The sequence below is a fragment of the Phyllobacterium sp. SYP-B3895 genome (assembly GCF_009647635.1).
GTDB classification, from domain to species: Bacteria; Pseudomonadota; Alphaproteobacteria; order Rhizobiales; family Rhizobiaceae; genus Phyllobacterium; species Phyllobacterium pellucidum.
In genome coordinates this window covers 399,764-457,214 of sequence record NZ_WJIG01000002.1, presented here as the reverse complement: position 1 = coordinate 457,214, position 57,451 = coordinate 399,764, and the positions used below count along the sequence as shown (strand labels likewise).

General features: G+C 58.8%; 55 protein-coding genes and 2 pseudogenes (2 of these 57 cut by a window edge). 39 read left to right on the top strand and 18 right to left on the bottom strand.

Features of this window, described 5'->3' with window-relative positions; all coding sequences use genetic code 11:
* Positions 1-3 carry the end of an HlyD family type I secretion periplasmic adaptor subunit gene (locus tag GF108_RS08585; RefSeq protein WP_027232458.1) on the top strand. The gene continues 1,437 nt to the left of window position 1, outside the view, so 3 of the gene's 1,440 nt are visible here — the last part of the coding sequence; its start codon lies off the left edge, out of view; it ends in the stop codon at positions 1-3.
* 95 nt (positions 4-98) lie between these two features.
* Positions 99-356: pseudogene (locus GF108_RS08580) on the top strand (transposase); the annotation flags it as partial.
* Positions 357-396: 40 nt separating this feature from the next.
* On the opposite strand, the gene GF108_RS08575 reads toward GF108_RS08580, so the two are convergent.
* On the bottom strand, positions 397-1,170 hold the full coding sequence (locus GF108_RS08575) for a response regulator transcription factor (protein WP_153667628.1): 774 nt from the start codon (positions 1,168-1,170) through the stop codon (positions 397-399).
* Positions 1,171-1,316: 146 nt separating this feature from the next.
* The gene (locus GF108_RS08570; protein ID WP_153667627.1) at positions 1,317-1,520 is read right to left on the bottom strand and encodes a hypothetical protein; all 204 of its coding nucleotides are present in this window, start codon (positions 1,518-1,520) and stop codon (positions 1,317-1,319) included.
* A 379-nt stretch (positions 1,521-1,899) separates the two neighbouring features.
* On the opposite strand from GF108_RS08570, the gene GF108_RS08565 reads away from it, so the two are divergent.
* The 5 genes from GF108_RS08565 to GF108_RS08545 all read left to right on the top strand — a co-directional run bounded on the left by GF108_RS08565 (position 1,900) and on the right by GF108_RS08545 (position 7,552).
* Positions 1,900-2,832, top strand: a complete 933-nt coding sequence (locus GF108_RS08565; RefSeq protein WP_153667626.1) for an SMP-30/gluconolactonase/LRE family protein — start codon at positions 1,900-1,902, stop codon at positions 2,830-2,832.
* Positions 2,833-2,879: 47 nt separating this feature from the next.
* Positions 2,880-4,004, top strand: coding sequence for a sugar ABC transporter substrate-binding protein (locus GF108_RS08560; protein ID WP_370462147.1), 1,125 nt, complete (start codon positions 2,880-2,882; stop codon positions 4,002-4,004).
* Positions 4,005-4,092: 88 nt separating this feature from the next.
* Entirely contained in the window at positions 4,093-5,592 is a 1,500-nt protein-coding gene (locus tag GF108_RS08555; RefSeq protein ID WP_172982628.1) for a sugar ABC transporter ATP-binding protein, read from the top strand.
* On the top strand, positions 5,589-6,569 hold the full coding sequence (locus GF108_RS08550) for an ABC transporter permease (RefSeq protein ID WP_153667623.1): 981 nt from the start codon (positions 5,589-5,591) through the stop codon (positions 6,567-6,569). The genes GF108_RS08555 and GF108_RS08550 overlap by 4 nt, the downstream gene beginning before the upstream one ends.
* A complete protein-coding gene (locus GF108_RS08545) occupies positions 6,566-7,552 on the top strand; it encodes an ABC transporter permease (RefSeq protein WP_091922532.1) in 987 nt (328 codons plus the stop codon). Before GF108_RS08550 ends, GF108_RS08545 begins: the two co-directional genes overlap by 4 nt.
* 17 nt (positions 7,553-7,569) lie before the next feature.
* Here the strand turns inward: GF108_RS08545 and GF108_RS08540 are convergent, their stop codons facing one another.
* Positions 7,570-7,899 carry a hypothetical protein gene (locus GF108_RS08540; RefSeq protein WP_153667622.1) on the bottom strand — a complete coding sequence of 110 codons (330 nt, stop codon included), beginning with the start codon at positions 7,897-7,899 and terminating at the stop codon, positions 7,570-7,572.
* A gap of 589 nt (positions 7,900-8,488) precedes the next feature.
* Between GF108_RS08540 and GF108_RS22700 the strand changes: the two genes are divergently transcribed.
* The 21 genes from GF108_RS22700 to GF108_RS08435 all read left to right on the top strand — a co-directional run bounded on the left by GF108_RS22700 (position 8,489) and on the right by GF108_RS08435 (position 29,785).
* Positions 8,489-9,004: a DUF982 domain-containing protein gene (locus GF108_RS22700; protein WP_153667621.1), complete on the top strand. Its 516-nt coding sequence runs from the start codon at positions 8,489-8,491 to the stop codon at positions 9,002-9,004.
* 158 nt (positions 9,005-9,162) lie between these two features.
* Complete coding sequence (locus tag GF108_RS08530; RefSeq protein WP_153667620.1) at positions 9,163-10,374, top strand: MFS transporter; 1,212 nt, start codon at positions 9,163-9,165, stop codon at positions 10,372-10,374.
* Between the two features lie 441 nt (positions 10,375-10,815).
* Positions 10,816-11,181 (top strand): NADH-quinone oxidoreductase subunit A, encoded by a 366-nt coding sequence (locus GF108_RS08525; RefSeq protein WP_091922538.1) that lies wholly within the window; start codon positions 10,816-10,818, stop codon positions 11,179-11,181.
* Positions 11,172-11,753, top strand: coding sequence for an NADH-quinone oxidoreductase subunit B family protein (locus GF108_RS08520; protein ID WP_027232469.1), 582 nt, complete (start codon positions 11,172-11,174; stop codon positions 11,751-11,753). The genes GF108_RS08525 and GF108_RS08520 overlap by 10 nt, the downstream gene beginning before the upstream one ends.
* 9 nt (positions 11,754-11,762) lie before the next feature.
* Complete coding sequence (locus tag GF108_RS08515) at positions 11,763-12,371, top strand: NADH-quinone oxidoreductase subunit C (RefSeq protein ID WP_153667619.1); 609 nt, start codon at positions 11,763-11,765, stop codon at positions 12,369-12,371.
* Between the two features lie 42 nt (positions 12,372-12,413).
* Positions 12,414-13,604: an NADH-quinone oxidoreductase subunit D gene (locus tag GF108_RS08510; RefSeq protein ID WP_153667618.1), complete on the top strand. Its 1,191-nt coding sequence runs from the start codon at positions 12,414-12,416 to the stop codon at positions 13,602-13,604.
* Positions 13,604-14,779 carry an NADH-quinone oxidoreductase subunit E gene (locus GF108_RS08505; protein WP_153667617.1) on the top strand — a complete coding sequence of 392 codons (1,176 nt, stop codon included), beginning with the start codon at positions 13,604-13,606 and terminating at the stop codon, positions 14,777-14,779. Before GF108_RS08510 ends, GF108_RS08505 begins: the two co-directional genes overlap by 1 nt.
* Before the next feature lie 63 nt (positions 14,780-14,842).
* A complete protein-coding gene (gene nuoF / locus GF108_RS08500) occupies positions 14,843-16,144 on the top strand; it encodes an NADH-quinone oxidoreductase subunit NuoF (RefSeq protein WP_113280102.1) in 1,302 nt (433 codons plus the stop codon).
* Positions 16,145-16,156: 12 nt separating this feature from the next.
* The gene (locus GF108_RS08495; RefSeq protein ID WP_153667616.1) at positions 16,157-16,726 is read left to right on the top strand and encodes a 5' DNA nuclease; all 570 of its coding nucleotides are present in this window, start codon (positions 16,157-16,159) and stop codon (positions 16,724-16,726) included.
* A gap of 109 nt (positions 16,727-16,835) precedes the next feature.
* The gene (gene nuoG, locus GF108_RS08490; RefSeq protein WP_153667615.1) at positions 16,836-18,917 is read left to right on the top strand and encodes an NADH-quinone oxidoreductase subunit NuoG; all 2,082 of its coding nucleotides are present in this window, start codon (positions 16,836-16,838) and stop codon (positions 18,915-18,917) included.
* Positions 18,918-18,934: 17 nt separating this feature from the next.
* Positions 18,935-19,981: an NADH-quinone oxidoreductase subunit NuoH gene (gene nuoH / locus GF108_RS08485; RefSeq protein WP_027232475.1), complete on the top strand. Its 1,047-nt coding sequence runs from the start codon at positions 18,935-18,937 to the stop codon at positions 19,979-19,981.
* A gap of 11 nt (positions 19,982-19,992) precedes the next feature.
* Positions 19,993-20,484 carry an NADH-quinone oxidoreductase subunit NuoI gene (gene nuoI / locus GF108_RS08480; RefSeq protein WP_027232476.1) on the top strand — a complete coding sequence of 164 codons (492 nt, stop codon included), beginning with the start codon at positions 19,993-19,995 and terminating at the stop codon, positions 20,482-20,484.
* Positions 20,485-20,665: 181 nt separating this feature from the next.
* A complete protein-coding gene (locus GF108_RS08475; protein WP_153667614.1) occupies positions 20,666-21,286 on the top strand; it encodes an NADH-quinone oxidoreductase subunit J in 621 nt (206 codons plus the stop codon).
* Positions 21,287-21,299: 13 nt separating this feature from the next.
* Positions 21,300-21,608: an NADH-quinone oxidoreductase subunit NuoK gene (nuoK, locus tag GF108_RS08470; protein ID WP_027232478.1), complete on the top strand. Its 309-nt coding sequence runs from the start codon at positions 21,300-21,302 to the stop codon at positions 21,606-21,608.
* A 7-nt stretch (positions 21,609-21,615) separates the two neighbouring features.
* Positions 21,616-23,610, top strand: coding sequence for an NADH-quinone oxidoreductase subunit L (gene nuoL, locus GF108_RS08465; protein WP_172982595.1), 1,995 nt, complete (start codon positions 21,616-21,618; stop codon positions 23,608-23,610).
* On the top strand, positions 23,610-25,115 hold the full coding sequence (locus tag GF108_RS08460; protein WP_153667613.1) for an NADH-quinone oxidoreductase subunit M: 1,506 nt from the start codon (positions 23,610-23,612) through the stop codon (positions 25,113-25,115). Before nuoL ends, GF108_RS08460 begins: the two co-directional genes overlap by 1 nt.
* Before the next feature lie 20 nt (positions 25,116-25,135).
* Positions 25,136-26,560: an NADH-quinone oxidoreductase subunit NuoN gene (nuoN, locus tag GF108_RS08455; RefSeq protein WP_113280099.1), complete on the top strand. Its 1,425-nt coding sequence runs from the start codon at positions 25,136-25,138 to the stop codon at positions 26,558-26,560.
* 5 nt (positions 26,561-26,565) lie between these two features.
* Positions 26,566-27,405 carry a biotin--[acetyl-CoA-carboxylase] ligase gene (locus GF108_RS08450; protein WP_153667612.1) on the top strand — a complete coding sequence of 280 codons (840 nt, stop codon included), beginning with the start codon at positions 26,566-26,568 and terminating at the stop codon, positions 27,403-27,405.
* A gap of 22 nt (positions 27,406-27,427) precedes the next feature.
* Entirely contained in the window at positions 27,428-29,101 is a 1,674-nt protein-coding gene (locus GF108_RS08445) for a ribonuclease J (protein WP_153667611.1), read from the top strand.
* 10 nt (positions 29,102-29,111) lie between these two features.
* On the top strand, positions 29,112-29,516 hold the full coding sequence (gene mce, locus GF108_RS08440) for a methylmalonyl-CoA epimerase (RefSeq protein WP_091922553.1): 405 nt from the start codon (positions 29,112-29,114) through the stop codon (positions 29,514-29,516).
* On the top strand, positions 29,516-29,785 hold the full coding sequence (locus GF108_RS08435; protein WP_091922555.1) for a DUF1467 family protein: 270 nt from the start codon (positions 29,516-29,518) through the stop codon (positions 29,783-29,785). The genes mce and GF108_RS08435 overlap by 1 nt, the downstream gene beginning before the upstream one ends.
* Before the next feature lie 18 nt (positions 29,786-29,803).
* On the opposite strand, the gene GF108_RS22185 is transcribed toward GF108_RS08435, so the two are convergent.
* Together GF108_RS22185 and GF108_RS22180 are read right to left on the bottom strand one after the other, a co-directional pair.
* The gene (locus tag GF108_RS22185) at positions 29,804-29,950 is read right to left on the bottom strand and encodes a hypothetical protein (protein WP_027232486.1); all 147 of its coding nucleotides are present in this window, start codon (positions 29,948-29,950) and stop codon (positions 29,804-29,806) included.
* Between the two features lie 60 nt (positions 29,951-30,010).
* A complete protein-coding gene (locus GF108_RS22180) occupies positions 30,011-30,148 on the bottom strand; it encodes a hypothetical protein (protein ID WP_172982594.1) in 138 nt (45 codons plus the stop codon).
* Positions 30,149-30,982: 834 nt separating this feature from the next.
* Here GF108_RS22180 and proS point away from each other — a divergent pair.
* The 4 genes from proS (at position 30,983) to dnaE (ending at position 38,220) form a co-directional block, all read left to right on the top strand.
* Positions 30,983-32,314 (top strand): proline--tRNA ligase, encoded by a 1,332-nt coding sequence (gene proS / locus GF108_RS08430; RefSeq protein WP_153667610.1) that lies wholly within the window; start codon positions 30,983-30,985, stop codon positions 32,312-32,314.
* Positions 32,307-33,587: a lipoprotein-releasing ABC transporter permease subunit gene (locus tag GF108_RS08425; protein WP_153667609.1), complete on the top strand. Its 1,281-nt coding sequence runs from the start codon at positions 32,307-32,309 to the stop codon at positions 33,585-33,587. Before proS ends, GF108_RS08425 begins: the two co-directional genes overlap by 8 nt.
* Positions 33,588-34,271, top strand: coding sequence for an ABC transporter ATP-binding protein (locus tag GF108_RS08420; RefSeq protein ID WP_027232490.1), 684 nt, complete (start codon positions 33,588-33,590; stop codon positions 34,269-34,271).
* 454 nt (positions 34,272-34,725) lie between these two features.
* A complete protein-coding gene (dnaE, locus tag GF108_RS08415) occupies positions 34,726-38,220 on the top strand; it encodes a DNA polymerase III subunit alpha (protein WP_153667608.1) in 3,495 nt (1,164 codons plus the stop codon).
* A gap of 6 nt (positions 38,221-38,226) precedes the next feature.
* Here dnaE and GF108_RS08410 read toward each other — a convergent pair whose 3' ends face one another.
* The 3 genes from GF108_RS08410 to GF108_RS08400 form a co-directional block, all read right to left on the bottom strand.
* Positions 38,227-39,543 carry a DNA polymerase IV gene (locus GF108_RS08410; protein WP_153667607.1) on the bottom strand — a complete coding sequence of 439 codons (1,317 nt, stop codon included), beginning with the start codon at positions 39,541-39,543 and terminating at the stop codon, positions 38,227-38,229.
* Between the two features lie 83 nt (positions 39,544-39,626).
* Positions 39,627-39,914 (bottom strand): DUF3572 domain-containing protein, encoded by a 288-nt coding sequence (locus tag GF108_RS08405; protein WP_153667606.1) that lies wholly within the window; start codon positions 39,912-39,914, stop codon positions 39,627-39,629.
* Positions 39,911-40,078, bottom strand: coding sequence for a hypothetical protein (locus GF108_RS08400; RefSeq protein ID WP_153667605.1), 168 nt, complete (start codon positions 40,076-40,078; stop codon positions 39,911-39,913). The genes GF108_RS08405 and GF108_RS08400 overlap by 4 nt, the downstream gene beginning before the upstream one ends.
* 106 nt (positions 40,079-40,184) lie before the next feature.
* On the opposite strand from GF108_RS08400, the gene GF108_RS08395 reads away from it, so the two are divergent.
* Both GF108_RS08395 and GF108_RS08390 read left to right on the top strand, forming a co-directional pair.
* Entirely contained in the window at positions 40,185-40,556 is a 372-nt protein-coding gene (locus tag GF108_RS08395; protein ID WP_008122893.1) for a response regulator, read from the top strand.
* A gap of 23 nt (positions 40,557-40,579) precedes the next feature.
* Positions 40,580-41,956 (top strand): PleD family two-component system response regulator, encoded by a 1,377-nt coding sequence (locus GF108_RS08390; protein WP_153667604.1) that lies wholly within the window; start codon positions 40,580-40,582, stop codon positions 41,954-41,956.
* Between the two features lie 86 nt (positions 41,957-42,042).
* On the opposite strand, the gene rpmG is transcribed toward GF108_RS08390, so the two are convergent.
* Positions 42,043-42,210 (bottom strand): 50S ribosomal protein L33, encoded by a 168-nt coding sequence (rpmG, locus tag GF108_RS08385; RefSeq protein WP_008122896.1) that lies wholly within the window; start codon positions 42,208-42,210, stop codon positions 42,043-42,045.
* A 378-nt stretch (positions 42,211-42,588) separates the two neighbouring features.
* On the opposite strand from rpmG, the gene GF108_RS08380 reads away from it, so the two are divergent.
* Positions 42,589-42,996, top strand: a complete 408-nt coding sequence (locus GF108_RS08380; protein ID WP_153667603.1) for a lysozyme inhibitor LprI family protein — start codon at positions 42,589-42,591, stop codon at positions 42,994-42,996.
* 154 nt (positions 42,997-43,150) lie between these two features.
* Positions 43,151-43,933 (top strand): DUF899 domain-containing protein, encoded by a 783-nt coding sequence (locus GF108_RS08375; protein WP_246663893.1) that lies wholly within the window; start codon positions 43,151-43,153, stop codon positions 43,931-43,933.
* A gap of 30 nt (positions 43,934-43,963) precedes the next feature.
* On the opposite strand, the gene GF108_RS08370 is transcribed toward GF108_RS08375, so the two are convergent.
* The 5 genes from GF108_RS08370 to topA are packed head-to-tail and all read right to left on the bottom strand — an operon-like array spanning position 43,964 to position 51,280.
* The gene (locus tag GF108_RS08370; RefSeq protein ID WP_091949291.1) at positions 43,964-45,139 is read right to left on the bottom strand and encodes an MFS transporter; all 1,176 of its coding nucleotides are present in this window, start codon (positions 45,137-45,139) and stop codon (positions 43,964-43,966) included.
* A 3-nt stretch (positions 45,140-45,142) separates the two neighbouring features.
* Positions 45,143-45,886: an NUDIX hydrolase gene (locus GF108_RS08365; protein WP_153667602.1), complete on the bottom strand. Its 744-nt coding sequence runs from the start codon at positions 45,884-45,886 to the stop codon at positions 45,143-45,145.
* 4 nt (positions 45,887-45,890) lie between these two features.
* Positions 45,891-46,325 carry a DUF983 domain-containing protein gene (locus GF108_RS08360; protein WP_113280090.1) on the bottom strand — a complete coding sequence of 145 codons (435 nt, stop codon included), beginning with the start codon at positions 46,323-46,325 and terminating at the stop codon, positions 45,891-45,893.
* A complete protein-coding gene (rnr, locus tag GF108_RS08355) occupies positions 46,322-48,646 on the bottom strand; it encodes a ribonuclease R (RefSeq protein ID WP_153667601.1) in 2,325 nt (774 codons plus the stop codon). The genes GF108_RS08360 and rnr overlap by 4 nt, the downstream gene beginning before the upstream one ends.
* Positions 48,647-48,655: 9 nt before the next feature.
* A complete protein-coding gene (gene topA, locus GF108_RS08350; protein WP_153667600.1) occupies positions 48,656-51,280 on the bottom strand; it encodes a type I DNA topoisomerase in 2,625 nt (874 codons plus the stop codon).
* Positions 51,281-51,603: 323 nt separating this feature from the next.
* Between topA and GF108_RS08345 the strand changes: the two genes are divergently transcribed.
* Positions 51,604-51,804, top strand: coding sequence for a hypothetical protein (locus GF108_RS08345; RefSeq protein ID WP_081815942.1), 201 nt, complete (start codon positions 51,604-51,606; stop codon positions 51,802-51,804).
* Here GF108_RS08345 and dprA read toward each other — a convergent pair.
* From dprA to GF108_RS08325, 4 genes and pseudogenes are all read right to left on the bottom strand, one after another.
* Positions 51,772-52,904, bottom strand: a pseudogene (gene dprA / locus GF108_RS08340) (DNA-processing protein DprA). The gene GF108_RS08345 and the pseudogene dprA overlap by 33 nt on opposite strands.
* On the bottom strand, positions 52,901-53,515 hold the full coding sequence (gene plsY, locus GF108_RS08335) for a glycerol-3-phosphate 1-O-acyltransferase PlsY (protein ID WP_153667599.1): 615 nt from the start codon (positions 53,513-53,515) through the stop codon (positions 52,901-52,903). Before plsY ends, dprA begins: the two are co-directional and overlap by 4 nt.
* Positions 53,516-53,536: 21 nt before the next feature.
* Positions 53,537-54,823, bottom strand: coding sequence for a dihydroorotase (locus GF108_RS08330; protein WP_153667598.1), 1,287 nt, complete (start codon positions 54,821-54,823; stop codon positions 53,537-53,539).
* Entirely contained in the window at positions 54,820-55,785 is a 966-nt protein-coding gene (locus GF108_RS08325) for an aspartate carbamoyltransferase catalytic subunit (protein WP_027232506.1), read from the bottom strand. Before GF108_RS08325 ends, GF108_RS08330 begins: the two co-directional genes overlap by 4 nt.
* A gap of 196 nt (positions 55,786-55,981) precedes the next feature.
* Between GF108_RS08325 and GF108_RS08320 the strand changes: the two genes are divergently transcribed.
* The gene (locus tag GF108_RS08320; RefSeq protein ID WP_153667597.1) at positions 55,982-57,046 is read left to right on the top strand and encodes an SAM-dependent methyltransferase; all 1,065 of its coding nucleotides are present in this window, start codon (positions 55,982-55,984) and stop codon (positions 57,044-57,046) included.
* A gap of 168 nt (positions 57,047-57,214) precedes the next feature.
* Positions 57,215-57,451 carry the 5' end (the start) of an acyl-CoA dehydrogenase family protein gene (locus tag GF108_RS08315; protein ID WP_172982593.1) on the top strand. It continues 1,395 nt past the right edge of the window, so 237 of the gene's 1,632 nt are visible here — the first part of the coding sequence; its start codon is at positions 57,215-57,217; its stop codon lies off the right edge, out of view.

Sequence of the window (57,451 nt, the reverse complement as noted above, 5' to 3'; positions counted from 1 at the left end):
TGATATGGGCGTGGGACGGATCAATTCGGGCGGAACACCATGCCGGGTTGTTCCGCCGCATCCGCTTCGCCGGCGACGGCCATCGAAGGATCGTATCGATGGGTAAGAGAAAGTTCGACGACGATCAAATCACAGGCATTCTGAAAGAACACCAGGCGGGAACGACGGTGGCCGAGGTTTGCCACCGGCACGGTATCAGTGAGCCGACATTCTATCGCTGGCAGTCATTGCAGTTCAAGAATGTCGGGTTCGACGCCAGAAGACTGAAAGCATTGGAAGAAGAAAACCAGAAGCTCAAGAAACTGCTCGCCGAGACCATGCTGGCCGCGGCGACGCTGAGCGAAATGCTGGAGAAGACCTCACGCGGAAATGCCTAGAAGTGATTCTATCAGAGCCTCAGTTAGCTCTGACGTCCTGGTCTGCCATCGCCCTTTGACCAAGGCGGGCAACGACTTCCGTGCGATTTTGGACCTGCAACTTGCGCATGATGTGCTGCAGATGCATTTTGACCGTGTGGCCCGACAGGTTGAGTTTGCCAGCGATCACCTTGTTGGGGTGTCCGCACTGCAATTCTGCGAGCACGTCCGCCTCGCGCGGCGTGAAATCGGCTATCGTCAGATAATCGGTATTGACGCTGATCACCTTGCGGGGCTCGTCCGCAGGCCCGCTGGGCGCAATGATTGCGCGACTGCGCGACGGCGAGGCAACCAGCGGATGCGGGTAAAACACGCCGCCCGCCAATACAAGGCGCATGCCTGCGAGCGCAACATCGAGCGGAATGGATGTCGTGAAATAGCCACGTATGCCCATTTCGAGCGCCTGCGAAGCCACGAACGTATCGTCAGTATTTGATAGAAGTGCGATCGAGGCTTCGGGGAAACGTTCCCTGATTGCGTCGAGATCGTCGTTGAGGCTGGTACTGTCCAGTGTCCGGCCGGCAAGGTCGAGTGCGATAAGCCGCACGTCCATTCCCAGAGCACTATCGAGAGTCTCTATTGAGACCATATCGATAAAGTCCCAGCCAGCGAGCTCATGTTCGAGAAGTCTGACTATTGTCGTCCTTGCCAGTGTATGTTGCTCTATGACGATTACAGTCGGCGCATTACGCGCCTTACGGCGTTTTGTGTCAGAGTTAATGGACACTTGCAGCCCCCCTTGGATTTTTTGCAATCCATTTGCAACACATATTATTCCCGTTCGTGCGTCATGTCATGATAAAAAGGGGATTAACTCCAATCTGGACATAGGTATGCCTCCATAGGGCTATATCCTTTGGCTGATATCCAATGGTGCGGGGCGCTTTGCCGGTTGTTGCTTCAGTGCCAGCTTCTGTTATTGCGTGCGCCGTGAAGGCTCGCCTGATTGCTGGTTCGCAGGCCGCAATCGTAATAGCCCGAAGCGCATGAGCGCTCTGTCCGCCACATCGCGTTATAACGCGCGCGCCAATCGCCTTTGGCACTGCTGCAGCCCATAAGCAGGCAAGCTGTAATGAGTGCGGCGATGGCTCTTGCGACTGTCATGCATTTCTCCTTGCCCTGGAATGAGCTTGTCTCGGGTGGCACGGAACGTGGTAACGCGCTGCATACAGCCTATGCAACTTATAATCGTAAAGACAGGCGTTCCGGCTAACAAAGTCTTGGGCTCTCGATGACGCATATGTTATCTTAGATATAAAATCTCTATTCAGGGGTGGGACGTGTCGCCGGCCGTTACCCGAAAACAATGCTGATAGAACCCGTTACCGCTTGCAACTGCGAGCGTGTTGCGCGCGACGGAGTTTCGCTGTCCGGGCGACACGCGGGCGAGCGCCATGTCGTGAGATGCCTCATGGCGGCATGAGAGGGAAAGGTTAAGGCGTCTCGCGTCCAGCGAGACTAACCGGCACGGGAGGGCCGGCGCATGGGAGTGGAACAGCATTTTCTTTCGGAAGATGAACGCGGCTTTGCGGGATTCTTTCCCGAGCATGCCAAGCTCGAGCAGATCGCAACCGGTCTTGTCTGGGCCGAGGGGCCGGTGTGGCTGAATGATATCCAGGAACTGCGCTTCTCAGATATCCCCAACAACCGGATGATGACATGGTCAGAAACAAAGGGCGTGCGGGTTTTCAGGCAACCTTCGCAACGTGCCAATGGCCACACGCTGGACCGCGACGGCGCAATGGTATCCTGCGAGCACGGCGGGCGTTGTGTCAGTCGAACCGGCACGGATGGCGCGTATGAGGTTCTTGCAACTCACTGGCAGGGCAAGCGGCTGAATTCGCCGAACGACGTTGTGGTCAAGTCCGACGGCTCGATATGGTTCACCGACCCGCCCTATGGAATCATCTCGGATTACGAGGGCATCCGGGCCGACCGGGAGATCGATGGCAACAATGTCTATCGCATCGATCCTGATACCCGCGCCGTGGAACTCGTGGCCGACGATTTCGACAGGCCCAACGGACTTGCCTTTTCGCCCGACGAGAGCGTTCTTTACATCGCGGATTCAGGCCGGGCCGGCGGATTTGGTTTCGGCTTCGATGATACGCGCCCCCATCTTGTACGCGCATTGGATGTCGTGGACGGCCGCAAGCTTGGAAAAAGCCGGGTTGTCGCGGTTATCGACATAGTGCCGGACGGATTGCGTGTCGATACTGAGGGCCTTCTCTGGATATCCGCCGCGGACGGCGTCCATTGCTATACGCCGGCGGGCGAAAGGCTCGGCCGCGTTCTGGTCCCGGAGGTTGTCGCCAACCTGACGTTTGGCGGTCCATCCAAATCACGCCTTTTTATAACGGCGACGAGTTCGGTCTACGCGGTGGAGACCAGGAGACAGGGAGTACAGGCACCGTAATCGGCAGGCAACGACAATAAATCAACGGAGGAGGAGCAGAAATGAGCATGATTCTAAAGAGCATGATGATTTCGACAGCGGTCAGTCTGATGATGAGCGTATCCGCCTATGCTGCGGGCCCCGAGGTCGTAAAAGGCCCAAGCAAGGATGCCGAATGCTTCAAGCCGCAATCGTCCGAGACCAAGTTTTTCCAGTGGCCCAAGAAAGAAGGTCCCTATCGCATAGCCCTTGCCAATGGATTTATCGGCAATACCTGGCGCATCCAGATGATCCAAACCGCCAAAGCCTATGCCGCCTTGCCCGAAGTCAAAGCCAAGTTGAAGGAATTCAAGGTCGTATCGACCGGGGATGATGTCGCCGCACAGATTGCTGCCGTCGATAATTTCATCAACTCCGGCTACGATGCGATTGTTGTCAACGCGCAGAATCCGACCGCCTTCAAACCGGTAATCAAGCGCGCCAATACCGCCGGCGTCGTGCTCGTCGCATTCGACAACACGCTCGATACGGATGAAGCCGTCAATGTGAATGTCGATCAGAAGGGCCTCGGTGAACTGTGGGGCAATTGGCTGGTCAAGAACGTTCCAGGCAACAAGGGCAAGCTCCTTGAAGTGCGCGGGGTCACCGGTACATCGGTTGACCGCGACCGCCATGAGGGCATTCAGGAAGTCCTGAAGAAGTCCGGCGGTCAATGGGAAACGGTCGAAGTGGTCGGCCGCTGGGATGACGGCACGGCCCAGAAGGTCGTTGCCGATGCCATCGCCGTCCACAAGCATTTCGACGGTGTGTCGGTACAGGGCGGCTCGACGGGTACGGTCCGCGCCATGATTGACGCGAAGCATCCATTCGTGCCTGTTGGCGGCGAAACCGAGAATGGTTTCCGCAAACTATGCGCCGAACATTCGAAGGATGGTTTGAAATGCACCTCCGCCGGTACCGGGCCGGCCCAGGTCGCGGTTGCAATCAAGACGGCGATAGCCGCGCTCGAGGGCGAGGTCGTGCCGCAGTCGATCTCGCTGCCACTGTCGATTGTCGAGGACCCGAACTTCAAGGACGGCGACAGCTACTATGCGAAGGAGAGCGACAATTTCTTCGTCGGCAATTCCTTCCCGACCTGCGGGATCAACTTCTCGGCGCAGGAGATCATGGGCCAGACGAAGGCCGACCAGTAAGCGGCACCAACCGGGGCGCAAATTCGCGCCCCGGTATATTCGCGTCTTGGAGGAGGATGACGTGTCGCAACCCGCGCCCATTCTGGAAATGAAGCATGTCTCGAAAAGCTATGGTGGCATAGCGGCCTTGAGCGAGGTGGATTTCGTTGCCTATGCCGGCGAGATTCACGCCATTCTCGGTGAGAACGGCGCAGGGAAATCGACGCTGATAAAGATTGCCGCCGGTGTGACAGACCCGAGTGAAGGCGAACTCTATGTAGAAGGAAAGCGGGTCGATTTCCGCAACCCGACCGAGGCAATGGCGGCGGGCGTGGTTTGCGTCTTTCAGGAATTGTCGCTGCTTCCCGATATGACTGTCGCTGACAATCTTTCAATCGTTTCACCGCCGATGCGGGCGGGATTGATCGATGCGCGCGCGCAGCGCGAACGGGCGCGTGAACTTTTGGCGATGATCGGCTGCGACGACATCCACCCGCTCGAACTCGTCCGCAACCTTCCCCTGTCGCGCCGGCAGATGGTCGAGATTGCCAAGGCTTTGGCAAAACGGCCAAAGCTTTTGATCCTTGACGAGGCGACCTCGGCGCTTACCGCCGCAGACGTGGAACGTGTCTATGCGATTATCCGCAAACTGCGTTCTGAAGGCGTTGGCATCCTTTACGTGTCGCACCGCATGCATGAAATTACAGCGCTTGCCGATTGCGCGACGGTTTTCCGTAATGGACGCAAGATCGAGACGTTTGGCATCGGCGAGCGCTCGATGGACGCCATCGTCCAGATGATGATCGGCCGCGAACTCACCCACCACTATCCCGAGAAGCCCGCCGCCGATCTTTCGGCACCCGTGGCTCTGTCGGTTCGCAACCTTTCCTGGGCCGAGCAATTGAAGGACATCTCTCTCGACGTTCGCAAGGGCGAGATCGTCGGGCTGGGCGGACTCGATGGCCAAGGCCAGCGCTCGCTGCTATTTGCATTGTTTGGCGTTTTGAAGGGCGTATCGGGAACAGTTGAGGTTCTGGGCAAGCAGCAACGGCTGTCCGGTCCGCGCGCGGCCCTGCGGGCAGGGCTGCCGCTCGCCCTTATCCCCGAAGACAGGAAAACCGAAGGGCTGATGCTGCCGATGAACATTCGCGACAACATCAGCCTTGCTTCGCTGTCGCGGTTCCAAAAAGGGCTTCGCTTTGACCGCAGCGCAGAACATGCGGCGGTCGAGCAGATGATCAGGAGCCTGAAGATCAAGGTCAGCGATCTTGCGGCCGCCGTCAGCACGCTTTCCGGCGGCAACCAGCAAAAGGTCGTGCTGGCGAAATGGCTGATGACCGGGCCGGGGATCATTCTCTTGAATGATCCGACCCGCGGCATTGATGTTGGCACGAAGCAGGAAATCTACAAGCTGCTGCGCGATCTTGCCGATAGCGGTGTCGCAATCCTCTACTATTCGACCGATTATGCCGAGCTCATCGGCTGTTGCGACCGGGTGCTGGTGATGTATGGCGGCAGGATAGCGCGCGAACTTTTTGGTCGCGATCTAAATGAGCGAAATATCATCGAGACAGCGCTGAACGTGAATGGCAAGGAGCAGGCCGCATGAGCAATCTTCGCCATCATATCTCGCACAATGCCGGTCTCCTGGGTGCGATTGCCCTCTTCATTTTGATGTTCACCATATACACGTCGAATCATCCGGTCGGCCTGAACGCCGCTGTTGCCGCAACGGCCGCAAACAAGGCGGTGCTGCTCGCACTTGTGGCCATGGCCCAGACCCTGCCGGTGTTGACGCGCGGGCTCGATCTTTCTGTCGGGATGATATTCATCCTTGCCAATTGCCTGGCCTCGGCGATCGTGGTCGGCACATTGGGCGAGGGGCTGCTCGGTGCTGTGGCCGTCCTTGCCGTCGGGGCCGCGGCTGGCTTCCTCAATGGTGCCATCGTCGTCTGGGGCAGGCTTCAGCCTATCATCACCACCCTCGCCACCGGCGCGATTTACTACGGCATCGCGCTTTACATCAGGCCGGGCCCGGGCGGAGATGTGCAGTCTGACCTTGCGGATTTTGCGACCGGCCAGCTTTTCGGAGTGATTCCGACCGCCTTGGTTATTCTCCTGGCCGTTGTCGTGCTGGTCTGGTTGCCCTATCGCAGCTCGGTTCTCGGACGCGCGGCCTATGCCGTGGGTTCAAATGAGCAAGCGGCCTATATGTCCGGCGTGCCGGTCCAACGCGCCAAACTGCTTGCCTATACGCTCGCGGGTTTTCTCGCTGCACTTGGCGGCCTGATGCTGACCTTCAATACCTATTCGGGAGAGGCATCCGCACCGATAGCCGGCTCCTATACGCTGAACTCGATCGCTTCTGTTGTCATCGGCGGAACGTCGCTCTTTGGCGGATGGGGATCCGCCATCGGCTCCATTTTCGGGGCATTCGTGCTCCGCACAATCGAGGACCTGCTTTTTGTCTTCAATCTCGATCCGCTCTGGCAGCCATTGTTTCAGGGCGTCGTACTTCTTGCCGCTGTCAGCCTCGGCGCGATCCGCGTGCTGCGCATTCGCAACCGGCTGGAGCTTTTCGCATGAACGACCAGAAGCTTCAGGCCGGTACTGTGCCAATCCTCCGGTTTACGCTCGACCGCTCCGTCATCATTGCGTTCGGCTGCATCGTCTTGATGCTGCTTGGCGGCGCGCTCTATTCGCGCGAGTTTCTTTCTCCGGAGTATCTCCTACAGCAACTGCAGATCAGCGCGTTTCTTGGCATTATCGCCTCCGGCGCAATGATGGTCATTCTCATCGGTCACATCGATCTGTCGATACCCTGGACAGTCACGCTCGGAGCCATGATGGCGACGGCCGTCGCCGGCTGGTTCGGCGACATCGGCAATGTCGTCGCGATTCCGGTCGGCGTGCTTTGCGGCGCGCTTGTTGGCCTGCTCAACGGACTCGGCGTCGCCTATTTGCGATTGCCGTCGATGATCTTCACGTTGGGCATGAACGCGGTCGTCCAGGGCCTCATGGTGCTGCACACTGGCGGCTTCGCACCGCAGGATCATGCAACCGACGCAATGCACTTCATGGCGGTCGGGCGCTTGTTCTTCGGCTTTCCCAACGCGCTTTTCATCTGGATCATCGTTGGCGGGTTCACCACCTATCTTCTGACCCGAACCGCCTTCGGGCGCCGGGTCTATGCGGTCGGCAATCGCGAATCGGCGGCATATCTTTCGGGCGTGAACACCAATGGCGTCATCATCTGGTGTTTCGTGCTCTCGGGTGCCGCGGCAGCTTTTGCAGGTGTATTGTTGGCCGGCTATTCGACGAAGGCCTATCAGGCGATGGGTGACCCCTATCTCCTGCCGGCCATTGCGGCCGTTGTGCTTGGCGGAACAAATATCCTTGGCGGCAAGGGCAATTATCTCGGCACGATCGCCGGCGTTATCCTGATAACGCTGCTGCAATCGATCCTGGCTGTGATGCAAATGCCGGAGGCAGGTCGCCAGATCATTTACGGCGTCGTCATTCTTGTCATGTTGCTCGGTTACGGACGCGGCGAGATCGACCGGAAATAGTCAATGAAATAATATGACTAGCGGTCGTATTCCTCGACGAGGCTGTCGACCTTCGCCTCCCCATCGGCGAGAAGCTTGATGCAGTCACCGCGCTCTACCCGGGTTGCGGGTTTGATGGTGCCGTTCTTCAAACCGCTATCGAGATCTGCAACGTCCTGCATACTGTAGGTTGTGTTCGATTCAAGCCGTTCGATCCAGCGCCGGGTTGAGTCGCGCTTCGACCTGTATAGCGGATCGCCACATGCATAGGACAATCTGAGCAGGTCGAACTGTGCCTGCATAACGGCATCACCCTTGTCCACCTTGCCAGCAGTCAGGGCCAAGCCCAGCAATACCGTTATCAGCATGCGCACGTCCCCCGAGTCACGCGTTTTCACAGAACGCTAACCTAGGGGTAAAAGCCGAACAACCTAATCGGATGGGTGATGCGCGGCTACATCCAAAGTACTAAATGGGGATGGGTGACCAAATAGAGTGAGGCCCAGATTGCCACACAGCGTTTGATTGCCGTGGACGATACTGGGCCTCGATCGGGATACTGAAACGGGTTCAAATAACGCTCCCGACACTGGTATAACGCGGAAACCAGACATTGCTTGCGCATTTAGCAGCTATTTGGAAAAAAATGAGGCTCGACGATACGCCACTCATGTCGATGGCAATCGTCGAGCCTCCATGGGCCGGGGGAGGGCTTAGACCCACCCTGATACTTTCGATTTAGGCTGTCAAATCACATTCCGGTACAAATCACCGGAAATTGTCACTTCCGACCGTGACCGTGGCTCCACCGCTTGACCAGATAAACCAGTGTTCCGGTCCAGGCTACTGCCGTAAGCATCGCCAGGATGAGAGCAAAGTGACTGTTCATTGCTGCATAAGTCCTTCTTCAATGGAGCGGGCCGAATATCAGCAAACGTTCTCGGAGCCAACCCCTTTGTGAACGCGATCTTTCCGACTCACAAAATTGTCATGCCATGCAATCCACTAATCAAACGCATTTCAACTGCTTTGGTTCAATACGAACTGAATTCTACTGTAAGTAGATCTTATGGGGTACCGGCCTCCGGAACCATTCCTATTCCCCCGCATTCTCGTGTTATGCGTGATCAATCCTTTGAACATGTAATGATCAAATCACCGCGCTCCGGCACAATAATGAATGTGTCTTCGGTTAAGCAGGCTGCGGACCTGTTGAAACATTGCTGGACAAAACAATGCGGCCCCCTCTACGAAGAAGCAAAAGCCGTCTGTGCCAAGGCTTTGGAAGGTGAAGCAACCGCAAGAGCGGCTCGTTTCGCAGTCGTTGAAGCCGCCAAGGAAGTCGATGCGTTCGTGGAGGAAAAGACCGAAGCGTCAGCCGCCCACCGTTCGGCCAACGACAAGGTGAACGCCGCGGCCTTTTCGGTTGAGGACGAGGCGGCCCAGCCCCACCATCACGATCGGGCAAGGTGATTTAATCCAACAGGACGGCGAGGTGGACACCCGCCGGCTTTCGCACGCTTACCTCTCCCAGTTCCAGCGGAAATGCATCGCTGCATTGCACAATCGTCATTTGTTTAACATGCTCCGCTATGCAGGATCGGTTCTTTCTCAAGACTGGCGGTCCTCCCATGCCTTTGCCGATTCTCGCCTTAGCTATCGCCTCGTTCTGTATCGGTACCACCGAATTCGTGATCATGGGACTGTTGCCTGAGGTCGCTGCTGATCTCGGCGTTTCCATACCGCATGCAGGCCTGCTGGTGACAGGCTATGCGCTCGGCGTTGTCGTCGGTGCACCCATCATTGCCATCGCGACGGCTTTGCTGCCGCGCAAGCCCGTCCTCGTCGGACTTGCCATGCTGTTCGTCGTTGGCAATTTCCTCTGTGCCATCGCGCCAAACTACTGGATGCTGATGGTCGCGCGCGTCTTTACCGCCTTCGGTCATGGCGCATTTTTTGGTATTGGTTCGGTCGTTGCGGCAAATCTCGTTCCCCGGCACAAGCGCGCAAGCGCGATCGCGCTGCTCTTTGCCGGACTGACGCTTGCCAACATTCTCGGCGTACCGTTGGGGACTGCGCTTGGCGAAGCCTATGGCTGGCGTTCCACCTTCTTTGCGGTTGTCGCGATCGGCATCGCCGCCGTCATTGCCATCGCCTTCCTCGTCCCCGCAGCGAAGAATACGGACAAGGGCGCGGGCATCCTCAGCGAAATCAGGGTGCTCGGCAAGTTGCAGGTATGGCTTGCCATGCTGATATCGGCGCTTGCCTCGGGCAGCCTGTTTGCGGTCTTCACCTATATCAAGCCAATTCTGACCGACGTCTCTGGCCTCCCGGCCTCGTCGGTCACCTGGGTGCTGCTGCTCTTCGGTGCGGGAATTACGCTCGGTAATATCCTGGGCGGCAGGCTCGCCGACTGGAAGCTAATGCCGACGGTGATTGGCTCCCTGCTTGCACTCGTCTTCGTCTACATCGTCTTTGCCAGCGTCAGCACATACCAGTTTGCCGCGATCTCCGGCGTCTTCCTCTGGGGCCTGATCTTTTTCATCGCCATTCCGCCCCTGCAGATGCGCGTGGTGGAAACGGCTGGGGAGGCGCCTAATCTTGCGGCGACGCTCAACCAGAGCGCGTTCAATGTAGGCAATGCTGCGGGAGCGTGGATTGGCGGCGTCGCGCTGACATTCGGGGTCTCCTATCAGAACCTGCCCTATGTGGCTTCGCTGTTGGCTGCGACTGGACTTGCGGTGGCAACCTGGTCGATGCTGCTCGACAGGAAGCAGCACCGCCAAAAGGCCCTCAGCGAAGAAGGGCAGGGCCTCGGTCTCGAGACATTGGCAGGTGTTTGACACTCACCCTACCGGACCTGTTCGGTGCTGAGCCACGGGCGCTTGCGGCTTGTTGGCGCGCGCTTCAGAGATCGCGGCGTTAATGGGCTTAAATCGTTTATAGGACCGAATGTCGCAGTCAGATATCTCTCGTCCCGCAGGCCCGAAAGCCGGGGCCACATTAACATCATTCTAAAGAGGCATTCGCGGCCTATTTGGCGCGAAAACAAGGCAAAACATGCAGAAATTGACGATTTTGGAGCAAGTGGACACTGCGGAAGCTGGAACTTGCGAACAGATTTGCGGCCATCGTCGCACTTGCGCCCATGGCGCTAACGCGCTAACCCTCGCCGCATCGCACCATCTTCCGGGATAGTGTGATCTGTCGCGTATAAGTGGCAGTCATGTGCATAACATGGCATTCTTGTCAGCCTGAGTTCACAAGGCGGAAAAAGACGGATCATGAACGAGCTATTAAGTTCCTACCTGCCCATCGTTATCTTTATCGGGGTAGCGCTGGTAATCGGTCTGGCACTGTTGGTTGCGCCTTTTCTGGTCGCATACAGTGCGCCGGATCCGGAAAAACTGTCGGCCTACGAATGCGGTTTCAACGCGTTCGACGACGCCCGCATGAAGTTCGATGTGCGGTTCTATCTCGTTTCGATCCTGTTCATCATCTTCGATCTGGAAGTGGCCTTCCTGTTCCCGTGGGCGATATCCTTCGGCAAGATTGGCTGGTTCGGCTTCTGGTCCATGATGGTGTTTCTCGCCGTTCTGACGATCGGCTTTATCTATGAGTGGAAGAAGGGAGCGCTGGAATGGGATTGACCGACGGCACCACCACCCTCGTTGCACCAAAACCCAAGGGCATCCTCGATCCGAACACCGGCAAGCCCATAGGTTCGGATGATGCATTCTTCGGCGAAATCAACAATGAACTTGCCGACAAGGGCTTCCTCGTCACTTCGGCTGACGCGCTGGTTACCTGGGCGCGCACCGGATCGTTGATGTGGATGACCTTCGGCCTGGCGTGCTGCGCCGTAGAGATGATGCACACGTCGATGCCGCGGTATGACGGCGAGCGCTTCGGCTTTGCGCCGCGCGCTTCTCCGCGCCAGTCGGATGTCATGATCGTTGCGGGGACGCTTACCAACAAGATGGCGCCGGCGCTGCGCAAGGTCTACGACCAGATGCCTGAACCGCGCTATGTGATTTCGATGGGCTCGTGCGCCAATGGCGGCGGCTATTACCACTACTCTTATTCCGTAGTGCGCGGCTGCGACCGTGTCGTTCCCGTCGATATCTATGTGCCTGGCTGTCCGCCCACCGCGGAAGCGCTTCTTTACGGCGTTTTGCTCCTGCAAAAGAAGATCCGCCGCACCGGCACGATCGAGCGATAGGAGAGGGCGATGTTCGAGGAAGCTTTGGGTGAACTCTCCCGCCATCTAGGCGAACAGCCGTCACTGGGAATAAAGTCCGCCGAACTCGTCTATGGCGAGCTGACGATTGAGGTTGGCGGCGACAAGCTGATCGATACACTGACGTTCCTGCGTGACGACGTACAATGCCAGTTCATTTCGCTGATCGATATCAGCGGGGTGGATTATCCGTCACGCGAGCACCGCTTCGACGTTGTCTATCACCTCTTGTCCCCGCGCCAGAACCTGCGCATCCGGATCAAGGTCGCAACAGACGAGGATACACCGATCCCCTCGGCGACAACGGTCTATCCCGGTGCCGATTGGTATGAGCGCGAAACCTATGATCTTTACGGCGTGCTCTTTTCGGGTCATCCGGATCTTCGCCGTATCCTTACCGATTACGGCTTCGAGGGGCATCCGCTGCGCAAGGATTTCCCGCTGACCGGATTTGTAGAAGTGCGCTACGACGATGAGATCAAGCGGGTCGTTTACGAGCCTGTCGAACTTCGCCAGGAATTTCGCAATTTCGACTTCCAGTCGCCATGGGAAGGCACGGATTACGTGCTGCCGGGCGATGAGAAGGCGAAGACAAATTGAGCGTGTTGATGAGACTGTGTCTCCCATCTCGCGGAGCAAGCGATGACTGAACATAGCGTCCGTAACTTTAACATCAACTTCGGCCCGCAACATCCTGCGGCGCATGGCGTTTTGCGCCTCGTGCTTGAGCTTGACGGCGAGGTGGTCGAGCGCGTCGATCCGCATATCGGTCTCCTGCATCGCGGCACCGAAAAGTTGATGGAAGCCAAGACCTATTTGCAGGCCGTGCCCTATCTCGATCGGCTCGACTACGTGGCTCCGATGAACCAGGAGCATGCCTATGCGCTTGCCGTCGAGCGCCTGCTCGAGATCGAGGTGCCGAGGCGCGGTCAGCTTATCCGTGTGCTTTTTTCCGAGATAGGCCGCATTCTATCCCACCTTTTGAACGTGACGACGCAGGCCATGGACGTTGGCGCGCTGACGCCGCCGCTCTGGGGTTTTGAAGAACGCGAGAAGCTGATGGTGTTCTATGAGCGGGCTTGCGGCGCGCGCATGCACGCCGCCTATTTCCGGCCAGGCGGTGTTCATCAGGACCTCCCGGACAAACTCGTCGAAGATATCGGCAAATGGTGCGATCCGTTCCTTCAGACTGTAAAGAACCTCGACGATCTCATCACGCCAAACCGCATTTTCAAGCAGCGCAATGTCGATATCGGCGTGGTTACGCTCGAGGATGCGTGGGCATGGGGTTTCTCCGGTGTCATGGTCCGCGGTTCGGGCGCCGCCTGGGATCTGCGCAAGTCGCAGCCCTATGAATGTTACTCCGAGATGGAGTTCGATATTCCCATCGGCAAGAATGGCGATTGCTATGATCGTTATCTCATCCGCATGGAGGAGATGCGCCAGTCTGTGCGGATCATGCGCCAGTGCGTCGATCTCTTGCTCGGCAAGGAGCGTGTTGGGCCGGTATCGAACACCTCGGCCAAGATCGTACCGCCGAAGCGCGGCGAGATGAAGCGCTCGATGGAAGCGCTGATCCATCACTTCAAGCTCTACACGGAAGGCTATCACGTCCCCGCCGGGGAGGTTTATGCAGCCGTGGAAGCGCCCAAGGGCGAGTTCGGCGTTTTCCTCGTCTCGGACGGGTCCAACAAGCCGTACCGCGTGAAATTGCGCGCACCAGGCTTTGCCCATCTCCAGGCCATGGACTTCATGTGCCGTGGCCACATGCTCGCCGACGTATCGGCGGTGCTCGGCTCGCTCGATATCGTATTTGGTGAGGTTGATCGTTAATGTCCGTCCGTCGTCTTGCAGAAGATAATATCCAGCCAGCGGCATTCGCGTTCAATCGCCTAAACAGTGCCTGGGCCGAGAAAGCGATTGCCAAATATCCGAAGGGGCGTGAGCAGTCGGCTGTTATCCCCTTGCTGATGCGCGCGCAGGAGCAGGATGGCTGGGTTACGAAGGCAGCGATCGAACATGTCGCCGGCATGCTCGACATGCCGCTGATCCGTGTGCTCGAAGTCGCCACCTTCTATACGCAGTTCCAGTTGAAGCCGGTCGGAACGCGGGCGCACATTCAGGTCTGCGGCACGACGCCGTGCATGCTGCGGGGAGCGGACGAGCTCAAGCGCGTCTGCCAGCACAAGATTCACCACGAGCAGTTCCAGACCAACGAAGCCGGCACGCTGTCGTGGGAAGAGGTGGAGTGCCTTGGCGCCTGCGTCAATGCTCCTATGGTCATGGTGTTCAAGGACACCTATGAGGATCTGACCCCGGAACGCCTTGAGGAAATCATCGATGCCTTTGAGGCTGGAAACGGCGCCTCGGTCCCTGTAGGACCGCAGATTGACCGCATCTTCTCGGCACCGGAGGGCGGCCTCACATCGCTGACCGATGGAAATGGTGCCGCCACGCCGAAGAGCGCACCACAGGCTGCCTCGGATAGCGCATCCATACCGCCGTCGAACGCGGCAAAGCCCGTTACGCACGACGAAACGACCAATGCCGCGATCAAGTCGCCATCAAGGGTGAAGGCCACGAAGGCGGCCGAGGATGCGACGTCGAAGCCGGCAGCAAAGCCTGTTGCTGCACGCACCATTAAGAACCCTCCGATCGCGGAAGGTTCGCTCGGTGAGAAGCCTGACGTCCAGGGCGTAGATATCGCCGCAAAGCCTGTTTCGCTGGAAGACAAGAGCCGTCCGGCCGCAATCGAAAGACCGGCCGTCGTTGACGATCTGAAGCTGATTGCAGGCGTTGGCCCGAAGATTGAAGATATTTTGCATGAGCTGGGCATTTTTACATTCGCCCAGGTCGCTGCCTGGAAGAAGGCCGAGCGGGAGTGGGTCGACAACTACCTGAACTTCAAGGGCCGCATAGAGCGCGACGAATGGGTCAAGCAAGCCAAGGCTTTGGCCAAGGGCGGCGAAGCGGAATACATCAAGGTTTTCGGCAAGAAGCCGAGATGATCAATTTGGCGGCTGCCTTGAGCGCCCGCCTGGAATGGACGAAGAGAGTAGGACAGGTGCGAAATGCTCGCTGACAAAGACCGCATCTTCACCAATATTTACGGCCACAAGGACAAGTCCTTGAAGGGCGCGATGAGCCGTGGCAATTGGGACGGCACCAAGCAGATCCTCGAAAAGGGTCGCGACTGGATCATCAACGAGATGAAGGCATCGGGACTTCGTGGTCGTGGTGGCGCGGGCTTTCCGACCGGGTTGAAATGGTCGTTCATGCCCAAGGAAAGCGACGGACGTCCGCATTACCTCGTCGTCAATGCCGACGAGTCCGAGCCCGGTACATGCAAGGACCGCGATATCATGCGGCACGATCCGCATACGCTGATCGAAGGCTGCCTGATTGCCGGTTTCGCCATGGGCGCCAATACCTGCTACATCTACGTGCGCGGCGAATATATCCGCGAGCGCGAGGCGCTGCAGGCGGCAATCGACGAATGCTACGATGCCGGCCTTCTCGGCAAGAACAACAAGAATGGCTGGGACTACGATATCTTCGTCCATCATGGCGCCGGCGCCTATATTTGCGGCGAGGAAACAGCGCTTCTCGAGAGCCTCGAAGGCAAGAAGGGCCAGCCGCGGCTGAAACCGCCGTTCCCGGCGAATATGGGCCTCTATGGCTGCCCGACCACCGTCAACAATGTCGAATCGATCGCTGTTGCGCCGACGATCCTGCGTCGCGGCGCGGCGTGGTTCTCCGGTATCGGCCGCCCGAACAATGTCGGCACCAAGCTCTTCATGCTTTCCGGTCACGTGAACAAGCCATGCACCGTCGAAGAAGCCATGGGCATCACCTTCCGCGAGCTTGTCGACAAGCATGGCGGCGGTATCCGCGGCGGCTGGGACAATCTTCTGGCGGTTATCCCCGGCGGTGCTTCCTGCCCGGTGGTTCCCGCAGCAGATATTATCGATTGTCCGATGGATTTCGACGGGCTGCGTGCCGTCAAGTCGTCGTTCGGAACGGCAGCTGCGATCGTCATGGATAAGTCCACCGACATTGTCCGCGCCATTGCCCGTATTTCCTATTTCTTCAAGCATGAAAGCTGCGGCCAGTGCACGCCTTGCCGCGAAGGCACGGGCTGGATGTGGCGCGTAATGGAGCGCATGGTTACCGGCAACGCGCAAAAGCGCGAGATTGAGATGCTGCTCGACGTTACCAAGCAGATCGAGGGTCATACGATCTGTGCGCTTGGCGATGCCGCGGCATGGCCGGTTCAGGGCCTCATCCGCAGTTTCCGCCCTGAAATTGAGCGCCGCATCGACGAGTTTTCCCGCAATGCCTCGCCGAGCCCTGTGCTCGAAGCGGCGGAATAGGTGGAAAGGCCGATGGCAGACAACGCAAAACATCGCATCGACACATGGACGGCCCTGATGCCGAACCACACGGTTGCGGCAGTCAACCTGTTGACGCCGTCGCTGGGCGCGGCCGCCGCCGCATCCGCAATCGGTCTTGGCATTGCTAGCCAGATGTGGGGTTTCTGGGCCGGTGCTTTTGCCGGGGCGTTTGATATGAACTTGAAGAAGGCGGAAGCCGGTGCTCCGCGCGTTGCAGCGGACGTCGATGATCTGAAGACGATCATTCGCGGCAAGACTGCCACGGCACCCGCGAAGCGGCTTCCGGCACCCGTAGAGCCTGAGGTTGTTCCGGTTGAAACTGCAATTGCCGCGACATTGGCTCCGGCCGTGACGACTGGGGCCGACGATCTGAAGCGGATCGCGGGCATAGGGCCGAAGCTCGAGCAGGTCTTGAACGGCATGGGAATAAGCACCTATGCGCAGATTGCCGAGTGGACGGCGGACGAGATCGCGAAGGTCGATGACGAACTCAAATTCGGGGGGCGCATTGTGCGCGACGATTGGGTTGGCCAGGCAAATCGATTGATGGGGAAACCCTGAAACAAGGTGCGCGCCGGTTGTTACCCGGCACGTTGAGAATTAAGGGCATTTCGGCAACTGCGGAAATGCCGGACTGGAATGCGGTATGTTCCGCGAGGTTGGACGGACGATGGCAAAGATCAAAGTCGACGGTAAGGAAATAGAGGTACCGGATCACTATACGCTTCTGCAGGCAGCGGAAACGGCGGGTGCCGAGGTTCCGCGCTTCTGCTTCCACGAGCGTTTGTCGATTGCCGGCAATTGCCGCATGTGCCTGATCGAAGTGAAGGGCGGACCGCCGAAGCCGGCAGCATCCTGCGCCATGGGCGTGCGCGATCTGCGCCCCGGTCCCAATGGCGAGACACCGGAAATCTTCACCAATACCCCGATGGTCAAGAAGGCCCGCGAGGGCGTGATGGAATTCCTGCTCATCAACCATCCGCTCGATTGCCCGATCTGCGATCAGGGCGGCGAATGCGATCTGCAGGACCAGGCTATGGCCTTTGGCGTGGATTCCTCGCGTTATCGCGAGAACAAGCGCGCCGTCGAGGACAAATATATCGGTCCTCTCGTCAAGACGATCATGACGCGCTGCATCCATTGCACCCGCTGCGTCCGCTTTACGACGGAAGTTGCCGGCATTTCCGAACTCGGCCTGATCGGCCGCGGCGAAGATGCCGAGATCACCACCTATCTCGAACGGGCGATGACCTCCGAACTCCAGGGCAACGTCATCGACCTTTGCCCGGTCGGTGCGCTGACCTCGAAGCCCTATGCATTCCAGGCTCGCCCCTGGGAGTTGAACAAGACGGAATCCATCGATGTGATGGATGCAGTCGGCTCGGCGATCCGCGTCGATACCCGTGGCCGCGAGGTGATGCGCATCCTGCCGCGCGTCAATGAGCAGGTGAACGAGGAATGGATTTCCGACAAGACGCGCTTCATCTGGGATGGCCTGCGCACGCAGCGCCTCGACCGTCCGTATATCCGGAAGGACGGCCGCCTCGTTGCCGCGACCTGGCCGGAGGCCTTCGACGCGATCAGGGCCGCCGTTGCCAAGACTGACGGCAGCAAGATCGGCGCGATTGCCGGCGATCTCGCCAGTGTCGAGGAGATGTACGCGTTGAAGGCGCTGATGGCGTCGCTTGGCTCGGCCAATATCGACGCACGCCAGGACGGCTCGGCGCTAGATACGTCGGGCGGTCGCTCTTCCTACATATTCAATCCGACCATCGACGGGATCGAGCAGGCTGATGCGATCCTCATCATCGGATCAAATCCGCGTTTCGAGGCATCGCTGCTCAACGCTCGTATCCGCAAGCGTTGGCGTGCCGCTGGAACGCCGATCGGCCTGATCGGCGAACAGGTAGACCTGCGCTATAAGTACGAATACCTTGGCGCCGGCGCCGAGACGCTCGCCGATCTTGCGGCGGGATCGATGAATTTCCTGTCGGTTCTGACGGCAGCCAAGAACCCGATGATCATCGTCGGGCAGGGTGCTCTGTCGCGCGCGGACGGCCAGTCGGTATTGGGACTTGCCGCAAAGATCGCCGCTGAAGCCGGAGCCCTACGGGACGACTGGAACGGATTTGGCGTGGTGCATACCGCTGCGAGTCGTGTCGGCGCGCTCGACATCGGCTTCGTGCCGGGTGAGGGCGGCAAGACGGTAGCCGAGATGCAGGGCGCGATGGATGTTCTGTTCCTGCTCGGCGCCGACGAACTCGACTGGTCCGGCAAGGACAAGGCATTCACGGTGTACATCGGCACGCATGGTGATCAGGGTGCGCACAATGCCGACGTAATTCTGCCCGGCGCGACCTATACGGAAAAGTCGGGCACCTATGTGAACACAGAGGGCCGCGTGCAAATGACGAACCGCGCCGGCTTTGCGCCTGGCAATGCCAAGGAAGACTGGGCAATCCTGCGCGCTCTATCCGACACACTCGGCAAGAAATTGCCGTTCGACTCGCTCGCGGCCTTGCGCTCCGGCCTCTATGCGGAGTATCCGCATCTCGCTTCGGTCGACTCGATCGAAGCCGGCAATCCTGCCGATGTCGAGAAGCTGGCGAGTGCAATCGGCGCAGTCGAGAAGACGGCCTTCATCTCGCCGGTCAAGGATTTCTACTTGACCAACCCGATCGCACGCGCTTCTGCCGTCATGGCCGAGTGCTCGGCGCTCGCCAAGGGCGGCTTCAAGCAGGCGGCCGAGTAGGCGGGAAAGAGACTGATATGGAAGAGATTTTCGCAACCTACATCCTGCCGCTGCTGATCATCCTCGGCAAATCACTGCTGTTGCTCGTGGTGATGCTGCTGATCATCGCCTATCTGCTTCTAGCGGATCGCAAGGTCTGGGCGGCCGTGCAGTTGCGGCGCGGCCCCAACGTCGTGGGGCCGTTTGGTTTGCTGCAGTCCTTCGCCGACCTTTTGAAGTTCGTCGTCAAGGAACCGATCATCCCCTCCGGCGCCAACAAGGGCATTTTCCTGCTGGCGCCGCTCGTATCGTCGGTCCTTGCCATGGCGGCCTGGGCTGTCATTCCGGTCAATGAGGGCTGGGCGGTCGCCAACGTCAATGTCGGCATCCTTTACGTCCTCGCCATTTCGTCGCTCGAAGTCTACGGCGTCATCATGGCGGGCTGGGCATCCAACTCGAAATATCCGTTTCTCGGCGCACTGCGCTCGGCCGCGCAGATGGTCTCCTACGAAGTGTCGATCGGCTTCGTGATCGTCACCGTCCTCCTTTGCGTGGGTTCGCTCAATCTGACCGACATTGTCATGTCGCAGACGACCGGCCTCGGCACGATGATCGGTCTGCCGAATACGTTCCTCGACTGGCATTGGCTCGGCCTATTCCCGATGTTCATCATCTTCTTCATTTCGGCCCTGGCGGAGACCAACCGTCCGCCGTTCGATCTGGTCGAAGCTGAATCGGAACTCGTCGCCGGCCACATGATCGAATATTCGTCCACGGCGTTCCTGCTGTTCTTCCTCGGCGAATATGTCGCCATCACCCTGATGTGCGCGCTGACGACGATCCTCTTCCTCGGCGGCTGGCTGCCACCCGTCGATGTGTGGTTCCTGAACTGGGTGCCCGGCGTCATCTGGTTCCTGCTGAAGCTGTTCCTCTGCTTTTTCATGTTCGCCATGGTGAAGGCTTTCGTTCCGCGCTACCGCTATGACCAGTTGATGCGCCTTGGCTGGAAGGTATTCCTGCCGATCTCGATCTTCATGGTCGTCGCCACCGCGGCCTTCCTCAAAATCACCGGCCTGACGCCTTAAGGAGAACGAGCATGGCACAACTGGCACAAGCTGCTAAATCGCTCCTGCTTCTGGAATTCGTCGGGGCATTCTTCCTGTCGATGCGACAGTTCTTTGCGCCCAAGGCGACGCTGAACTATCCGTACGAAAAGGGACCGGTCAGCCCGCGTTTTCGCGGTGAGCACGCGCTGCGCCGTTATCCAAACGGCGAAGAACGCTGCATTGCCTGCAAGCTGTGCGAGGCGATTTGCCCGGCACAAGCGATCACGATCGAGGCTGGTCCGCGCCGCAATGACGGCACGCGCCGTACGGTTCGTTATGACATCGACATGGTGAAGTGCATCTACTGCGGCTTCTGCCAAGAAGCATGTCCTGTCGACGCGATCGTCGAGGGGCCAAATTTCGAGTTCGCCACGGAAACACGCGAAGAACTCTACTACGACAAGGAACGTCTGCTTGCCAACGGCGATCGTTGGGAGCGGGAGCTGGCGCGCAACATCGCGATGGATGCGCCCTATCGCTGAATATGAACTGCGCGCATGTGTCTTGGCCGTTGATCTTCAACCGGCAGGGAACATGCGCTAAGAGGCTTGAAAAATTGAAAGATCATTTGGCCGGAACGGCAAACGATCCGTTTGAATTGGCAGTGTTATCTGCCGGGTTTAATGGCAGGACGACCTGCCGGAATGGAAATCGGGGGAACCCATGCTGACAGGTATCGCGGCGGCGTTTTTCTATCTCTTCGCCTTCATCACTGTAGCCAGTGGTTTCATGGTTATTGCGGCGCGCAATCCCGTGCATTCCGTGCTGTTCCTGATCCTCGCCTTCTTCAATGCGGCCGGTCTCTTCCTGCTGACCGGCGCCGAATTCCTGGCGATGATCCTTCTCGTCGTTTATGTCGGCGCTGTGGCAGTGCTCTTCCTTTTCGTCGTCATGATGCTGGATGTGGACTTTGCCGAACTGAAGAGCGGAGCGCTGCAATATGCGCCGATCGGCGCACTGGTCGGGCTCATCCTGGCCGCTGAGCTGATCATCGTTCTGGGCGGTTCGATTTTCGCGCCGACCCTGACCGCATCCCCGGTCCAGCCGGCGCCGGATCTTGCGACCCGCACCAACACCGCCGCGCTCGGCGACATTCTTTATACGGACTACGTCTATTTCTTCCAGATTGCCGGGCTGGTGCTTCTGGTCGCGATGATCGGCGCCATTGTTCTGACGCTGCGGCACAAGCCGAACATTAAGCGCCAGAACATCGCGCAGCAGGTGGCTCGCACGCCTGCAACGGCCATCGAGGTCAAGCAGGTCGAAACCGGCAAGGGTATCTGACAGGAGCGTCATGATGGAAATTGGTATCGCACATTATCTGACTGTCTCTGCCCTGCTGTTCACGCTCGGGATCTTCGGCATCTTCCTCAACAAGAAGAACATTATCGTCATCCTGATGTCGGTCGAATTGATCCTGCTTGCGGTCAATCTGAATTTCGTGGCGTTTTCCGCCGCTCTGCACGATCTGGTCGGCCAGGTCTTTGCGCTGTTTGTCCTGACCGTCGCCGCCGCCGAGGCAGCCATCGGTCTTGCTATTCTCGTCGTGTTCTACCGCAATCGTGGATCGATTGACGTAGAAGACGTCAACATGATGAAAGGTTGACGGGGGCATGCTGTATCTGGCGATTGTCTTCCTTCCGCTGCTCGGCTTCCTGATCGCTGGGCTTTTCGGCTCCGCTATCGGCGCGAAGGCGAGCGAATATGTCACGACCGGCTTTCTGATCGTCTGCGCCATCCTTTCATGGATCGCATTCGGCTCGGTCGCCCTTGGGCATACCGAGGCGTTCAAAATTCCTGTGGCACATTGGGTCGAGTCTGGTTCGCTGAGCTTCGACTGGTCGCTGCGCATCGACACGCTGACGGCGGTCATGCTCGTCGTCGTCAATACGGTCTCGGCGCTGGTTCATACCTATTCGATCGGCTACATGCACCATGACCCCGATCGCCCGCGCTTCTTCGCCTATCTCTCGCTCTTCACCTTTGCCATGCTGATGCTGGTGACGGGCGACAATCTCGTCCAGATGTTCTTCGGTTGGGAAGGCGTCGGTCTTGCCTCGTACCTGCTGATCGGGTTCTGGTACAAGAAGCCATCCGCCAACGCGGCCGCCATGAAGGCGTTCATCGTCAACCGCGTCGGCGACTTCGGTTTCCTTCTCGGTATCTTCTCCTTGTTCGTTCTGTTCGATACCGTCCAGTTCGACACGCTGTTCGCGTCAGCCGCGCAGTATCTCCCGGCAGAAGGCGCCGCAACTGACGGCAGCCAGGTCGTTCTCAACTTCCTTGGCTATACGCTTGATAAGCAAGCCGCAATCACGGTTGCCGCGCTCCTGCTCTTCATGGGTGCAATGGGCAAGTCGGCGCAGTTCCTGCTGCACACCTGGTTGCCGGACGCCATGGAAGGCCCGACGCCGGTTTCAGCGCTCATCCATGCCGCAACGATGGTCACCGCCGGCGTTTTCATGGTCGCGCGTCTGTCGCCCATCTTTGAACTGTCGCACACGGCGCTGATGTTCGTCACCTTCATCGGCGCAACGACCGCGTTCTTCGCGGCTACGGTTGGCCTCGTTCAGAACGACATCAAGCGCGTGATCGCCTATTCGACCTGTTCGCAGCTCGGCTACATGTTCGTGGCGCTCGGCGTCGGCGCCTATGGCGCAGGCATATTCCACCTGTTCACGCACGCCTTCTTCAAGGCCCTGCTGTTCCTCGGCGCGGGCTCGGTCATCCATGCCGTTTCGAACGAGCAGGACATGCGCCACATGGGCGGACTGCGCAAGCTCATCCCGACAACCTACTGGATGATGATCATCGGCACCGTTGCCCTGACCGGTCTCGGCATTCCTGGCACGCTGATCGGCACGGCCGGCTTCTTCTCGAAGGACATGATCATCGAGTCGGCCTTCGCCTCGCACAATCCGGTGGCGAATTATGCCTACATTCTTCTTGTCATCGCCGCTGTCTTCACCAGCTTCTATTCCTGGCGCCTGATTTTCATGACGTTCCATGGCAAGCCGCGCGCCAGCCACGATGTCATGCATCACGTCCATGAATCGCCCTATGTGATGCTGGTGCCGCTCTTCATTCTTGCGGCAGGTGCACTCTTTGCCGGCGTGATGTTCCACGAGCACTTCTTCGGCCACGAATATGCCGAGTTCTGGAAAGGTGCGCTGTACACGGCTCCGGGCAACGAGATTCTCGAGGAACACCACCACGTGCCGTTCATCGTGCAGCTGTCGCCATTCATCGCGATGGTCGTTGGCTTCCTCGTCTCGTGGCAGTTCTATATCCGCTCGCCGGAAACACCCAAGCGCCTCGCTGCCCAGCATCCTGGCCTTTATCAGTTCCTGCTCAACAAGTGGTATTTCGACGAGCTATACGATTTCCTCTTCGTGCGCCCGGCGAAAGCCCTCGGCCGGTTCCTGTGGAAACAGGGCGATGGCTGGCTGATCGACGGCCACGGCCCCGATGGAATTTCGGCGCGCGTCGTTGACGTGACCAATCGCGTCGTGCGGCTGCAGACGGGTTACCTTTATCACTATGCGTTCGCGATGCTCATTGGGGTCGCCGCACTCGTCACCTGGATGATGCTCGGGAGCAACTTCTAATGACCGACTGGCCAATTCTCTCGACCGTTACCTTTCTGCCGTTGGTCGGTGTTCTGCTCATCCTCTTCATCCGTGATGACAGCGACTCAGCGCGGACGAACATCCGCAATGTGACGCTGTGGACGACGATCATTACGTTCCTGCTGTCGCTGCCGATCTGGTACTATTTCGACAATAGCCAGTCGGGCTTCCAGTTCGTCGAAAAGACGGCGTGGCTCGACTCGGGTATCTCGTACCACATGGGCGTCGACGGCATTTCCATGCTGTTCGTCATCCTGACGACATTCCTGATGCCGCTTTGTATCCTTGCAAGCTGGGATGCCATCCAGAACCGCGTCAAGGAATACATGATCGCATTCCTCGTGCTGGAAACGCTGATGATCGGCGTCTTCTGTGCGCTTGATATCGTGCTTTTCTACGTGTTCTTCGAAGCCGTTCTCGTGCCAATGTTCATCATCATCGGCGTTTGGGGTGGCAAGCGGCGCGTTTATGCAAGCTTCAAGTTCTTCCTTTATACGCTGCTTGGCTCGGTGCTGATGCTGCTTGCCATCATGGCGATGTACTGGCAGGCCGGCACGACGGATATTCCGACCCTCCTCGCCTACAAGTTCCCGGCATCCATGCAAACCTGGCTGTGGCTGGCATTCTTCGCTTCCTTCGCCGTCAAGATGCCGATGTGGCCGGTCCATACCTGGCTTCCCGATGCGCACGTCGAAGCGCCGACCGCGGCTTCCGCGATCCTTGCCGGCATTCTGTTGAAGCTCGGCGGCTACGGTTTCATCCGCTTTTCGCTGCCGATGTTCCCGCTCGCCTCCGCCGATTTCGCGCCGCTGATCTATACGCTCTCGGTTGTCGCCATTATCTACACGTCGCTCGTCGCCCTGATGCAGGAAGACGTGAAGAAGCTCATTGCCTATTCCTCGGTCGCGCATATGGGCTATGTGACCATGGGCATCTTCGCGGCCAACGAGCAGGGCATCCAGGGTGCATTGTTCCAGATGCTGTCGCACGGGCTCGTGTCGAGCGCGCTGTTCCTTTGCGTCGGCATTGTCTATGACCGCACCCATACCCGCGAGATTGCGGCCTATGGCGGCCTCGTCAACAACATGCCGAAATATGCCGTCGTCTTCATGATCTTCACCATGGCGAATGTCGGCCTGCCGGGTACGTCCGGGTTCGTTGGTGAATTTCTGACGCTTCTTGGCGTCTTCCGCGTCAACACGTGGGTGGCGATGTTCGCGGCAAGCGGTGTTATTTTCTCTGCGGCCTATGCGCTCTGGCTTTATCGCCGCGTCATCTTCGGCGTGCTCGACAAGGACAGCCTGAAATCGCTGCTCGACATGACGACGCGTGAGAAAGCCGTGGTCTATCCGCTGGTCATTCTGACGATCTTCTATGGCGTCTACCCCATGCCGATCTTCGATGCGACGGCAAGCTCCGTGCACGCCCTCATCAATCAATACAATAATGCGCTGTCCTCGGCCGCCACACTGGCGCTGAAATAGCAGGAAGAGGCCTAACCGACATGATTGCCAACTTGACGCTTATGGCTCCTGAACTGCTCATCGCGGGCGGCGCGCTCGTGCTGTTGATGATCGGCGCGTTTTCCGGCGAGCGGGCAAACGGGCTGGTTGGCGGCCTTGCCGTTGCACTGCTTCTCGCCGCACTCGCGCTTGTCGTCATATTCCCGCAGGACGGCCATGTATTTGGACGCGCCTTTGTCAGCGATCCTTTCTCTCGCTTCATGAAGGTATTGACGCTTGTCGGTTCAGTGGTGACGCTGGTGATGTCGGCGGGCTTTGCCAAGGAGCAGAAGTTCGACAAGTTCGAGTTCCCGATCCTCGTCCTTTTGGCGACGCTCGGCATGCTGCTGATGATTTCGGCCAATGATACGCTCTCGCTCTATCTTGGCCTCGAACTGCAGTCCCTCGCGCTCTACGTCGTCGCCGCCATCAATCGCGACAACGTCCGATCGACCGAAGCGGGCCTCAAATATTTCGTGCTCGGCGCTTTGTCGTCCGGCATGCTTCTCTACGGCATTTCGCTGGTCTATGGCTTTACCGGACATACCGGCTTTGAAGCGATCGCGCAGGCGCTCAGCGGCGGCGAACGTCAGCTCGGCGTCGTCTTTGGCCTCGTTTTCATCCTGGCCGGCCTTGCCTTCAAGATCTCGGCCGTCCCGTTCCATATGTGGACCCCCGACGTTTACGAGGGTGCACCGACACCGGTGACAGCTTTCTTCGCCTCAGCGCCCAAGATGGCGGCGATGGCACTTCTGACCCGCGTCGTCAGCGAAACGTTCCAGCCAATCACCCACGATTGGCAGCAGGTCGTCGTTTTCATTGCCATCGCGTCGATGGTGCTCGGTGCATTTGCCGCTATCGGCCAGCGTAACATCAAGCGCCTGATGGCCTATTCATCGATCAGTCACATGGGTTACGCGCTCGTTGGGCTCGCTGCCGGGACTGTTGTCGGCGTGCGCGGCGTCGCCATCTACATGCTCATTTATCTCGTCACCACGCTTGGTACCTTCGCCTTCATCCTGGCGATGCGGCGCAAGGACGGCAATGTCGAGCAGATCAGCGATTTGTCCGGGCTCTCGCGCACCAATCCAATCATGGCGACGATCCTGACGATCCTGATGTTCTCGCTCGCAGGCATTCCGCCGCTCGCCGGCTTCTGGGGCAAGTGGTACACCTTCCTTGCTGCGATGCAGGCGAACCTCTATGCGCTGGCGATCATCGGCATCGTCGCCTCGGTCGTGGGTGCATTCTATTATCTGCGCATCATCAAGATCATGTGGTTCGATGAACCGGCAGGTGCTTTCGTGCCCATGGCCGGCGAGTTGCGCCTTGTTCTTGGCGTTTCCGGCCTGCTGGTCCTGTTCTATGTCTTCGTCGGCGGACCGGTCAGCACCTATGCGGAAGCCGCAGCGAAAACCTTCTTCTGACGACTATGGGCTTTTCCCTATCGCCCCTGGCCCAGCAGAACTTCTATCGCCTTGAAGCCTTCGAGACGATCGGATCAACCAATGCCGTGGCGTTGGAGCGGGCACTTGCGGGCGACCCGGGAAAGCTCTGGATCGTTTCCAAGCAGCAGGAAAGCGGGCGCGGACGGCGCGGGCGCGCCTGGGCGACATCGCACGGCAACCTAGCGGCCTCGCTGCTGCTAACCGGTGCATTCGACCTGAAGGCTGCGGCGACGCTCGGTTTCGTCGCGGGCCTTGCATTGGCCGACGCGCTCGACGCGGTCTGCCCATCGACTGCCTTCTCGGTTGGCCTCGACGGCGCCGGCAATCGCGCTCCTGCCAATGCACCGCTGCGTGTCGAGTTGAAATGGCCGAACGATTTGCTTGCAGGCGGGGCAAAACTCGCCGGCATCCTGCTCGAGTCCACCCAGCTTGCGGCCAATCGTTTCGCGATTGTCATCGGTATCGGTGTCAACGTCGTGGCATATCCGGAAGACGTGCCGTATCCGGCAACGTCGCTTGCCCGCCTTGGGGCTGATTGCAATGCCGAAACACTGTTTCTGGCGCTATCCGACGCCTGGCAGGAAAACAGCTGGGTTTGGAACGAGGGACGGGGGCTTGCCGAAGTTCGCAAGCGCTGGCTGGCACGCGCGGCTGGCCTCGGCAGCGAGGTCGCTGTGCGAGTCGACGGAGCGGTCCTGCGTGGTATATTCGAAACCATTGACGAAGATTGCCGTTTCGTCATTCGCGACAGCGAGGGCGAGCGTATAAAGATCGCCGCTGGTGATGTGCATTTTGGTGCGGTGGCGTCCGCAAGGGCTGAATAGAATTCGGCTATTAGGAGTATAGATGGCGAATTCCGATCAAGCTGAGCTTGTTTTCCTTCCACTCGGCGGTGTCGGTGAGATCGGAATGAACTTGGCCATGTACGGTTACGGCCCGGCGCATAAGCGCGAATGGGTGGTGGTGGATATGGGCGTCAGCTTTGCCGGCCCCGAACTTCCCGGCGCCGATCTCATTCTGCCCGACATCCGGTTCCTGCAGGCCGAACGCCAGAACCTCAAGGGCATCGTCATCACCCACGCCCATGAAGATCACTACGGGGCGCTGCTCGATCTGTGGCCGCTCCTCAACGTCCCGGTTTACGGCACCCCCTTCACCGCCGGACTGCTTGAGGCCAAGCGTCATGCGGAGCCCGGCGCGCCGGACATCCCGGTAACGATTTATCGCGCCGGCGAGACATTCAATGTCGGTCCATTCGAGTTCGAGGCGCTGGCGGTCACGCATTCGATCCCCGAGCCGGTATCGCTCGCGATCAGGACACCGCTTGGCACGATCATCCACACTGGCGACTGGAAGATGGATCCGGAGCCATCAATGGGGCCGCTGATCAATGAAGCGCGCTTCCGCGCCATCGGCGATGAAGGCGTTCTCGCCATGATGTGCGATTCGACGAATGCGTTGCGCGAAGGCGAGTCGCCTTCCGAGCGCGAGGTGGGTGAGAGCCTGCGCAATATTATCGAGAACGCGCGCGGCCGCGTCGCCATCACCACCTTTTCGTCGAATGTCGGCCGTATCCGCTCGATCGCCTTGGCCGCACGCGATGCGGGAAGGCAGGTTCTGGTGCTCGGCCGTTCGATGAAGCGCATGATCGATGTCGCCAGTGAGCTCGGATATCTCGACGACGTCCCTGAATTCCTGTCGGAAGACGATTACGGCTTCATTCCGCGCGAGAACATGGTGATTATCCTTACCGGCAGCCAGGGCGAACCGCGCGCCGCGCTCGCCAAGCTCGCCCGCGATGAAATGCGCAGCGTCGCGCTTTCGGCCGGCGATCTGGTGATCTATTCGTCCCGCACGATCCCCGGCAATGAAAAACCGATCATCGAGACCAAGAACCTTTTGATAGAGCAGGGCATCCAGATCATTTCGGATGACGACCAGCTCGTGCATGTTTCCGGGCATCCCCGTCGCAACGAGTTGCGGCGGATGTATGAGTGGGTGCGTCCGCGCATCCTCGTGCCGGTGCATGGCGAGGCGGCGCATCTCGTCGCCCAAGGTTCGCTCGCTGCCATGGCTGGCATCCCGGAAGTGCCGCAGGTGCGCAATGGCGACATCTTGAGGCTCGCACCGGGCAGGGCCGAGATCATCGACAAGGCGCCGTTCGGCCGGCTGGTCAAAGATGGCAATCTCATTGGCGACGAGGAAGAGGTGGGCATTGTAGAACGCCGCAAGCTCGCCTATGTCGGGCACGTTGCGGTGTCTATGCTGCTCGACGACAACTACAACATCATTGAAGATCCGGAGATCGTGCCTGTGGGCCTGCCGGAAAGCGACGACGAGGGCGAACTGCTCGAGGACTTGCTCTACGATGCGGCAGTAAGCGCCGTGCAAAGCATTCCCCGTGAAAAGCGCAGGGATCTGGCGATGGTGCGCGAAGCGGTGCGCCGCGCCGTGCGGGCGGCAACAAACGAGGTATGGGGCAAGAAGCCGGTGGTTACCGTCTTCGTGACCCGCCCATAGGACAATCCTTATGCTGGGCCGTCTCAACCATATCGCCATCGCGGTGCCTGATCTGGCAGCAGCGTCGGCGACCTATCGCAACACGCTGGGCGCCAGGCCAACCGAGCCGCAGGTGCTCCCGGAACACGGCGTGACGGTGGTCTTCATCGATGTCGGCAACACGAAGATTGAACTTTTGGAGCCGCTCGGGGCTGATTCACCGATTGCTGCCTTCCTCGCCAAAAATCCCTCCGGAGGCATGCATCACGTCTGCTACGAAGTGGCCGATATCATTGCCGCCCGCGATCATTTAAAAAGTGAGGGCGCCCGCATCCTTGGCGATGGAGAGCCGAAGATCGGCGCGCATGGCAAACCTGTTCTCTTCCTCCACCCGAAGGATTTCAACGGGACATTGATCGAACTGGAGCAAGAATAATGCCTATCGCGACGGCCATGGCAGTCTATTTCATCCTGTGGTGGCTGACATTGTTCACCATGCTGCCGATCGGCCTGCGCACGCAAGGCGACGAGGATGACGTGACGCTGGGTACGCCAGCCAGCGCCCCGCACAAGCATCGCATGGGCAGGGTCTTTCTTCTGACGACGATCATTTCGGCGGTGCTCTTCGCAACCTTCTACGTCGTGAACCAGGAATATGGCTTTGGCGTAGACAGTTTTCCGGTCTGGTTCCCGCAGGCAAAATAAAAATTCACGCTATCAGCTTCAGTTTTGCTGGATAGAAACGCCACTTTCGCCAATTTTGAGCTCGACCGCAGGCTTGGTCTCTTCGCGATAAATGTAGATTCCCAATCCGATGACGGCAACGAGAAGTGCTCCGACGATCAGGTAAAGGCCATTGCGATTATTCAAGATCATTTCCTTTTGGTTGTGATGGAGAGACTAACTAGAGAAGTAAGAGGGCTTTGAATATTAGCCGTTGGTCTGATCCAGCGCGTGCGGCGCCGGTGTTCCGGGTTCATTGCTTCCTCTTAGGGGAAAGACTGCCAGCAGGCCGGCAAGAATGAGTAATGTCAGAAGCGCTGCAATGAACAGGGTCTGCAAGTTCATAACGGTCTCCAGTTTGCCCTATCAACCAGCGCGGCGGCGAAAAGTTCCGCGATGAGCCGGCCTTTTGCGCTTCTTCAGGATTGTTCCCGAGGAAAAGGATATTGACTCGTCGACCCTGTCGCCTGAATTGCCGCCTCAAATTTCGCCTCGCACCGATCTCCGGGAATGGCCGATAAACGTGAACTGGCTAAGAACTTTGATTGGGCGTCGCGCGATCTTTCGAACAGCGGCAGCTCGAAATTGAATCGGCCGAAGAGGTAGGTTAACAGAGCCGAAAATGCAGCAACAAAAAGCGGCTGATTAGAATTCGATTTCAGAACAGCAAGCAAGTACTTGAATCTGCGCTTAAGGACAAAAAAAATGCAAGGCTTTCACCTTGCATTTTAAGATCGCGTCCGACCTGATCCACTTGCGTGGCGGCTGCGTGTTATCGCGCCACAGGTCACATCCTCCCAAGACTTTGACCGCGTAGGAAAGCAGAATTTTTCTTACTTTCTCCTTATGCCGAAAAAAATAGCGGACTGCCTGCGAAATGTCACGAAAAATATTCGTTGCCATCACATTTTGCTTACATTTCCAGCAGGATCATGAATCTTCGATAAATCAGTAGCTTCTTCGCGCCTGCTTACGGGTTTCCAATCAGATGCGAAGCAGTTAAGTAAACTTTGCTGCTGGCTTGTCTTCTTTCGAACTACGAGAAACGCAGCTTGATTTTGACGGGTGCATGATTCCCTCCCAAAAATCGAACACGATTTATGGTGTTATGCGCTACCTTGCACTTGGTTTTGCCTGATTCTTAAAGCACTCAGGCTGTATTCAATTTGGTGATCTTCAATGCGGCTTTCCCGGTACTTTTTGCCCATCCTCAAAGAAAACCCCAAGGAGGCGGAAATCGTCTCCCACCGGCTCATGTTGCGCGCCGGGCTGATTCGACAGGAGTCAGCCGGTATCTACGCATGGCTGCCTGCGGGTTTGAGAATTCTCAACAAGGTGAGCAATATCATCCGCGAGGAGCAGAACAGGTCCGGAGCTATCGAGCTCCTGATGCCGACCCTTCAATCGGCCGATCTGTGGCGTGAAAGCGGTCGCTATGACGCCTATGGCGACGAGATGCTACGCATCAAGGATCGCGGCGAACGCGATATGCTTTACGGGCCGACAAATGAGGAAATGATCACAGAGATCTTCCGCGCCTATGTGAAGTCTTACAAGGACTTGCCGCTCAATCTTTATCACATCCAGTGGAAATTCCGCGACGAGCGCCGTCCGCGTTTCGGCGTCATGCGCTCGCGCGAGTTCCTGATGAAGGACGCCTATTCGTTCGACCTTAACTTCGAGGCAGCGAAGGCCGCGTATAACCGCATGTTCGTCGCCTATTTGCGCACGTTCTCGCGCCTCGGTATCCAGGTCATACCCATGCGTGCCGATACGGGTCCCATCGGCGGTGAACTCAGCCACGAATTCATCATCCTTGCCGATACCGGCGAAAGCCAGGTCTTCTGCGATCGGGCTTATCTCGACCTGCCTGTACCGGGCCCCGACACGAATTTCGACAATGACGATGAAATCGCCGATATCGTAAAGCGCTGGACGACGCCTTATGCGGCGACCGACGAGATGCATGATGAGGCCGCTTGGGCCAAGGTCGGAGCGTCCGACCAGTTGGCCGCTCGCGGTATCGAGGTCGGCCACATCTTCCACTTCGGCACGAAATACTCCGAACCGATGGGCGCCAAGGTCAGCGGCCCCGATGGAAAGGATCATCTCGTATCGATGGGTTCCTATGGGATTGGCCCTTCGCGCGTCGTCGCTGCCATCATTGAAGCGTCGCACGACGAGAACGGCATCATCTGGCCGAAATCCGTAGCGCCGTTTGGCGCCGGCATCGTCAACATGAAGCCCGGCGACGCGGCTTGCGATGCGGTTTCTGCCAAGATTTACGAAGCTCTGACCAATGCCGGGCTCGATCCGCTGCTTGACGATACGGACGACCGTCCGGGCGCCAAGTTTGCGACCATGGACCTGATCGGCCTGCCGACGCAGATTATCGTCGGCCCGCGCGGCGTCGCTGCTGGCGAAGTCGAAATCAAGGATCGCGCAACGGGCGCCCGCGAGACGCTCAGCGTCGAATCGGCGATCAACAAGCTTGCAGGACCCCATGACTGAACAGACTGCGATGACCGGTTCCAAGCCGTTCTCCGCCTATGAGCGGATGATCGCCTGGCGTTATCTTCGGGCGCGGCGCAAGGAAACCTTCATTTCGGTGATTGCCGGGTTTTCGTTCACCGGGATAATGCTGGGCGTTGCGACGCTCATCATTGTCATGGCCGTGATGAACGGTTTTCGCAGCGAACTCCTGACCCGAATCCTCGGTATCAACGGCCATCTGATCATGCAGCCGATCGACCGGCCGCTCGATGATTACGATGCGGTGATCAAGCGTGTTGACGGCGTCTCCGGCGTATCCTTCGCCATACCCGTTGTTGAGGGACAGGTGCTTGCCAAGGGCACTGTCGGCGCTGGCACGGGCGCTCTCGTGCGTGGCTTGCGCGAGGAGGACATCGCCAAGCTCAAGCTCGTTGCGACGAATGTGCGGCAGGGGACCTTCGAGGGGTTCAATACGGCAGGCGGCATCGCCATTGGCACGCGCATGGCCGAGAATCTCGGCCTCGGCCTTGGTGACCGCCTCACATTGATTTCTCCCGAGGGCGATGTGACCCCGCTCGGCATGGCGCCGCGTGTCAAATCCTATCCGGTCACCGCCATCTTCGAGATCGGCATGTCGGAATACGATGCTTCGATCGTCATCATGCCGCTCGAGGAAGCGCAGCTCTATTTCAACCAGGAAGGCAAGGTTCAGTCGCTCGAAATCTTCGCTGACAATCCCGACAATATCGATGCGCTCAAGAAGCCGGTCGAGGATGCTGCGCAGCGGGCGCTGATGCTGACCGACTGGCGTCAACGCAACCAGACCTTCTTCTCCGCGCTTCAAGTCGAGCGCAACGTAATGTTCATGATCCTGACGCTGATCGTGCTCGTCGCCGCACTCAACATCATCTCCGGCCTGATCATGCTGGTGAAGGACAAGGGACACGACATCGCCATTCTCAGAACGATGGGAGCGACGCGCAATTCGATCTTGCGCATCTTCCTGATGACTGGTGCCGCCATCGGTGTGACCGGCACGCTCGCAGGTGTCGTCCTTGGCGTCGTCGTTTGCCTGAACGTCGAGCGGATTAGGGAATTCTTCTCCTGGCTGTCCGGAACCACCCTGTTCAATCCGGAACTCTATTTTCTCAGCACGCTTCCGGCCAAGATGGACTTCAACGAGACGTTTTCGGTCATTCTCATGGCGCTGGTTCTATCATTCCTTGCAACCCTTTTTCCCGCATGGCGCGCAGCCAAGCTCGATCCAGTTGAAGCCCTGAGGTACGAATAAATGGCAGCCGGTCCCATTCTTCAACTGACGGGCGTCGGCCGTCGGTACAATGAGATCGACCGCGAATTGGTGATCCTCAACGACGCAAATTTCGCGCTGGGCAAGGGCGAGATGGTGGCGCTTGTCGCACCTTCGGGCGCCGGCAAGTCGACCCTGCTTCACACGGCCGGCCTACTGGAGCGGCCCGACAGTGGCGACGTGATTCTTTCCGGAAGGTCATGCGGCACGCTTTCTGATGAAGAACGTACGGCAATCCGCCGCAACGACATCGGCTTCGTCTACCAGTTTCATCATCTCCTGCCGGAATTTTCCGCACTTGAAAACGTGATGATGCCGCAGATGATTCGTGGCATGAAGCCGGGCATAGCGGCTGAGCGGGCGCAGCAGCTCCTCGATTACATGAAGGTCGGGGCGAGGGCTTCGCACCGGCCAAGCGAACTATCGGGCGGCGAACAGCAGCGTGTGGCGATCGCACGTGCGGTCGCTAACGCGCCGCTGGTACTCCTGGCTGACGAGCCAACCGGCAATCTCGATCCTGTTACCTCGTCCTATGTGTTTGAAGCTCTGGAGGCGCTCGTTCGCCAATCCGGGCTTTCGGCGATGATCGCGACTCACAATTTCGATCTCGCGCGCCGCATGGACCGGCGCGTGACCCTTAAGGACGGCAAGATCACCGATCTTTGATCCCGCAGCGATTTTCGGAGCCTGACCGTCGCGTCCACAATGAAGCGCGCGGCCAGATAATTCTGTTCAAATGCGCTTCGCCGCGGACATCGTTCATCTTCTCTTAAGATTTTGCAAACCATAGCGCCAACCCGCGCTTAGTTCGCTTGACTTCGGAACAAAAATAGAACAAAACATATACATAGAGACAACGAAGAAGGGTTTTACCGATGAGCGAACTTTTCCAGGACGTCATGTCGTTCGTTACTGTCAGCCTTTTCATTGCTACTTTCGCCATGTGGGTCAGCGTTATCTGAAATCTGAGATCGCGCGGCAGAGCGTCAGCCCGCGCGATCTTGCTCTATCCACTGTTGCGGTCGGGCAAGACCCCCAATACGGGTGGACACCGTGTGGCGCTTGTTCGACTATGCCCCAGCGGTGAATCAGTTCTCCGTTCAATATCCGGAGACGACAATTGGCAGACGGGCAGGGCAATAGCGGCGGCAAGGCAAATGCACAGGCGCTGCGATTCGTCCACCTGAGGGTACACTCCGCCTATTCGCTGCTCGAAGGCGCATTGCAGGTTCCCAAGGTCATCGACCTTGCGGTTGCCAGCAAGTTTCCGGCGCTGGCAATCACCGATACAAACAACCTCTTCGGCGCACTCGAGTTTGCGCAGAAGGGTTCGAAAGCAGGGTTGCAACCGATCATCGGATGCCAGCTCGACATTGCGTTCCATGACCAGGCCGAAGAAAGCCGCAGCGCCAATCGGCGTGAAGCGCTTGGCCTTGCCCCGCTCGTACTGATCGCCGCCACCGAGGCGGGCTATGCCAACCTCGTTCGCCTCGTCAGCCGTGCCTACCTTGAATCACCCGCGGGCGATCCAATTCACATCGCGGCGGAATGGCTCTCCGGCAGAACCGACGGCATTATTGCGTTGACGGGCGGACCGGAGGGGCCGATCGCCAAAGCGATCAAGGATGACCGCAGTGACCGGGCCCGCCAGCGCCTGAGCCTGTTGCGGTCGCAGTTCGGCGATAGGCTCTACGTCGAATTACAGCGACATGCGGGGTACGATCGTGCTCTGGAGGCAGCGCAGGTTGAACTGGCCTATGAGCTGGAATTGCCGCTTGTAGCGACGAACGATGTGTTCTTTTCAAAGAGCGAAGACTACGAGGCGCACGATGCGTTGCTTGCCATTGCCTCGGGTTCGCTCCTTTCCATCGACGACCGGCGCCGCCTCACGTCGGACCACTATCTGAAAAGCGAAGCGGAGATGGTGGCGCTCTTCGCCGATCTGCCGGAGGCAATCGAAAACAGTGTCGAGATAGCGCTGCGTTGTTCCTATTATCCCAAGAACCGCGCCCCGATCCTGCCGCGCTTTACCGGCGAAAGCGATGATCCCGATGCTGCCCTCCAGGCGGAGGCCGATGAACTCGCCCGGCAGGCGCGGGAAGGGCTTGCCCAGCGTATCCAGCAACAGGGTCTGGCCGAGGGCCATTCGCCACAGCAATATGCAGAACGGCTCGAATACGAGATCTCGATCATCACCCGGATGAAATATCCGGGATACTTTCTCATCGTTTCTGACTTCATCAAATGGGCAAAGGCCCATGACATTCCGGTTGGGCCGGGTCGCGGCTCGGGTGCGGGTTCGCTCGTCGCCTATGCGCTGACGATCACCGACGTCGATCCGTTGCGCTTCTCACTGCTGTTCGAGCGCTTTCTCAATCCCGATCGTGTATCGATGCCCGACTTTGACATCGATTTCTGCCAGGAGAGGCGCGATGAAGTCATCCGCTATGTCCAGGGCAAGTATGGCCGCGATCAGGTGGCGCAGATCATCACGTTCGGAACCCTACAGGCCCGCGCCGTGCTGCGCGATGTCGGGCGCGTTCTCGAAATGCCCTATGGCCAGGTCGACCGCCTGACCAAGATGGTTCCGGCCAACCCCGCCAACCCGGTTACGCTGTCGAAAGCTATCGAGGATGAGCCGCGTCTTCGCGAAGAGCGCGACAAGGAACCGGTGGTCGAGCGTCTGCTCGATATTTCGCTCAAGCTCGAAGGCCTTTATCGCCACGCCTCTACCCACGCAGCCGGCATCGTAATCGGCGACCGGCCGCTGTCGGAACTCGTGCCGATGTACCGCGATCCGCGTTCGGACATGCCGGTCACCCAGTTCAACATGAAGATGGTGGAAGAAGCGGGTCTGGTGAAGTTCGACTTCCTCGGCCTGAAGACGCTGACCGTGCTGCAAACCGCGGTCAACCTCGTCAAGCGTCGCGGGATCGCGGTCGACCTTTCCAATCTGCCGCTCGATGACAAACAGACCTACGAGATGCTCTCGCGCGGCGAGACGGTCGGCGTGTTCCAGGTGGAAAGTACCGGCATGCGCAAGGCGCTGATCGGTATGCGGCCGGACCGGATCGAAGATATCATCGCGCTTGTCGCGCTCTATCGCCCGGGCCCGATGGAGAACATCCCGACCTATAACGCCCGCAAGAACGGCGACGAGGAGATGGCGTCTATCCATCCGAAGATCGACCATCTCGTCAAGGAAACGCAGGGCGTCATCATCTACCAGGAACAGGTGATGCAGATCGCGCAGGAAATGTCCGGCTATACGCTGGGTGAAGCCGATCTTTTGCGCCGCGCCATGGGCAAGAAGATTCGCGCTGAAATGGATATGCAGCGCGTGCGCTTCGTCGATGGCGCGGTCGAGCGCGGCGTAACCAAGCCGCAGGCCAATTTCATCTTCGATCTTCTCGCGAAATTTGCCGATTACGGCTTCAACAAGTCGCATGCGGCGGCCTATGCGATCGTGTCGTTCCAGACCGCCTATATGAAGGCGCATTATCCGGTCGAATTCCTCGCCGCGTCGATGACCTACGACATGTCGAACACCGACAAGCTCAATGACTTCCGGCGAGAAGCTGTTCGGCTGGGTATCGAAGTGGTGACGCCCTCGGTCAATACGTCCTATCGCCTGTTCGAAGTTGGCGAGAACCGGATCTATTATTCACTCGCGGCCATCAAAGGCGTCGGCGAGGCGGCCGTCGACCATATCGTCGAAAAACGTGGCGCGACGCCCTATGCCAGCCTCGAGGATTTCTGCGAGCGCATCGACCCGCGCGTCGTCAACCGGCGCGTTTTCGAAAGTCTGATCAATGCCGGCGCATTCGATTGTTTTGGCCGCGAGCGCCCCGCGATGATCGCCGGGCTCGACCGCATCATCGGCCATGCGCAGCGCACCCAGGAAGACAGCCTGAGCGGGCAGGCGGATATTTTCGGCGGCATGGCCTCGGGCGCGCAAACGCTGCAACTGCCTGCGGCAGCGCCCTGGCTTTCGGCGGAAAAACTGCGGCGCGAATACGAGGCGGCAGGGTTCTACCTTTCCGCCCATCCCCTCGACGAATACAGGCCCATTCTCGAAAAGCTGCGCGTGCAGACCTGGCTCGAGTTTCAGGCGGCGGTCAAGCGCGGCGCCAATGCGGGGCGGCTGGCGGGCACGATTACTGCCAAGCAGGAGCGCAAGACGAAGACCGGCAACAAGATGGGAATCATCCAGTTCTCCGATTCTTCCGGCCAGTTCGAAGCCGTGCTCTTTTCCGAAGCGCTGTCGCAATATCGAGATTTGCTCGAGCCCGGCAAGTCGGTCGTGGTGACTGTCGGTGCGGAGGACCGTCCGGAAGGGATCAGCCTGCGCATCCAGACTGCGCAGTCGCTGGAGGATGAGGCAACGCGCATGCAGAAGGCGTTGCGGCTTTACATGCGCTCCAGCGCGCCGCTGACCTCGATTGCGCCTTATCTTGCGCCGCAGAATGACGGCCAGGTCGTCAGTCTCGTACTGATCAAGGAAAACGGCGCGACCGAAGTCGAGATCGAGCTTCCCAATCGCTACCGGGTCGGACCGCAAGTTGCGAGCGCCATGAAGGCTATACCGGGCATTGTCGAAGTCGAGATGGGGTAGGACTGCTCACTCCAGTTCCTCGGGCGAAGCCTTGGGCGGTGTCCTGATCTTGCCGAACGTATAGCCGGTTTCGACGGCATTGTTGCCGAACTTGCCCCGCAGCTTGTCGATGGCGCCCTCGGCCACGGCGCGCTTCGTAGCTTGCACGTCGACCAGATCCTTCGGGTCGGCTCGTCCGTCATCGCTGAGATCGCTGACGCCTATGCCGATCAGGCGAAACCTCGTGCCATCGATTTCTTTTTCAAGGAGCGAGCAGCCGGTGCGAAAGATGCGATCGGCAAGCTGCGTCGGATCAGCGAGCTGCCGATTGCGGGTGCGCAACTTGAAGTCGCGTGTCTTCAGCTTGAGCACGACCGTGCGACCCGCAATGTCGGCCGCTTTCAAACGGCGCGAGACTTTTTCGGATAGCGAGCGCAGGATCGCCACAAGCTCGTCCCTGGACCCGATGTCTTCGTTGAAGGTCGTTTCCGCCGACACGCTTTTGCTCTCACCATTCGGCTCGACGCGCCGCGTGTCGAGGCCGCGCGAGAGCCGGTGGAGCCGTTGGCCCATCGTGCCGTATGCCGCCATGAGCGGGCCGAGCTCCATTGTCTGCAACTGACCGATCATGCGTATGCCATCCTTCTCCAACGTCGCAGCAAAGGCCTTGCCGACGCCCCAGATCATCGTCACGGGCTTGTCGGCAAGAAAGTCCTTCGCTTCGGCCTCGCCGATGATCGAGAACCCGCGCGGCTTGTCGAAGTCGGAAGCGATCTTTGCGAGGAACTTGCAGTAGGAGAGGCCGACGGAGACAGAGAGCCCGATTTCCCGTTCGACGCGGTTTGAAAACTTCGCCATCACCCGGACCGGCGGATCGTGATGCAGCCGTTCTGTGCCGGCAAGATCGAGAAACGCTTCGTCGATCGATAGCGGCTCCACCATCGGTGTCAGATCGCGCATCATCTGGCGTATCTCTCGGCCGACGCGGACGTATTTCTCCATGTCGGGTGGAATGACGACCGCGTTCGGACATGCCTCCAGTGCCTTGAACATTGGCATTGCCGACTTCACGCCATGGATGCGCGCAACATAGCAAGCTGTTGAAACAACGCCACGTTTGCCTCCGCCGATAATAACGGGTTTGTCGCGAAGCTCGGGATTGTCACGTTTTTCCACCGCGGCATAAAACGCATCGCAGTCAACATGGGCGATGCTCAGCCTGTACAGCTCTGGATGACGCAGCAGGCGCGGACTGCCGCAAACGTCGCAGCGGCGGCCTTCCGCGCGTTGGGCGGCCATACAGTCACGGCAAAAGCCATATCGCGGATCGTTGAGGGAGGCCATGATGCTCGGAACATAAAAGGAACATCGCCAGCTTACCGAAGCGGCTGAGTCCACGCAATATCACGCTGCCGATTATGAACCGGTTACATCTCCTGGGTGCGTCCACCGGGAAGCAGACGCAGCGCCGCCTGAAAGCTCGCGGGGTCGGTTCCGGTCGTCTCGCAGAATTTCATCAGTGTGGGCTCGTGACCAAGATAGAATTGCAAAACGCCGGCGAGAAAACCCGGCTCGCCTGCCGCGGTGCGGATTTGGTCGGCGCTAATACCGGTCAGCGCAAGGAAGCGCGAAAGCAACTCGCTATCTTGCGCCAGAAATACCAGGGCGTCGATCGCGAATTGCTGCGCGTCGTCAAGAGAGAGCTGATTTTTCATCCGGATACGTTCCTCAATGCCGCACGTGGCGGTTTATTTTTCTGCTGCACCTGCAACCACATGCGGTTGAATATGAGCAAAAGAAGATGTTGAATAAATCCTTGGTTAAACATGATCGACAGCATATCTGGATTGGTGCGCGGAGTTACCTTTTCATCAATCATCCGCCGATATCAAATGTATCCTTGGAGCGGAGTTGCTGCTGATCTTTGTCTCATGGAATTCGGCAGGTGGCATGCGCCTTCGAGCATGGTCAACAGGAATTTGCCAATGGTGAAGAAAGTCATGATCGTCGAGGATAATGAGCTGAACATGAAGCTCTTTCGCGATCTCATCGAAGCCAGCGGCTATGAGACCATCCGTACGCGCAACGGTCTGGAAGCGCTCGACCTTGCGCGCGAGCATCGGCCCGATCTCATTCTCATGGACATACAGCTGCCGGAAGTTTCCGGTCTTGAAGTCACCAAATGGCTCAAGGCCGACGATGATCTCCACGTCATCCCGATTATCGCTGTCACCGCCTTCGCCATGAAGGGGGATGAAGAGCGCATCCGGCAGGGCGGTTGCGAAGCATATATCTCGAAGCCGATCTCGGTGCCGAAGTTCATCGAAACCATAAAATCTTATCTTGGCGACGCGTAACCGTCAGTTCGGAGTAGTGAAATATGACGGCCCGCATTCTTGTCGTTGACGATGTACCCGCAAATGTGAAGCTGCTGGAAGCGCGGCTGACCGCGGAATACTACGAAGTCGTGACCGCTACCGACGGCTATGCTGCGCTCGATATTTGCGAGACCAGCAACGTCGACGTCATCCTGCTTGATATCATGATGCCTGGCATGGACGGCTTCGAAGTCTGCCGCAGGCTGAAATCGAGTCCAGCGACTGCCCACATTCCGATCGTGCTCGTCACCGCGCTCGACGGCGAGAAGGATCGTATCACCGGCCTCGACCTCGGCGCGGATGACTTTCTGACCAAACCGGTGAACGACCTGCAACTCCTCGCGCGGGTGAAAAGCCTGGTGAGGCTGAAGAACCTGACCGACGAACTGCGGCTTCGGGTGGCGACGACACGCGATGTCGGGCTCGAATCGATTCTGCGCTTTCCGGGCAAGGACGGCGGCAACAAGAAAGCGCGCGTACTGCTCATCGACGAGCGGCTGGAAAGCGCCGAGCGCATCCAGTCGATCCTTGGGGTGACCGCGGTGGTCGATGTGCAAATCGACCCGCAAACCGGTTTCTTCGATGCGATACAGGGCAACTATGATTGCCTGGTCATCTCGTCCAATCTCTCCGATTTCGATCCGCTGCGCATCTGTGCCCAGTTGCGTTCCCTCGACAATACGCGCTCGCTGCCGATTATCCTTATCGCCAGACCGGGGGAGGAAACCTTGATCCGCAGGGCGCTGGAGCTTGGCGTCAATGACTACGTAATGCGTCCGCTTCACCCCAACGAACTTTTGGCGCGGCTGCGGACGCAGTTGCGGCGCAAGGCCTATCATGACGGTCTTCGCGCGAGCGTCGTCAAGACATACGAAATGGCGGTGACCGATAGCCTGACCGGCTTGCACAACAGGCTTTATCTTGAAACGCATCTGGCAACGCTGTTCAAGCGCGCGGTGGAGCGGCGTCGGCCGCTGTCGGTGCTCATGACCGATATCGACCGCTTCAAGCTGATCAACGACACGCACGGCCATGATGGCGGCGATGAGGTGTTGCGCGAGTTCGCCAAGCGCCTGCGCCGCAATGTTCGCGGCAGCGACCTTGCCAGCCGTTATGGCGGCGAGGAGTTCTTTATCGTCATGCCGGACACGGATACGTCAATTGCCGCCGTTGTCGCCGAGCGTATCCGGCGCGAAGTCGCCTCCACACCGTTTCCCGTCAATAAGAATGCGATCAGCGTGCCGGTGACGATCAGTGTCGGCATCGCCAGCGTGCTGCCGACCGGTGACAGCGTCTCAGCGCTCCTCAAGCGCGCTGACGATGCGCTTTACGATGCCAAGGCCGCCGGCCGCAACCGCGTCGTCTCAGCCGCCGCCTAGTACGCCTCTATCCGAACAAGAACACCCAGTTGCAAACAAAAATGCCGCCCTGGAGGCGGCATTTTGATGATCTGGATGACCCAAGATTACTTGATCTTGGTTTCCTTGAATTCAACGTGCTTGCGCGCAACCGGGTCGTACTTGCGGAAGGACATCTTTTCCGTCTTCGTACGGCTGTTCTTGCTCGTGACGTAGAAGAAACCGGTGTCAGCGGTCGACAGAAGCTTGATCTTGATATTCGCAGCCTTAGCCATTTCAGTTTACCTGTTCTGATTGTTGAGGACCGCTATTCAAATCCAGCAGCGTGGCTATAAGCGGAAATTCGGCCGGACACTTAACCGAATGGCGCCGAAAGTCAAGCCCACTCGATTGGCTCACGGCATTCTTCACCCAAATCGACCCGACACGCGCGGTTGTCGTCATCATCGAAAAGCGTCCGCTGTTCGAGTGCATGCTCGGACGCATATGCGTGCCGGGTGGCAGCTTTTCAAATGACGAAATGGCGAAATTCCATTAAAGGTAGCTGCTTGACACACGCTTAAGTTGAAACTGGCAATTGCAACTGGCCCGGCGCGCGATTCGCGGGTTCGGATCCTCCCATCTGGACCATTGTTTAGTGGAGAATTTCACCGATGAAAGTTTCACTTCTGACCGTCGCCATGATTCTTGCGATACCCGGTCTCGGATTGGCACAGAGCAATTGCGGCGATCTGACCAATCAGACCGAAATGAACGTGTGCGCCGGGAAAGCTTATGCAAAATCCGACGCCGAATTGAACAAGCTCTATAAGGAGATCGAGGCGCGGCTCAAAGACGACACGGACACGACAAAGCTTCTGGTTTCAGCGCAGAAGGCATGGGTGGCCTTCCGCGATGCCGAATGCAATTTCTCGAGTTCACGCGTATCTGCCGGTACCGTATATCCGTTTGTCTCCAGCTCGTGCCTCGACGGCATGACACAAATGCGCATCGAGAGCCTGAAGGGCTATCTCAAATGTACGGATGGCGATCTGGATTGTCCGGTGCCGGCGGCAAACTGACGGGGTTGGGGGCGGGGTGAGCGTGGCTGAAACGCAATGCCGTCACCTTTGTTACTCGCGCACTACCAGTCTCCGGTGCCAGACTGGCTCATGACCGCATCGATTGCCGCGTGAAATAGGCGCGGCATTGCCAGGATCAGGAGGAATTAACATCATGGCTTCATCTATCAAAGGCGGCAGCGCCAGCGGCACGACCGGAATGCATACGCCATCAGTCGTATCGCCCCAGGAGTGGGAAGCAGCGCGTGAAAAGCTGCTCGTCAAGGAGAAGGATCACACAAGGGCACGCGACGCCCTCGCTGCCGAGCGCCGCCGCATGCCATGGATGTCAGTCGACAAGGAATATGCTTTCGAAGGACCTGAGGGCAAGGTCAGCCTGCGCGACCTGTTCGATGGTCGCCGGCAGCTGATCGTCTATCGCGCCTTTTTCGAACCCGGCGTCTTTGGCTGGCCGGAACATGCCTGCCGAGGCTGCTCGATGGTGGCCGACCAGGTTGCGCATGTCGCCCACCTCAATGCCCGCGACACGACGCTTGTATTCGTTTCGCGTGCGCCCCAGGCAGATATCGCACGCCTGAAGGAGCGAATGGGCTGGGAGATGATACCCTGGGTCACGGTCACCGACGCGTTCGATGCGGATTTTGGCGTCGACGAATGGCACGGAACGAACGTCTTCTACCGTGACGGCGATCGCATCTTCCGAACATATTTCATCAACAATCGCGGCGACGAGCAGATGGGGGGTACCTGGAACTACCTCGACATCACGCCGCTTGGCCGGCAGGAAGTCTGGGAGGATTCGCCCCAGGGCTATCCGCAGACGCCCACCTATAAATGGTGGAACTGGCACGATGCCTATGTGCCGGACGCCCCGCCTGACAAGAAATGGGTCGAAGTCTCGGACGCCGGCGAGGCGGCGTTCCGCAACCAGGAATGAAAGTGGTGATACAAATCTGGTCGCCGGGATTCAGTCCCGGCGAGCCAGAAGCCTCGATCCGACAAGAAGCGCGTAGAAGGCAAAGAAGACGGCGAGGGTGATCGAAAAGCCTTTGGGCCCGAGGACATCCATGCCGGCGCCAACCGCCTGCGGTCCGACCAGCATGCCGACCGCATAGCAGAAAACGAACGCTGCATTGGCAGAGGCGAGTTCACGGCCGGTCAGTTGCGATCCGAGATGCGCGAGCCCGACCGTGTAGAGGCCGGCGACCACGCCGCCCCAGACGAAAAGCAGGGCGGCGACGATATACCAGTTGCTCGAAATGAACGGCAGAATGCACATGCCGGCAAGCCCGATCAGGGCGCAGCCAAGCAGGATCTTGCGGCGATCGTTGACGTGATCGCTGAGAAGACCGATCGGAATTTGCAAAAGAACGTTGCCCAGCCCGATCGTCGTGAGCAGCAGCGCAGCATTGGCTTCGCTATAGCCTATGCGCGAGCCAAACACCGGGAATAGGGCGAAGCCTCCCGTTTCGACCGCGCCGAACACGAAGACCGCTGCCGTTGCAGTCGGGACCGCCCAGATGAATGGCGCAAAGGGCACATGTTCTTCTTCCTTGAAGTCCGGGCTGTCGTTCCATGCGAGAAGCACGGGCAGTATCGCGAACAGAATGATGCCGAAGCCCACCGCGAAAGGCATGATTCCCGTGCTGCCGATGCGCGAAAACAGCCAGGGTCCAAGCGCAAATCCCATCGAAAGTACGGTGGCATAGATGCCGAGTACCAGACCGCGCTTCTCGGGCGGGGCCGCCGCATTGATCCAGTATTCGGACAGGATGAACAGCATCGTCAAGGCGAAGTGCAGGAAGACACGCAGCACCATCCACATCCAGAAGTCGGTGAAGAAATGAAATCCGACAAAGGAGAAGGCGCCGATAAGAAGCATTCCGATCAGGGTTGGTACGACACCGAGGCGGGCTGCGATCGGAGCCGCGAAGGGCGCGGCGACGATAGACGCAATGCCGGCGACGGCCGCATTCAGGCCGATCATGGTTGCCGAATGACCGCGACTTTCCAGAATGACGCTGAGGAGCGGAATACCAAGACCAATGGCAACGCCAACGGCGCTGATGGTAGCAATGGCAGCGACGAGTGCGCGCCAGTGGGTCTGAACCTTCACCTGTTCAGCCGTCTGCATTGAATCCATGAATCAAAAGACCTCTCGGACGAATCGTCCATATTTCATGCGGTATTGAATAAGGGCATTGCCGGGCGTCAGCGACGGATTCTCGCCGAGGAGAGTCTCCGCCTCCTTGATGATCAACCGGGTAATTTCGGGAATGTCGAGTTGCCTTGCCTGCGCGAAGGGAAGCCAGCATAGCTCCTCGAGTTCCTGAGACGGACCGGTCGGCTCGGGGAGCGTATCGGCGACGGCGTCGCGAAAAGCAAGGAAGAATCGCGTATCGAACCGGCGCGAGCCGCCGGGGGGCGTGGTGGCCCTCGCAAAATATCGAAGGAGGGACAGGTCCGGGATGATCCGGCGCTCCGAGAATGCCGCCCAGTCTGGATGCTTGATCAAAGACGGATCGTCATGCCGGCGCCCGAGGAGAAGACCGGCCTCTTCATAGGTTTCGCGGATCGCCGCAAGGGCGAGAGCCCGGCAGCGCTGGAGGCTGGGCCTGCTGCCCATGCCACCGAGAAGCTTCGCCTGATCGGCCTCCGCAAGTTCCGAAAACGCAGATACCCGCCCATCGAACACTTCGGTGCGGCCGCCGGGAAACACGAATTTTCCTGGCATGAAGACGTGCCGCATGTGGCGCTTGCCCATGAGGATCCGCAACTCTGGACCGGAACGGTCGACGAGCAAAAGCGAGGCAGCATCGCGGGGCCTTATGCGGGCCGCGCGCCGCTTGTCAGCGGCCGTGGCTTCGTGGTTCTGGCTGTTCACCGCCATGAGCTCACTGGTCCGATGGTTCCAGATCGTCGGTCTCGCCGCCGAAGCCATGCATGTAATTTGCCCACTGAAGGCCGATGATCGCACCCTTGATCGGCTGAAGCAGGGCAATCGACATGATGATGGTCAAGGGCACCCAGATCGCCAGGTGCACCCAGTTGGACAGGATAAAGAGGGTTTCGACTGCGAGGAACCCGCCGAGGACGACGTGTCCGACAATCGTGATGGTGATATAGGCGGGAAAGTCGTCGGCGCGCTGGTGGGTAAAGTCTTCGCCGCACACCGAGCAATTGTCGACGGACTTGACGAATGCCCGGAAGAGCTTCCCTTCGCCGCAATTGGGGCAACGGCAGCGAAAGCCCCGCCACATTGCCTGTCCCACGGGACGAGCGGGCCGCGTCTCGCCAGTGCCTGCGCCAAACGTCTGTATTGTCGTCATCCTCTGCCTCTTCGCCCTCCGCGGGAGACGGTGGATGGGCGCTTCTGGTTTCCGCGCACGAAGCGCTTTGCCTTGTGATGCGAGCGTACCCCGCTTGGTACGGGGTGGGGCTCGGAGAGCATTTCGAACCGCAATGCGCCCGCTACGGGCAATGCTTCTACCAGCCGGACTTCGACGACATCGCCAAGTCTGAAGCCTTTTCCGCTTCGTTCGCCAGAGAGGGCATGGTTGGTTTCGTCGTAAAGATAGTAATCATCACCCAAAGTTGAAATGGGAATAAAGCCGTCGGCACCATATGTCGCAAGCGAAACGAAGAGCCCCGACTTTGTTACGCCTTGCACGCGCCCCTCGAAACTCGCGCCGACCTTGTCAGCAAGATAGTGCGCGATGAGGCGATCGACCGTGTCGCGCTCAGCGGCCATGGCGCGCCGCTCCGCCGTCGATATAAGCGCGGCAATTTCCGCAAGATCGGCTTCTTCCTTCGGCGTGATGCCGTCCGAACCGAGACCGAGCGCCGCGATCAGGGCCCGGTGCACGATCAAATCGGCATAGCGGCGGATCGGGGACGTAAAGTGCGCATAACGATGCAGATTGAGACCGAAATGCCCAATGTTCTCAGGATTGTATTCAGCCTGCGACTGGGATCTGAGCACCACCTGATTGACCAGTTCCTGGCTTTCGCTGCCTTCCACCCGTTTCAATATGTTGTTGAACTGGTTCGGGCGCAGCTCCGCACCGCGCGCCAGAGAAATATCGAGCGTGCGCAGAAATTCCCGCAGCGTCTCCTGCTTTGCCAGCGACGGCGCATCATGAATGCGGAAAATCAGCGGCTGCTTCTTGCGCTCGAGTGTTTCCGCGGCGGCCACGTTGGCCTGGATCATGAATTCTTCGATGAGCTTGTGTGCGTCGAGCCGCGGCGGCACGACGACATTGTCGACCTTCCCCTCCGGCGTCAGCAGAATCTTCTTTTCCGGAAGGTCGAGTTCGAGCGGCTCGCGCGCATCCCTGCCGCGCTTCAGGACGCCATAAGCGTCCCAAAGTGGTCGCAGGATGGTGTCGAGGATCGGCTGCGTCTTCTCATCCGGGGAACCGTCTATCGCGGCCTGGGCCTGCGGATAGGCAAGCCGCGCATGCGAGCGCATCATGATGCGGTGGAAACTGTGCGATACCTTCTTGCCTTGTGCGCTGAAAATCATCCGGACGGCGAGGGCAGGGCGATCGACCAGTTCCTTGAGCGAGCAAAGATCATTTGAGATGCGCTCGGGCAGCATGGGCACCACCCGGTCGGGGAAATAGACCGAGTTGCCGCGCTTCAGCGCTTCACGGTCGAGCGCGGAGCCCGGCGTCACATAGGCGGCGACGTCGGCTATCGCGACGGTAACGATATAGCCATCGGGGTTCTTCTCGTCGGTGTCGGGCTCGGCATAGACCGCATCGTCGTGGTCCTTGGCGTCGGCCGGGTCGATCGTCACCAGCGGAACAGCGCGCCAGTCCTCGCGATGCTGCATTGTCGCGGGTTTGGCCTTCTCTGCTTCGGCGATGACGCTGTCTGGAAATACGTGCGGTATCTCGTGCTCGTGGATCGCTATCATCGACAGCGCTTTTTCACTGGCCACTGACCCGATGACTTGCGTGATCCGGCCTAATGCGAGCCCATACCGACTGACCTTCAGGACCTCGACTTCAACAAGGTCGTTCGGCTTGGCATTGTTCAGCTGGTCTGGATCGATGGAGAGCTCTACTTGGCGACGCTCGACGGGCTCGAGCCGCCATTCGCCATTGTCGAGCTTGCGCAGGACGCCGAGCACTGCATCCTTGCGATGCTCGATCCGCTTGATGACGCGCGCCGTATAGGCATGGCCCGACGCATCGGCGCCATGAAAGATGCGCGCAAGGACCCGATCGCCGACACCAGGAGCGGGGCCCTTCTGGTTCCGCGAGGCGCGAATGAAGACAACCGGCGGGCGATCATTATGATTGGGGTCCCATTCCGCGGGCCTGGCAATGAGCCCACCGTCGCTATCCCGCCCGGTGATATCAAGAACGGCCACATTGGGAAGGCTGCCGGGTAGAGCGAGACGCTTGGCACGCTTTTCGACGAGGCCGTCGTCGGCAAGATCGCGGAGAATGTCCTTCAGGACAATCCGCGCTTCGCCCTTGAGGTTGAATGCCTTGGCAATATCGCGCTTGCCGGCAAGGTCCGGATTTTCCTTGATAAAGGCAAGAATCTCATCCCGGCTCGGCAAGAAGGATTCGCGCTTGGCGTCTGCGGAACTGGCAGGCCGCTTTTTTCCGCTGGGTGGAGAGATACGGCGTGCCAATTCAGCTTCCTAACTTGCCTTTTTCGCCGCAACCTTCTTGGCTGCCGGCTTCTTGGCAGTCTTCTTGGCGGTGGGTTCCTTCTTGGCGGCAGCCTTGCGCGCCGGCGCCTTCTTGCCGCCCTTGGAGCCCGCTTTTTCCGCAATCATGGCAAGCGCTTCTTCGACCGTAACGACAGCCGGATCCTTGCCCTTAGGCAATGTCGCATTGACCTTGCCCCAATTGACGTAAGGGCCATATTTCCCGTCGCGCACCGTGATCGGACCGCCGTCAGGATGATCACCGAGCTGCTTGAGCGCTGCGGGCGTTCCCCTGCTGCGACCCGGACCCTTCGCCTGCTTTTCAGCAAGAACAGTCACGGCGCGGTTGAGCCCGATAGAGAACACATCCTCGGCGCTTTCAAGATTGGCATAGGTGCCGTCATGGGCGATATACGGGCCGTACCGCCCGATGCCGGCCGAAATCATCTTTGCCGTTTCGGGGTGCTGCCCGACATCACGCGGCAGCGACAACAGAGCCAGCGCTTTTTCGTGGTCTATCGTTTCGAGCGTCCAGCCCTTGGGCAGGCTGGCGCGCTTGGCTTCCTTGCCGTCGCCGCGCTGGATATAGGGTCCGAAGCGGCCGCTGCGTGCTGTGATGTCCTCGCCGGTGTAGGGATCCTTGCCGAGAAGCTTTGGCTCGTCGCCGCTATTGCCGTTCTCGTTTGCCGCCTCGCTGCCGCCGAGCTGGCGCGTAAACTTGCACTCGGGATAATTCGAGCAACCGACGAAGGCTCCGTACTTACCAAGCTTCAGCGAAAGATTGCCCGTTCCGCACACCTGGCAGATGCGCGGATCGCTGCCGTCTTCACGCGGCGGGAAGACGAGCGGGCCGAGTTCCTCATTGAGCGCGTCGAGAACGTTGGTGACCCGCAGTTCTTTGATACCATCGACGGAGCCGAAGAAATCGGTCCAGAAATCGCGCAGGACATCTTTCCACTTGAGCTTGCCGTCGGAGATTTCATCGAGCTTTTCCTCAAGGTCCGCCGTGAAATCATATTCGACATAGCGCTTGAAGAAGCTTTCGAGGAAGGCGATTACCAGCCGGCCCTTGGCCTCGGGGATGAGCTTGCGCTTCTCGACCGCAATATATTCGCGGTCGCGCAGTGTCGTTATCGTTGCCGCATAAGTGGATGGGCGGCCTATGCCGAGCTCGGTCATCTTCTTGATGAGCGTTGCTTCCGAATAGCGCGGCGGTGGTTCGGTCGAGTGTTGGCTGGCTTCGATCTTCTCGCGGGCGAGGGCTTCGCCGGCCCTGATCTCGGGCAGGCGGGCGCTGTCTTCGTCGACATCCTCTTCCTCGCGGTGATCGACATAGGCTCCGAGGAAACCGTCAAAACGGACGACCGAACCCGTTGCACGCAATTGCGCGAGGCGGGAGCCGTTCCGCGCCTCGATGTCGACGGTCGTACGCTCGATGTCGGCCGATTGCATCTGGCTCGCGATAGCGCGCTTCCAGATCAATTCATAAAGCCGCGCCTGATCATCGTCGAGGAACTTGCGCATGTCCTTGGGGTGGCGATTGAAGTCGGTCGGGCGGATGGCTTCATGAGCCTCCTGCGCATTTTTCGCCTTGGTTGAATAGTAACGCGGCTTCTCCGGCACATACTTGTCGCCAAAAACACGGCCGATGGTCTTGCGTGCCGCCTGCACCGCTTCCGGATCCATCTGAACGCCGTCAGTACGCATATAAGTAATGAGACCGGCAGTTTCCCCGCCAAGGTCCATGCCTTCGTAAAGACGCTGGGCGATCTGCATCGTGCGTGAGGAGGAAAAGCCCAATTGGCCGGATGCTGCCTGCTGCAAAGTGGAGGTGGTGAAGGGCGGTCCGGGACTGCGCTTTATCGGCTTTGCTTCAACGGCGGTCGCCTTAAACGAAGCGCCTTCGAGCATGGCGCGAATCTCACCGGCCTGTTCGCCGTTCTTGATGTCGAGCTTGCCGAGCTTCTTGTCGTCGATCGCCACAAGGCGCGCTTCGAAGAGGTCGTTGCGCGGTGTCTTCAAGTGCGCTGCGATTGTCCAGTATTCTTCGCGCACAAACCGTTCGATCTCAGCCTCGCGATCCGCGACGAGCCGCAGGGTGACCGATTGGACACGTCCCGCCGAACGGGCGCCGGGCAGCTTGCGCCAAAGCACGGGCGAGAGGGTGAAGCCAAACAGATAGTCGAGCGCACGGCGGGCGAGATAGGCATCGACCAGCGGCATATCGATATCGCGCGGGTTCGCAATGGCCTCGAGCACCGAATCCTTGGTAACCGCGTTGAACGCAACGCGTTTTACCGCCTTTGTACCGATTGCCTTCTTTTGCTGCAGCACCTCGAGCACATGCCAGGAGATCGCCTCACCCTCGCGGTCAGGGTCGGTCGCAAGAAAGAGCGTGTCGCTCTCCTTCAATGCCTTGATGATATCGCTCAGCCGCTTTGACGATTCGGAGCTTACTTCCCAGGACATCGAGAAATCGTTATCGGGGAGGACCGAGCCGTCCTTGGCAGGCAGATCGCGCACGTGGCCGAACGAGGCCAGGACCTTGTAGCCGGGGCCAAGATATTTGGTGATTGATTTGGCCTTTGTAGGCGATTCGACGACGACGAGATTCATTACGGATTCGAGCTTTCTGCCCTTGTCTGATTAAAGAAGTGCCGGTTTCGCACCGGTACAGAAGTCTGTGAAATGAACAGGCTTCTGCGCAACGTCAAGGTCTGGGCTTCAAAAATCGACAATTGCAACCACGGGTTGCTCAACGAGCTAATACAATTAATGGTATTGTCGTTTGCGGTGCAAGAGCCCCGGAGATTTTTGGCCGGTTATTTGATGTGTACGTGTGCAAAGTATAAAAAACAAGGACTTAAGTAGCTATACATTAAGCGATTTCTGGTCAAATATAGCGCCATTTCAGCATGGGTATTTTCAAGGATGTAATTATGAGCGAAAGCAAAATCAATCCAGTCGAGAACGTCAGATTTATTCAGCAGATGCTCGGTGAGCTCCGCACGATGGCCCAAAACACCCGGTTGGACATGTTGGCCTACCTCATCGAGATCGCCTACATTGAGGGCAGCGACCAGCTGCGCCGCCACACGGGGTCGGACTCAGGAATAAACCAGCGAAACATATCCGCCTGAGTGGCGTTGCAAACGTCCGGCAAGATCGAGCTCAAGCAGAATCAGCATGATCAGGGAAGGATGCAGTCCACTCGCGCGGATCAATTCATCTATCTCGGTCGGAACAGGCCCAAGCAGATTGACCACGCGGTCGCGGTCGCTTTCATCAGGTGGGTTGAGCGAAGGGAAATCGATTTCCGGCGCAAGGAAGGCGGGCGGGTCGGCGATCGGTCGATCGACAAGCGGTGTGAGGCCGTCGATCACATCCTGCGTGCAGGTGGTCACCGTCGCGCCATTCTTCAGAAGATCGTTGGTGCCCTTGGCCCTCGGATCGAAAGGGGAGCCAGGAACGGCGAAAACGTGCCGTCCCAGTTCGCCGGCAAGCCGGGCGCTGATGAGCGAACCGGATCGTTCTGCAGCTTCCACCACGACGAGCCCCAGGGATAGCGCGGCAATGATTCTGTTGCGCCGTGGAAAATCCCGCGCACGCGGCTCCCAGCCGAAGGGCATCTCGCTGATGGCAGCGCCGTGTCGACTGGATATCGCTGCGTAAAGGTCAAGATTTTCCGGCGGGTAGGGCATGTCCAGTCCACCTGCCATGACCGCGACGGTTCCATGGTCGAGGCTTGCTTCATGGGCGGCGGTATCGATGCCGCGCGCCAGGCCGGAGATCACGGCAAAACCGGCTTGTCCAAGGTCTCGCGCAAGCATGCGGGCAAATTTGAGACCCACCAGCGAGGCGTTGCGAGCGCCAACGATAGCAACCGGAGGAAGCCGGAAAACGTCCGGATTACCCTTGATTGCCACGAGGGGAGCGGATTATCGCATTGCCGCAGGTAGCGCGGATAGTCGGGTTCGCCGATCCCGACGAAGCGCGCACCGGTTTTAGCTGCGGCTTCCATTTCGCGCATGGCATCCTCGACCGGGGCGATGCGAATCGGGCGGTGTCCTCCACCGCGCCGAACGAGTTCGGGAAGCACTTCCAGTGCGGCAGCGGCTGATCCGCAATGGGCTATGAGATCGCGAAAGGTCGCGGGGCCGACATTGTCGCTTCGGAGCAAACGAAGCCAGGCCAGCCGCTGGCTGTCAGAAAGGCGAATGCCTTTCGCGGCGTCGTTCACCCTTTGGATCCGATCTTGCCTTCAGTCCCAGAGATGAGACGCTGGATATTCGCGCGGTGCTTGATGAAGACGATGACGGTAAGGATCAGAAACAGCACGGCTATCTGGTGCAAGCCTATAATATAAAGTGCGATCGGGACAATCGCGGCCGCGACAAGAGCGGCGAGTGACGAATAGCGCGTGGTATAGGCTACGCCCAGCCAGACTGCGGCAAAGATCAATGCACCCTGCCAGAACAATCCGAGTAGAACTCCCAGATATGTGGCGACGCCCTTGCCGCCTTTGAACTTCAGCCAGACTGGAAAAATATGGCCGAGGAACGCACCGAGGCCCGCTGCGATTGCCGCCTCCGGACTGACGATCCCGGCGATCAGCACGGCGGCTGTTCCCTTCAACATGTCCAGGAGCAGAGTGGCCGCTGCCAGCTTCTTGTTACCCGTGCGCAGCACGTTCGTGGCGCCGATATTGCCCGAACCAATGCTGCGGACATCTCCGAGCCCTGCCATGCGCGTCAAAATCAGGCCAAACGGGATGGAACCCAGCAGATAGCCGAAGGCCAGTGCAAAGAGAAGAAGCGGAACGCCTGCTGGTCCGCCTGAAAAATCCGACATGCAACGCCCCCCTGGCGGCTTCTAGATGGAGAAGACTGATTTGCCTGCAACGAATGTCTGAATGACGCGCCCCTGGAACCGTGCTCCTTCGAAGCAACTGTTCTTGGAGCGTGACCGCAGATCTTCTTCCTTCACAACCCACGGCTCGTCAAGATCGACTATGGTCACATCTGCTTTGGCGCCGGTCCGCAACGAGCCGGCCTCGATGCCGAATATCCGGGCTGGCGCGCTCGACAGCGCTTCGACGATGCGCAGAAGCGGTACATCGCCGTTGTGATGCAGCCGCAGCGCCGCACCGAGCAGCGTTTCAAGTCCGATCGCACCGGCGGCGGCATCGGCAAAGGGCAGGCGCTTGGTATCGACATCCTGCGGATCGTGGGCCGACACGATAATGTCGATCACGCCTTCGCGCAGCGCCTCCACCATCGCAAGCCGGTCCTCCTCGAGCCGCAGCGGCGGTTGCAGGCGGAAGAAGGTGCGGAATTCGCCGACATCGTTCTCGTTCAGCGACAGGTGGTTAATCGAAACGCCGGAGGTCACGTTGAGACCGTCCTGCTTGGCCTTGGCGATGACCTCGGCCGACATGGCGGTCGAGATCTGTGCCGCATGATAAGCGCCTTGGGTAAGGGCGGCGAGTCGCATGTCACGCTCGAGCGGGATAAACTCCGCTTCGCGCGGTGTGCCGGAAAGGCCGAGCCAACTGGCGAACAGGCCCTCGTTCATCACCCCGTTGACGCCGAGGTACGGATCCTGGGCTTCGTGTGCGAGGACGACACCAAAATCGCGCGCATAGGTAAGTGCCCGTCGCATCAACTGCGTATTGGCGATGGAGTGTCGACCCTCGCTGATCGCGACGGCTCCGGCTTCGCGGAGCAATCCGATCTCGGTCATCTCCTCGCCGTTGAGACCCTTGGTGACTGCCGCGGCCGGATAGACGTTGACGACCGCTGTGTCGCGCGCGGTACGCAGCACGAATTCGACGAGGGCGACATTGTCGATGACCGGGTCGGTATCGGGCATCATGATCATGGAGGTGACGCCGCCGGCGGCGGCCGCATGACTGGCGGACGCAATCGTTTCGCGATGTTCCGCCCCCGGTTCCCCAATGAACACGCGGGAATCGACGAGGCCGGGGAGGACAGATTTGCCCTTGCAGTCGATTACCGTTGCGCCTTCGGGCGTGCCCTGGTTACGAGCATCTGCACCGCTCGCGACAATCCTGTCGCCGTCGATGATCAGGGTTCCGATTTCGTCGAGGCCGCGCGAGGGATCGACTATGCGGGCGTTCTGCAGAACTGTCGTGCTCATCCTGCAACTCCCTCCGCATTGCGGCGCGGGTCGAGCAGCGCTTCCATCACAGCCATGCGCACGGCGACGCCCATTTCCACCTGTTCCTGAATGACGCTTTGTGAGCCGTCGGCAACGTCCGAAGCGATCTCGACACCGCGATTCATCGGGCCGGGATGCATGACCAGCGCATCGGGCTTGGCATATTTAAGTTTCTCGCGGTCAAGTCCGTGATAGCGGAAATATTCGCGCACCGATGGAACGAATGATCCGGCCATGCGCTCGCGCTGGAGCCGCAGCATCATGACCACGTCGGCGTCTTTCAGGCCGTCTTGCATGTTGTGGAACACCTCCGCGCCCATGTGGGCAATGCCGGAAGGAAGCAATGTGGAGGGTGCAACCACGCGAACGCGGGCGCCCAAGGCATTGAGTAGGATGATATTCGAGCGGGCGACGCGCGAATGCAGGACATCGCCGCAGATCGCGACTGTCAGCCGCTCGACTTTCCCCTTGGCACGGCGGATCGTCAGCGCATCGAGCAGCGCTTGGGTCGGATGTTCATGCGCCCCATCGCCGGCATTGACCACCGAGCAACCGACCTTCTGCGCCAAAAGGGCAGCGGCCCCGGCGGAAGAGTGGCGGATGATCAGGATATCGGGCCGCATCGCATTGAGCGTCATCGCCGTGTCGATCAGCGTCTCGCCCTTTTTGACCGATGAGTTGCCGACCGACATGTTCATGACGTCGGCCCCGAGACGCTTGCCCGCAAGCTCGAACGACGATTGCGTTCGTGTCGAGGCTTCGAAGAAGAGGTTGATTTGGGTCCGACCGCGCAGAACGCTCTTCTTTTTCTCGGACTGCCGTGAAACCGCAATCTCACTTTCGGCGAGATCGAGAAGCTGCGTTATGTCCTGCGGTGAAAGACCCTTGATGCCAAGCAGATGGCGATGGGCGAAAGGAGGTGGGAGCGTTTCCAATGTCATAGCAAGTCCCCCCTATAGGCCCGATGCCCCGCTGCTGCAAGCATTGGACTACGCATATCCTTTGTGATCGCCAACATGGCTGTGAACAATGGAGCATAAGGTGGCGGGGTCGGCAACGGGCGTCAATTGCTGCTGTTGTCGAAGAGGCGTACAATCACCTCTGCCAGTGACGACGCGGATACAATGAGGGGGCAGCATGTCAGATGGCATTATCCCCACACGCGCCGCCATGGAAGGCGGCGGATACTATAATCGCCATTCGGCGATGCAGGCTGCCGGCAATGCGGCGGCCCTGGCACTGTGGCAATCGGCGGCGAATTCGGTTGCCTTCGGCGACGAACCGCTCGTCATCGTCGATTACGGCTCTTCTCAGGGCAAGAACTCGATGGATCCTGTAGCGATCGCGATCCAGACGCTGCGGGCACGCGCCGGTGACGAGCGTTCCATCGAGGTGATCCACACGGATTTGCCCTCGAATGACTTCACATCGCTGTTCAATGCCCTCGAAAGCGATCCGCAGAGCTACATGACGGGATCGACGGGAATATTCCCCTCCGCGATCGGGCGCAGTTACTATGAGCCCCTCTTTACTCCGGGGCGGGTGCACCTTGGGTGGAATTCCTGGACCATGCAGTGGATGAGCCAACACCCCATCGACATTCCCGACCACATTTTTGCCCTTCACAGCAAATTTGAGGACGTTCACAAGGCACTACTCCTTCAACAAGGCCGCGACTGGCGGCTGTTCCTGCAGCGCCGGGCCTGCGAATTGCGCCAGGATGGCAGGCTTCTATGCCTTTTCCCAGGGCGGCCGGAAGACAGGGTTGGCTGGGAGTGGCTGACCAGCGAGTTGTGGCACGCCTTGCTCTCCATGAAGCACGATGGACTTCTTTCGGAAGACGATCTTCTGCATATCAACATTCCGACGGCCCCGCGCAAACTTGCCGATATCCGGGCGCCCTTTGCAACGGGAGATGGCGCGTTTGCCGGCCTGCGGATCGAACACTCGGAAATACTGCCCGGCCCGGACTTGCATTGGGATGCGTTCGACCGCACCGGCGATCCACTACCGCTTGCGCGCGGTTGGACCGGCATGATGCGGGCTTTTTCGGGTCCAACCGTGGCGGCCTCACTCAGCGCCAAACCGAACCGGGCAGCGCTGGTTGATGAGCTTTACAGCAGAATGGAAACAAGCCTTGCGTCGAACCCGCGGCGGCATGAACACTTCGTCGCCGTCGTGCTTTTGCATAAGGTCGGTTGAGACGACTGGTTTTCTCGCACGCGGCCGATATCGACTAACGCCGGACACATCATATATTGAGTGAGTTAACCGCTTGTCAGATTCTTGGCACGATAAAGTGTCTGCGCGCACCCGCATGCCGATTGAAACCCGAGCGTGCGACTACCAAAGCAAGTCAGGACCCGCTACTTGAAAACCCATGATGTTCTCAACCAGACACCGCCGATGAGCGGCCTTAACGCCTACCTCGGCGATCCCTTGCTGATGCAAATCACCAAGCGTTTCCCGCAGGAGGTGCGCAAGGAACTGGAACAGAACGGGCGCTTCGTACTTTCAAGCGATGCGCAGGATTTGGCGAGGCTGGCGAATGCGGAAACGCCGAAGCTGCGCACCCATGACCGTCAGGGCCGGCGCATCGACGTTGTC

Coding starts and splice junctions, on each gene's coding strand:
- GF108_RS08380 (WP_153667603.1), top strand. CDS start 42,589: ATGAAAGTTTCACTTCTGACCGTCGCCATGATTCTTGCGATACCCGGT.
- GF108_RS08325 (WP_027232506.1), bottom strand. CDS start 55,785: ATGACATTGGAAACGCTCCCACCTCCTTTCGCCCATCGCCATCTGCTT.
- GF108_RS08525 (WP_091922538.1), top strand. CDS start 10,816: ATGAACGAGCTATTAAGTTCCTACCTGCCCATCGTTATCTTTATCGGG.
- GF108_RS08560 (WP_370462147.1), top strand. CDS start 2,880: ATGATTCTAAAGAGCATGATGATTTCGACAGCGGTCAGTCTGATGATG.
- GF108_RS08450 (WP_153667612.1), top strand. CDS start 26,566: ATGGGCTTTTCCCTATCGCCCCTGGCCCAGCAGAACTTCTATCGCCTT.
- nuoG (WP_153667615.1), top strand. CDS start 16,836: ATGGCAAAGATCAAAGTCGACGGTAAGGAAATAGAGGTACCGGATCAC.
- GF108_RS08345 (WP_081815942.1), top strand. CDS start 51,604: ATGAGCGAAAGCAAAATCAATCCAGTCGAGAACGTCAGATTTATTCAG.
- nuoI (WP_027232476.1), top strand. CDS start 19,993: ATGGCACAACTGGCACAAGCTGCTAAATCGCTCCTGCTTCTGGAATTC.
- rpmG (WP_008122896.1), bottom strand. CDS start 42,210: ATGGCTAAGGCTGCGAATATCAAGATCAAGCTTCTGTCGACCGCTGAC.
- nuoL (WP_172982595.1), top strand. CDS start 21,616: ATGCTGTATCTGGCGATTGTCTTCCTTCCGCTGCTCGGCTTCCTGATC.
- GF108_RS08360 (WP_113280090.1), bottom strand. CDS start 46,325: ATGACGACAATACAGACGTTTGGCGCAGGCACTGGCGAGACGCGGCCC.
- nuoN (WP_113280099.1), top strand. CDS start 25,136: ATGATTGCCAACTTGACGCTTATGGCTCCTGAACTGCTCATCGCGGGC.
- GF108_RS08520 (WP_027232469.1), top strand. CDS start 11,172: ATGGGATTGACCGACGGCACCACCACCCTCGTTGCACCAAAACCCAAG.
- GF108_RS08565 (WP_153667626.1), top strand. CDS start 1,900: ATGGGAGTGGAACAGCATTTTCTTTCGGAAGATGAACGCGGCTTTGCG.
- GF108_RS08395 (WP_008122893.1), top strand. CDS start 40,185: ATGGTGAAGAAAGTCATGATCGTCGAGGATAATGAGCTGAACATGAAG.
- GF108_RS08550 (WP_153667623.1), top strand. CDS start 5,589: ATGAGCAATCTTCGCCATCATATCTCGCACAATGCCGGTCTCCTGGGT.
- GF108_RS08405 (WP_153667606.1), bottom strand. CDS start 39,914: ATGAAAAATCAGCTCTCTCTTGACGACGCGCAGCAATTCGCGATCGAC.
- mce (WP_091922553.1), top strand. CDS start 29,112: ATGCTGGGCCGTCTCAACCATATCGCCATCGCGGTGCCTGATCTGGCA.
- GF108_RS08530 (WP_153667620.1), top strand. CDS start 9,163: ATGCCTTTGCCGATTCTCGCCTTAGCTATCGCCTCGTTCTGTATCGGT.
- GF108_RS08545 (WP_091922532.1), top strand. CDS start 6,566: ATGAACGACCAGAAGCTTCAGGCCGGTACTGTGCCAATCCTCCGGTTT.
- GF108_RS08420 (WP_027232490.1), top strand. CDS start 33,588: ATGGCAGCCGGTCCCATTCTTCAACTGACGGGCGTCGGCCGTCGGTAC.
- GF108_RS08510 (WP_153667618.1), top strand. CDS start 12,414: ATGACTGAACATAGCGTCCGTAACTTTAACATCAACTTCGGCCCGCAA.
- topA (WP_153667600.1), bottom strand. CDS start 51,280: ATGAATCTCGTCGTCGTCGAATCGCCTACAAAGGCCAAATCAATCACC.
- GF108_RS08475 (WP_153667614.1), top strand. CDS start 20,666: ATGCTGACAGGTATCGCGGCGGCGTTTTTCTATCTCTTCGCCTTCATC.
- GF108_RS08320 (WP_153667597.1), top strand. CDS start 55,982: ATGTCAGATGGCATTATCCCCACACGCGCCGCCATGGAAGGCGGCGGA.
- GF108_RS08330 (WP_153667598.1), bottom strand. CDS start 54,823: ATGAGCACGACAGTTCTGCAGAACGCCCGCATAGTCGATCCCTCGCGC.
- proS (WP_153667610.1), top strand. CDS start 30,983: ATGCGGCTTTCCCGGTACTTTTTGCCCATCCTCAAAGAAAACCCCAAG.
- nuoH (WP_027232475.1), top strand. CDS start 18,935: ATGGAAGAGATTTTCGCAACCTACATCCTGCCGCTGCTGATCATCCTC.
- GF108_RS08365 (WP_153667602.1), bottom strand. CDS start 45,886: ATGGCGGTGAACAGCCAGAACCACGAAGCCACGGCCGCTGACAAGCGG.
- GF108_RS08505 (WP_153667617.1), top strand. CDS start 13,604: ATGTCCGTCCGTCGTCTTGCAGAAGATAATATCCAGCCAGCGGCATTC.
- GF108_RS08400 (WP_153667605.1), bottom strand. CDS start 40,078: ATGATTGATGAAAAGGTAACTCCGCGCACCAATCCAGATATGCTGTCG.
- GF108_RS22180 (WP_172982594.1), bottom strand. CDS start 30,148: ATGAACTTGCAGACCCTGTTCATTGCAGCGCTTCTGACATTACTCATT.
- GF108_RS08515 (WP_153667619.1), top strand. CDS start 11,763: ATGTTCGAGGAAGCTTTGGGTGAACTCTCCCGCCATCTAGGCGAACAG.
- GF108_RS08410 (WP_153667607.1), bottom strand. CDS start 39,543: ATGGCCTCCCTCAACGATCCGCGATATGGCTTTTGCCGTGACTGTATG.
- GF108_RS08375 (WP_246663893.1), top strand. CDS start 43,151: ATGGCTTCATCTATCAAAGGCGGCAGCGCCAGCGGCACGACCGGAATG.
- GF108_RS08540 (WP_153667622.1), bottom strand. CDS start 7,899: ATGCTGATAACGGTATTGCTGGGCTTGGCCCTGACTGCTGGCAAGGTG.
- plsY (WP_153667599.1), bottom strand. CDS start 53,515: ATGTCGGATTTTTCAGGCGGACCAGCAGGCGTTCCGCTTCTTCTCTTT.
- GF108_RS08460 (WP_153667613.1), top strand. CDS start 23,610: ATGACCGACTGGCCAATTCTCTCGACCGTTACCTTTCTGCCGTTGGTC.
- GF108_RS08570 (WP_153667627.1), bottom strand. CDS start 1,520: ATGACAGTCGCAAGAGCCATCGCCGCACTCATTACAGCTTGCCTGCTT.
- GF108_RS08425 (WP_153667609.1), top strand. CDS start 32,307: ATGACTGAACAGACTGCGATGACCGGTTCCAAGCCGTTCTCCGCCTAT.
- GF108_RS08435 (WP_091922555.1), top strand. CDS start 29,516: ATGCCTATCGCGACGGCCATGGCAGTCTATTTCATCCTGTGGTGGCTG.
- nuoK (WP_027232478.1), top strand. CDS start 21,300: ATGGAAATTGGTATCGCACATTATCTGACTGTCTCTGCCCTGCTGTTC.
- GF108_RS08555 (WP_172982628.1), top strand. CDS start 4,093: ATGAAGCATGTCTCGAAAAGCTATGGTGGCATAGCGGCCTTGAGCGAG.
- GF108_RS08495 (WP_153667616.1), top strand. CDS start 16,157: ATGGCAGACAACGCAAAACATCGCATCGACACATGGACGGCCCTGATG.
- GF108_RS08445 (WP_153667611.1), top strand. CDS start 27,428: ATGGCGAATTCCGATCAAGCTGAGCTTGTTTTCCTTCCACTCGGCGGT.
- GF108_RS08390 (WP_153667604.1), top strand. CDS start 40,580: ATGACGGCCCGCATTCTTGTCGTTGACGATGTACCCGCAAATGTGAAG.
- nuoF (WP_113280102.1), top strand. CDS start 14,843: ATGCTCGCTGACAAAGACCGCATCTTCACCAATATTTACGGCCACAAG.
- GF108_RS08370 (WP_091949291.1), bottom strand. CDS start 45,139: ATGGATTCAATGCAGACGGCTGAACAGGTGAAGGTTCAGACCCACTGG.